Source organism: Lysobacter sp. HA18 (assembly GCF_054057595.1).
This window is the reverse complement of record NZ_JBSRZL010000001.1, coordinates 2674591-2732016: the sequence shown is the minus strand read 5'-3', so window position 1 is coordinate 2732016 and position 57426 is coordinate 2674591. Positions and strand designations below refer to the sequence as shown.

Genomic DNA, 57426 nt, shown 5'->3' with positions numbered 1-57426 from the left:
GCGAGCGGTGATCGCACCTACCTCGTGTGGACTGAAGTGGTCGACGGACATCCGCATCTTCACGGCACGACCCTCGCCGCGCGTTGAGCCGTTTGCGTGACGGCGTCCGCAGTGCACGCCGCCAGTCCGGCGGTCGCGGCCACCCGTCCCCCTTGTTCGAACCGTTCATGTGCGTGGGGGCTCGTCCCGATAGGCTGCGAACCCGGGATGCGGTTACGGTCCCCACGCCGCCGTAAGGGGACGGACGTGAAGCTCGACCTGTACCGACGCGACGATGGTGCGCTGGTCGTGGTGCCTACCCGGTTCGCTCCCGAGCTTCCGGTACTGGCGCCCGGCGGGCTGCGCTATGTGCGCACGGTCGAGCGGGAACTCACGATGCTCGGCGACGTATTGGTGCTCGAGATCGGTCTCAACGGATTTGCCGTCGCGCAGGGCACGGACGAGGCGCTGCTGCGCAGCTGCCCGAGCGCGGATTCGACCGTCGCGTAATCCGGTCCGTGTGACGCGCCGCTAGGCCGCGTCGAACAACTGCTGCAAGACAGCCTCGCCGTAACGATCCAGCTTGCTGGTGCCGATGCCCGGCACGCGCGCGAGTTCGTCGAGATCCGCTGGGTCCGCTTCGGCGATCGCACGCAATGTGGCGTCGTGGAAGATCACGTACGCCGGCACGTTCTGCTCGCGTGCCATCTGCGAACGCCATTCGCGCAGCGACTGGAAGCGCGCGAGCGATGCGGGATCGAGATCGAACGCCTCGGCTTCCGACGGTCGACGCGGGCCGCGCGCGCGCGTGGTCGCCTTCGGCTCGGTGCGGAAGCGCAACGACTCTTCGCCGCGGAGTACCGGCCGGCTCGCTTCGGTCAGCCGCAATGCGCCGAAATGCTCGACGTCGACATCCACAAAACCACCGGCGACGAGCTGGCGGAACACGCTGCGCCACTGGCGATCGTCGAGGTCCGCACCGACGCCGAACACGCTCAGCGTTTCGTGGCGGAACTGGCGCACCTTGTCGGTCTGCGTGCCGCGCAGCACGTCGACCAGATGACCGACGCCAAAGCGCTGCCCGGTGCGGTAGATGCACGACAGCGCCTTGCGTGCGGCTTCGGTGCCATCCCAGCTCTGCGGCGGCGACAGGCAGTTGTCGCAATTGCCGCATTCGCCAGCACGTTCTTCACCGAACCAGCGCAGCAGCGCCTGGCGACGGCAGGCGGTGGATTCGCAGTAACCCAGTAGCGCGTCGAGCTTGCGCAGCTCGAGCTGCTTGCGCTCGCCGCTGGCCTCGCCCTGTTCGATCATCTGACGAAGGCTGACGACGTCGCCAAGGCCATAACTCAGCCACGCTTCCGAGGCATCGCCATCGCGGCCGGCGCGACCCGTCTCCTGGTAATAGCCTTCGACGGATTTGGGCAGGTCGACATGCGCGACGAAGCGCACGTCGGGTTTATCGATGCCCATGCCGAACGCGATGGTCGCGACCATCACGACGCCGTCTTCCTGCAGGAAGCGGCGCTGGTTCGCGGCGCGGATCGAGGCGTCCATGCCGGCGTGGTAGGGAAGGGCCTTCATGCCCGCCTTGCACAGCTGCTCGGCGACGCTTTCCACGCGCTTGCGGCTCATTGCATAGACGATGCCGCTCTGGCCGGGATGCCGCGTCAGAAAATCGAGCAGCTGGCGCGTGCCGCCGCCGTCCTTGGGAACGACGGTGTAGCGGATGTTCGGGCGATCGAACGAGCTGACGAACTGCTTGGCGTCATCCAGCGCGAGACGCTCGACGATCTCGCGGCGGGTCGGTGCGTCGGCGGTCGCGGTGAGCGCGATCCGTGGCACGTCAGGCCAGCGCTCGTGCAGCACGGTGAGCTGGCGGTATTCGGGACGGAAATCGTGGCCCCACTGCGAGACGCAGTGCGCCTCGTCGATCGCGAACAGTGACAGCTTGGCGCGGTCGAGCAGCGACAGGAAGCGGCCGGTAAGCAGGCGCTCGGGCGCGACGTAGAGCAGGTCCAGCTCGCCGGACAGCAGCTCGCGCTCCACGCGCGCCGCCGCTTCGGCATCCAGCGTCGAATTGAGGAAAGCCGCCCGCACGCCGACCTGGCGCAGCGCTTCCACCTGGTCCTGCATCAGCGCGATCAGCGGCGACACCACGATCGCGCAGCCGTCGCGCAGCAGCGCAGGGATCTGGTAGCACAGCGACTTGCCGCCGCCGGTGGGCATCAGCACCAGCGCGTCGCCGCCACCGGTCACGTGGTCGACGATGTGCGCCTGCTCGCCGCGAAAGGCCGTGTGGCCGAAGATGCGGTGGAGAAGGTCGAGTGCGGTGTCGCTCATGCGGTCGGAAGGCTCGGTCGTGTCGCAACGATGAAAGACGCGACATCAAGCCGCCTACCGGGCCGCGACGCGATCCGGTGTGGGAATTATCCCGCTTCCCGGCCCCATGCAGGCTGAAACGACGAAGGCCGGCACAGGGCCGGCCTCCGGGGTCCGCGACGCGGCGATTACTGCAGCAGCGAGCGCAGCATCCAGGCGTACTTTTCGTGCGTCTGCAGGCGCTGGGTCATGAGGTCGACGGTCGGGTCGTCGCTGGCCTCGTCGGCGCGGGCCAGCACGGTACGCGCCGTGCGGCAGACCGCCTCGTTGCCGGTGACCAGCTGGCGCACCATCTCGCGCCAGTCGACCGTCTCGGTCAGGCCCGCCTCCTCGGGCAGGGAGCTCAGACGGATGAACTCCGCGTACGAGCCCGGCGCATTGAAGCCCAGCGCGCGGATGCGCTCGGCGATGTCGTCCAGCGCGCCCCACTGCTCGGTGTACTGCGTCTCGAACATCACGTGCAGGGCGTTGAACATCTGCCCGGTGACGTTCCAATGGAAGTTGTGGGTCTTGAGATAAAGCGTGAACGCATCGGACAGGAAGCGCGACAGGCCTTCCGCGACCGCCTTGCGATCCTCCTCGGTGATCCCGATATTCACCGCCGGCATGCTGCCCGCGATCTGAGCGTTGCCGTTGGACTGGCCCTGGTCGGTTCCCTTCTGCATCTGCATTCTCCCGAAGTCTTGCCGTGACACCGGCGACAATAGGCTCGCCGCCAGCGGTTGTGAAATCGAACTTTCGACTTGAACCGATCCATGCCCTCTATCGATCCGACACGCGACCTTCAGGCCGCGCGACGCCGCGTGGACGACGCGATGTCGCGCGATCGCGGCCGCCTGCTCGGGCTGTGGACGCGTTGGAATCAGGGCCCGGACGATGCGGCCCGACGCGAGGCGTTCGAACGGGCGCTTGCCGCTTCCGTCGCCCAGCGCGAGGCCCGCGCTCGAAACCTGCCGACGGCGACGGTCGACGAGACGCTGCCGATCGCCACGGAAGCCGAGCGCATTGTCGACCTGATCCGTGAACACCCGGTCGTGGTGATCGCGGGTGAGACCGGTTCCGGCAAGACCACGCAGATCCCGAAGCTCTGCATTGCGGCCGGTCGTGGCGCGGCCGGCATCATCGGTTGCACGCAGCCGCGCCGGATCGCTGCGCGTGCGGTCGCGCGGCGCGTTGCCGAAGAGCTCAAGGTGCCGATGGGTGGCGCCGTCGGTTACCAGGTGCGCTTCACCGACAACGTCGGCGAGGACACCGTGGTCAAGTTCATGACCGACGGCATCCTGCTGGCTGAGATCCAGTCCGACCGCTGGCTGTCGAAGTACGACACGCTACTGATCGACGAAGCGCACGAGCGCTCGCTCAACATCGATTTCCTGCTCGGCTACCTCAAGCAGCTGCTGCAGCGACGCAAGGACCTCAAGGTCATCATCACCTCGGCAACGATCGATACGGCGCGTTTCGCCGCGCACTTCGAGAATGCGCCGGTCGTCAGCGTGGAAGGGCGTGGCTATCCGGTGTCGGTGCGCTACCGGCCGCTGGACGGCGAGTCGGATGCGACGTCCATATCGACGGCGCGTCGCGCGCCCTTGGCCGATGAAGCGCAACGCGACGGCGCACGCACGGTGAACGAAGCGATCGTCGCCGCCTGCGACGAAATCAGTCGCGAGGATCCACGCGGAGACGTACTGATCTTCCTGCCCGGCGAACGGGAAATCCGCGACGCGCACCAGGCATTGGAGCGTCGCAAATACCGGCACACCGAAGTGCTGCCGCTGTATGCGCGGCTTTCGACGCGCGACCAGGACCGCGTGTTCAATCCCGGCCCGCAGCGGCGCATCGTGCTGGCGACCAACGTCGCCGAGACATCGCTGACGGTGCCGCGCATCCGCTACGTCGTCGACCCGGGCCTGGCGCGCGTGAAGCGCTACAGCCCACGCGCGAAGCTCGATCGCCTGCACATCGAACCGGTCAGTCAGGCGAGCGCGAACCAGCGCATGGGCCGCTGCGGGCGCGTGTCGGAAGGCACGTGTTATCGGCTGTATTCGGAGCCCGATTTCCAGTCGCGCGCCGAATTCACCGACCCGGAGATCCGTCGCGCCGCGCTGGCCGGCGTGATCCTGCGCATGCTCGCGCTGGGGCTCGGGCGTATCGAGGATTTCCCGTTCCTGGAACCGCCCGATCCGCGTGCGATTGCCGATGGCTGGCAGCAACTCGCCGAGCTCGGCGCGGTCGATACCGATCGCAAGCTCACCGCGATCGGTCGTCTGATGGCGCGCTTGCCGGTCGACGTGAAGCTCTCGCGCATGCTCGTCGCTGCGAATACGCACGGCGTGCTGCGCGAGATGCTGGTCATCACGGCATTCCTCGGCATCCAGGATCCGCGCGAGCGTCCATCCGACCAGCGCGCTGCTGCCGACAATGCGCATGCGCAGTTCGCCGATGCGCGATCGGAGTTCGTCGGGATCCTCAAGCTTTGGGAAGCCTACGAACAGCAGCACGCCGACCTCACCCAGTCGAAGTTGCGCGCGTGGTGCGAGAAGAACTTTCTCGGCTTCCTGCGCATGCGCGAGTGGCGTGAGCTGCATCGCCAGCTGAAGTTGATGGCGGAAGAGCTGGGTTGGTCGAGCGGGCTGGCGGATGCGCCGATTGCATCGGTTCGCGTGATGTCGCGCGATGCGAAGAAGCCGGCGAACGATCCGAAGTCGAAGACACGCAGTCATGCCGGGCTGCCGGTAGCTGCGAGAAGCGCTCCGGTTACTGCACTAACGGTCGAGGCGGATGCGACAGCAACGGCTGCCGATGACGCATCGCCGAACGACACCGCCAAAGCCGCGACGCAACACTTCGCGAAGCTCCACCGCGCGATCCTCGCCGGCCTGCCGACACAGATCGGCCAGCGAACCGATCGCGGTTACGACGGCCCGCGCGGTCGCAAGTTCCAGCTGTTTCCCGGCTCCACGCTCGCCCGCAAGCCGCCGCCGTGGGTGCTGTCGGCGACGCTGCTCGACACCGAGCGCGTCTGGGGCCTGACGAACGCCGGCGTCGAACCGCAGTGGGCGATCGACGAACTGCCGCACTTGCTGTCGCGCCGACAGTCCGATCCGCGCTGGTCGCGCGCGCAGGGCCGCGTCATCGGCAGCGAGCAGATCTCGCTGTTCGGCCTCGTGCTCGCGCCGAAGCGACCGATCCACTACGGCGCGATGTTTCCTGAGGAAAGCCGCGTCATCTTCGCGCGCGACGCGCTGGTGACCGGCGAGATCAACACGCGCTCGATCTTCCTCAAGAAGAACCTCGCGACGTACGAGAAGGCGAAGGACGAGGAAGCCAAGCAGCGCCGCGCCGGGCTCGTCGTCGACGAAGACTGGATGGCGCAGTGGTACCTGCACCGCATGCCGCCGCACGTGCATAACGCGCAGGCGCTGGATGCGTGGTACGCGAAGCTGCCGCCGAACGAGAAGGCCGCGCTCGAATGGTCGCTCGATGACCTGATGATCGGCGAGGCGAGCACCGCGTCGCGCTTCCCGCCGTTCCTGCGCATGGGCGACGTGCAGCTCGCGGTGAAATACCGCTTCGAGCCCGGCGCGCCCGACGACGGCATGACCATCGCCGTGCCGCTGCACCTGCTCAATGCACTGGACGCGCCGCAGTTGTCGTGGCTCGCGCCGGGCTTCGTGGGTGACAAGGCGGCCGCGCTCATTCGATCGCTGCCGAAGGCGCTGCGTCGCAACTACGTACCGGCGCCGGATTTCGCACGCGCATTCGCGGACGGCCATGGCGCGTGGAATGCAGGTCGTCCATCCGAACCGGATGCGTTCACCGGCACGCTAGCGCGCTTCCTGTCCAAGCTCACCGGCGCACAGGTCGCGGCGATGGACTTCGACGAGTCGACGATCGAGCCGCACCTGCGCGTCAACCTGCGTCTGCTCGATGGCGATGGCCGCCACGTGCTCGCCGAGTCACGCGATCTCGACGACCTGCGAAATCGTTTTGGCGCGATGGCTGCCGACGCGTTCGCAGAGAAGGCGTCCAGCGGCCTCGCGCAGGAAGGCCTGACGACGTTCCCCTCGACGCACATTCCCGAGAGCGTTCGCGGTGCGGGCGGCGTGCCGGCGTTTCCCGCGCTGCAGGACGACGGCGATAGCGCGTCGCTGCAGGTGTTCGCGCAGCGCGGCGAAGCCGAGCGCTCGCATCCCGCGGGTGTGCGGCGATTGCTGCGTCTCGCGATGACCGACCGCATGCGCCAGGCGCGCAAGCAGCTACCCGTATCGCCGAAGACCGCGCTGCTTTACGCGGCGATCGAGTCGGCCGCGCCGCGTTCGGGCGAGGCGGCATCGCTCAAGGAAGGCGACCGCCTGCGGCTCGATCTCGTCGACGGGGCATTCGATGCGCTGACGTCGGATGGCGTCGGCGCGATCCGCGATGTCGACGCGTTCGACGCACGCCGTGAGCAGGTCGCAAAAGGACTGTTTCCGGAGGCGACCGAACGCCTGCGCCAAGCCGAAGCGATCCTCGCCGCCGTCGCCGACGCGCGCGCAAAGTTCGAATCACCGCTGATGGGCTGGGCAAGCGGCAACCTCGACGACATGCGTGCGCACCTCGCGTCGCTCACGCCGCCCGGCTTCCTGCGCGACACGCCCGCCGCGCTACTGCGCGACTACCCGCGCTACCTCAAGGCGCTCGCGCTGCGCGCCGAACGCGCGTTGCGTGACCCGGCGCGCGACCAAGCCCGCATGCTCGAGCTGCGCCCGTTCGTGCAGGCGCTGGACACGGCGGACCTCGACGAACCCGCATGGCAGGGCTTCCGTCAGGACCTGGAGGAATTGCGCGTCTCATTGTTCGCGCAGGAGCTGGGCGCACGCGGTGGCGTGTCGCCTAAGAAACTCGCCCAGCGGCTTGCGCAGCTGGGCGGTTAGCGAACGCGCTTAACGCTCGCGACGACAGGTTGGCCTTCAACGTACATGTACCAGCCGCTGAGGATTCCGGGCTTGATCGTCACGCGCGGCGAATCGACTGCACGGCTATCGAAGCTGCCTTGCGTGACCTGCCAGCGCGAACCGTCGTCCAGCGTGAACACTGTGCCGGTGGTCCAGCCCGTGAAGCGCCCCGCGAGTTTCGCCTCGATCGTCGGACGGCTGTCGCCGAACCCACCGAACCCGCTCGACTGATCGCGCGGACGCGCGGGTGCAGTGTCCGACGCGAGGATGGCATTGAGCGCAGCAAGCTGCGTCGCGGAGAGCTGATCCAAGCCGGTCGCATGGAACTGCTCGGATGTCAGTCGCCGTTCGATAGGCACGTAAGCGGGGCCGGACGCAGCGGCGGGCAGCGCGATTGCAGCTGCCGTCGCCACGGCGAAGCCAAATAGGAAGCGCCGGATCGAAGTGCTCATTTGACGCGAACGACTTTCGCGTGGGTCGCGTAACCCTGCACCGTCATGTACCACGCGTTGCCGACGACGCTGGGCGTAATCGTGACGTTGGGATGCGCGAGGCGCACGCCGGCCAGGCTCGCTTCGTCCGTCTGACGCCACTCCTGCCCGTTGTCGAGTGTGTACGTGCGGCCGATCGCGAAGCCGCGGAAGTCGCCAGTCACCGCGGACTTGATCGGATCGGTCGAACCGAAGTTGAAGAAGCCGCGGTTGTCGTCCTCGACCTTCTTCTTCGCGGCGACGGCGGCCTTCTGCGTTTCGCTCTCGATGGTGCGACCGAGCCAAGTGTTGAGGTGCGCGAGTTCGTCGGCGCTGAGCTTGTCGAGGCCCGTGGCCTTGAACTCTTCGGGCGACATCTGCTGCTGGATCGGCGGCGCCGCGTGGGCGGCGCCGAGCCCGCAGGCGAGGGCGACGGCGAAGACGAGGGCACGCGTGCGGGACTGCGACATGAACTGTTCCTCCGGGCGGATGCGGGCTAGTGTAGACCGCTCCGATTCGCAGCCCTGAATGAACGCGCCGACGCCTCCGCCGACGCATCCACTCGCCGACGCGCTCGCGCATCCGGCCGCGTCCGCGTTGGGCACGCCCCTGCGCGAAGCGCTAGCGGCTACGTCCGTCCCGGCTGTCGACGCGACGACGTGGACGCTCATCGATTCGACGCTCGCATCGCTAGCCACGCTGGGGGCGGACGGCGAGATGGTGGCTGCCGCGCTGGTGCATGACTGGCCCGGCCTCGGCGGTGCGCTGGGTGCGGGCTTCGCCACGCGCTTTCCCGCCGTCATTGCCCTGGTTGACAGTCAGCGCGCCGCCGAGCCTGTGTCCGAGCTGCACGCCAAGCATCCCGGCGGTCGCGGCAGCGAGGGCCTGCGTCGACTACTGCTCGCAATGGTGCGCGACCTCCGCGTCGTGCCGATCCTGCTCGCACGGCAACTCGCGCGGCTGCGGCAGGCGCCTTCGTTGCCGGACGAGGAGCGACGCGCGCTCGCGGCACTCACCCGCGACATCCACGCACCGCTCGCGAACCGACTCGGCATCTGGCAGCTGAAGTGGGAACTCGAGGACCTCGCGTTCCGTTTCCTCGAACCCGCCACGTACCAGCAGATCGCGCGCCTGCTTGACGAAAAACGCGTGGCCCGAGAGCGCTATATCGAGGACGTCAAGGACACGCTGCGCAAGGGACTGATCGCGCAGGGCATCGAGGCCGACGTTGCCGGCCGGCCGAAGCACATCTTCAGCATCTGGAAGAAGATGCAGCGCAAGAACGTGCCGATCAGCGAGTTGTACGACCTGCGCGCCGTGCGTGTGCTCGTGGACGACGTCGCTGCGTGCTACGCGACGCTGGGCATCGTGCACGCAACATGGGTGCCGATCCCGAGCGAGTTCGACGATTACATCGCCCGGCCCAAGCGCAACGACTACCGGTCGCTGCACACCGCGGTGGTCGGTCCTGAGGGCAAGACGCTCGAAGTGCAGATCCGCACGCACGACATGCATCGGCAGGCGGAACTCGGCGTCGCCGCGCACTGGAAGTACAAGGAAGGCGGCGGCGGACCCGGCGGTTCTAGCGGGCAGGCCACCGCCGCGTTCGAACGCAAGATCGCGTGGATGCGCCGACTGCTCGATGCTGCGGGCGAGGAGGGCGTGCTTGCCGGTGAACTCGACAGCGAACTCGTCGAGGACCGCGTCTACGTGCTCACGCCGAAGGGCGAAGTGGTCGACCTGCCGACCGGTGCGACGCCACTCGACTTCGCGTATCACGTGCACACCGATGTCGGCCATCGCTGCCGTGGCGCGAAGATCGACGGCCGCATCGTGCCGCTCGACCACAAGCTGCGCAGCGGCGATCACGTCGAGATCCTGACCGGCAAGGTGTCGGAGCCGCGACGCGACTGGCTGGTCGCATCGAATGGCTTTCTCGCGAGCGCGCGTTCGCGCGAGAAGGTGCGTACCTGGTTCAACCGGCTCGATCGCGCGCGCAACGAGCAGGCGGGTCGCGAGATGCTCGAGAAGGAACTGCGCCGGCTGTCTTTGCTTAATGCGGATCTGGCGCCCGCACGCGACCGCTTCCATGCGGCGACGGACGACGACCTCCACGTGCTGGTGGCGCTGGGCGACGTCGGGCCGCATCAGGTCGGGCGCGCGCTGCTCGAACACGAACGCGCGTCACGCGATGTCGCGCCGGCTCCCGTGGCGCCGTCTGCGAGTGAGCGTCCGAAAGCGCGCAGCCGCGGTGGCGAATTCACCGTCGAGGGCGTCGGCAACCTGCTCGTGCAGATCGCACGCTGCTGCCAGCCGCTGCCCGGCGAACCGATCGCGGGCTACCTGACCAAGGCGCGTGGCGTGAGTGTGCATCGGCCGGACTGCGCCGCGTTCCAGCGTCTCGCTGCATCGCAACCGCAGCGCGTTTTGCCGGTCGAATGGCGACGCGCGGGCAATGCGTATGACGTCGACGTGGAGCTCGTCGCCATCGACCGCAAGTGGCTGCTGAAGGAAGTCACCAACATCGTTGCGCAGAACGGCGTCGGGGTTGGCAGCCTCAACACCGAACATGCCCGCGGCGGCTCGCAGGTGACGTTGCGGCTGCGGCTTCGCGTTGCGGACTACGGCCAGCTGTCGACAGTTCTCGGCAAACTCGCCGCGATACCCGGCGTGGAACAGGCTCGCCGGGCCTGATCAGTTGAGTCCGAGCGCACGTCGCAGTGCGTCGCGTGCCGCATCCGCCGAGAAGTGGCGACGCACGTTCTCCAGACCGTTGATTGACAGGCGCTGCCATAGCGCTTCGTCGTCATAGGCGCGCAGCACCGCTTCGGCGAATGTGTCCGGAGTATCGGCGACGAGCACATCGTCGCCATCGCGCAGGTGCATGCCTTCCACCGCGCATGAGGTCGCGACCACGGGCTGTCCATGCGCCATGCTCAGGTTGACCTTGCCCTTGACGCCTGCGCCGAAGCGCAGCGGCGCAATGGCGACGCGCGCGCCATCCATGAAAGGCGCGAGGTCGGGGACGTGACCGTGCAGGCGTACGCCTTCGACGCCGGCCAACGCCTGTACGTCGGAAGGCGCGCCCGCACCGATGCAATGGAACACGAGGTCGCTGCGTCTGGCACGCAAAAGTGGCCAGACCTCGCGAACGAACCACAAAACCGCATCGACGTTCGGCGGATGACGGAAGCCGCCGACGAAGACGAGATCGCGGCGCTCCCGGAGTGGAAGGCCTGCGCCGGCGACATCGTGCACATTCGACACCACGTCGACCGCGGCATCCGGCGCGTCGCCTTTGAGCAGGTCGCGCTCGACTTCGCTCACGACCAGCGTGACGTCACTCTCACGAATAACGCCAAGTTCCGCTGCACGAGTGCGCTCCGCGGCGCGCAGCGCGGCGGCATCGTTCGCCAGCTCCGCTGCTCGGCGTTCGCGCAGGAAGTGCAGGTCGACCGTATCGAACACGACGCGCGAGTCAGGCATCGTCTTTCGCACAATGGGCCCGACCGACCTTGCGACCGGATAGCGGCACAGCCAAGCCGTGGCGAAGCGCTTGCCGTGCCGCCGCAGCCACGTCGCGATCCCGCCGGTCGACGATGAATCCCATGCCTCGATACCGAGCGCGCGCAGCTGCGCGAGTGCCTCGTCGTCACGCCCCGGCCCGATCTGCACGAACGCGACGTGCACGCCAAGCGACGTCATCAAGCGCATGAGATTGATCAGGCGAAGCGAGCCCGAATCGCGCTGCGCGTCGGGCAAGTATTCGTCGACTACCAGCACGCCGCGAGGGAACGCGACGGAGTCGGGCTCAGCGCCGGGTACAGGTTGCGCAGCCAGCGCATCGCGCCATTTGTCGACGAACTTCGCACGGTTCGCGACCTGATACGCCTTCATGCCGTGGCGGACATCGGTGCCCGCACTGACGCCTTCGCAGTGCACGACAACCGACGCCGGCTGGTAGCGCACCGCATGACCGAGCGCACGCACGGCAAACGCGAGGTCCGTGTCCTCGTAGTACGCAGGCCGATAGCGCGTATCGAACCCGCCGATGCGTTCGAACAGCTCACGCGGGATCGCGATGGCCGCGCCCGAGCAGTAGTGCGCGTCGCGAACGACCTCGAAGCGCGGGTCGCGCGGATCTTCGAACCGTCCGTAATTCGATGCGCTGCCGTCGGCGAACACCAGCCCGCCGGCTTCCTGCAGGCGTCCATCGGGATAGACGAGTTTGGCGCCCGCAATACCCGTGTCGGGAAACGTCTCGAAGGTCGACAGCAGCGCTTCGAGCCAGCCGGGCTGCGGCACGGTGTCGTTGTTGAGGAAGGCGATGACGTCGCCGCGGGCCTGCGCAGCGCCGTCGTTGCAGGCGTCGATGAAGCCACCATTCGCGGCGCGACGGATGTAACGCAGGCCTGTGATCTGCGGAAGTCGCGTCGACGTCGCGTCGGTTGATGCATCGTCGACGACGATCACCTCGTGCGGCGTCGATGGCGGATGCTCGGCGAGCGCACGCAGGCAGGTCAGCGTGTACTCGACCTGGTTGAACACGGGGATGACGATGGTCGCGCGCGGCGCCTCGCTAGTTGCGAGCGCAAATGGCGCGAACGGACGCGGCGCAGGGTGGTAGAGCGCGGCAGACCGCGCACGCGGCGTCGGGCGAACGTGATCACCGATGCGCCCGAGCGTGGGGCCGAGCCCGCGCTGGCGCAGGCTGGTGCCGGCGCGGCGAGCGAGCCCGATTACGCGGACAAATGAGAAACGCAGTCCGTCCCAGCTCATTGGCCTGCGCGTATTCCCATCCGGAGCGGGCTCCAACTGTGCGTGAACCGCGCGGGCGGCGCGGAGGGTGGGTCCGGGCGCCTGCGCTAGACTCGCGACAGCCGGGCGTCCGGCCCTTCATTCTCGCATTCCGTGGCCCGAATCGATTACGACGAAGACGATGACACCGCCGATGCCGGCGGGCGGCCTTCCTGGCGCCGCCGCCTGCTCACCGCCGCACTGGTGTTGGTCGGGCTCGCGCTGGGCTTCCTGATTCCGTACGTCACCTATCTGAACCACGAGGTGGGGCAGCGCTTCGGGCAGTTGCAGTGGCAGCTGCCGACGCGCGTGTACGCACGTCCGCTCGAAGTGACGCCCGGCCAGGTCATGGACGCGGCGACGCTGAAGACCGAGCTCGACGCCGCGGCCTACCACGCCGGCGACGGCGCGCGCGAAGGCACGTACGCGCAGGAAGGCGGTCGCTGGACGATCGCGTCGCGCGGTTTTGCCGACATCGACGGCGCGGTGCCAGCTCGGCGCGTCGAAGTGACGCTGTCGGGTGGAAAGGTGATGGGCGTTCGTGACGCCGTAACGCATCGCGTCCTGCGCGCGCATCGCCTCGATCCCGCACGCATCGCCACGCTGTACGGCCAGAAGCAGGAAGAGCGCCGACTGGTCCGCATCAACGAAGTGCCGGACCTGCTCGTCACCGGTCTGCAGGCGGTCGAGGATCGCGACTTCAACCACCACTTCGGCATCGACATCTCGGGCATGGCGCGCGCGGTGCTGGTCAACCTGCGCACCGGCGACAAACGCCAGGGCGCGAGCACGTTGACGCAGCAGCTCGCGCGTTCGGGCCTGCTCGGCATCGGCCAGGAGCAGACGTTCAATCGCAAGTTCAAGGAAATCATCTACGCGCTGCTGATCGAAGCGCGCTACAGCAAGAGCACCATCCTCGAGGCGTACTTCAACCAGGTCTACCTCGGCCAGCATGGTTCGCAGGCGATCCGTGGCGTCGCGGCGGGTGCGGAGTTCTGGTTCGGTCGCGATCTTCGCGACCTCAACACCGAGCAGATCGCACTGCTGATCGGCATCGTGCGCGGCCCGTCGTACTACGACCCGCGCGCGCATGCCGATCGCGCGCTCGAGCGCCGAAATTTCGTGCTCAACAAGATGCTCGAGACCGGCCTGATCGACCAGGCCGAACACGATCGCGCACAGAAGGCGCCGCTGGGCGTGACGCCGAACCCGACCAGCCTCGCGCCGAATCGTTTCCCGGCCTACGTCGATCTGGTGCGACGCCAGCTCGCGCGCGACTTCCCGTCCGAAGGCCTCGTCGGTGCCGGCCTGAGCGTGATGACCGCGATGTCGCCGTCCGCGCAGGCCTACGCCGAAGGCGCGGTGACCAAGACGCTGCGACAGCTGGAATCGCCGAAGCGTCCGCCGCTCGAAGCCGGCGTCGTCGTCACCGACGTACACACGGGCGAGATCGTCGCGGCGGTCGGCGCGCGCGAATTCACCGAACACGGCTTCAATCGCGCGGTAGAAGCGCAGCGTCCGGTCGGCTCGCTGCTCAAGCCGTTCGTGTATCTGCTCGCGCTGGCCGATCCGTCGAAGTGGTCGCTCGCGAGTTACGTCGAGGACGCGCCGATCACGGTGAAGATCCAGGGCAGCAAGTCGTGGTCGCCGGGCAATTCCGATGGACGCAGCCACGGCACGGTGCGCGTGATCGATGCGCTCGCGCAGTCGATGAACCAGGCGACCGTGCGTGTCGGCATGCAGGTCACGCCGCAGCGCTTGGCCGACCTGATCCGCACGCTCGCGGGTATCGAGATCGAAGGCAACGTCAATCCGTCGCTGATTCTCGGCGCGGTCGACGAAAGCCCGTATGCGATGACGCAGCTCTATCAATTCCTTGCATCCGGCGGGCAGATCCAGCCGTTGCGCGCGGTGCGCGGCGTGCTGGATTCGAGCGGTCGCGCGCTCAATCGCTACGACAAGGCCGCCGCGCCTGCGCAGCCGGGTGATGCGGTCGCGGCGCGACTGGTGACGTACGCGATGCAGCAGGTCGTCAATCACGGCACCGCGCATCAGCTGATCACCGACGGCCGCGGCAACCTGTCGCCGGCGGGCAAGACCGGCACGTCGAACGATGGCCGCGACAGCTGGTTCGCCGGCTTCACGGGCGACCATCTCGCGGTGATCTGGGTCGGCAACGATCAGAACAAGATGACCGGCCTGTACGGGGCGACGGGCGCGATGCGTGTGTGGTCCGCGCTGTTTGCACATTTGCCGACCGCGCCGCTCGCGGTGCCGGACGACGGCATCGACTGGGAATGGGTCGCCGGCAACAACACGACCGATCCGGGTTGCCCGGGTTCCGAGCGCTTCCCGTTCGTGCCCGGCTACGCGCCTGGCCGCACGAACTGCGTCTACGGCTCGCCGCAGCCGGTGTCGGACGGCAGCGATCAGGCCGGTGACCAGCAGCAGGACAGCGGCGGCGGTTTCTGGAATTCGATGTTCGGCGGCGGTCGCTCCAACGAGCCCGACCCCGCCAAGCGCGTGCCGCCACCCACTGATGCCGCGCCGCCGCCACCGGGAGACGGTCGATGAAGCGTCTTTCGATCGCGCTGCTGGTTGTGCTCGCGGGTTGCGCGTCAGAACCGGCGACGCCACCTGCGCCGCCTGCACCGACGTTCGACGTCGGGGCAGTGGTCGCCGCCGTGCGCGCGGCGGGCGCGGCCGTCGCGACCGAAGTCGAAGTGCAGCCGTTGCAGGATCCGCTGGTCGCCGACCTGCGCGAGCAGGCGCGTCGCGACGAACAGGCAGGGCACTTTGCCGACGCCGCGACCGCGCTCGATCGCGCGCTCGCCGAGCGTCCGCAGGATCCGGCGTTGCTACAGGAACGCGCGGAAGTGGCGTTGTTCGAACGTCGCATCGACGCCGCGTTCGATTTCGCGCAGCGCTCGCATGCCGTCGGCCCCGCGGTCGGTCCGCTGTGTCGTCGATCGCTGGAAACACTGGTGCAGGTCGAGCGCATCCGTGCATCTGCCGGCGATGCCGCTGCGAATGCGCGCGCCGCCGCGTTCGTGCAGCAGCGCGACGCCTGCACGGTCAAGCCGCCGCCGCGCTACTGACATGACGTCGTCCCGCCTGGCCGATGCGAGCCGCGCGGCGCTCGCCGACGGCGGGCCGCTCGCGTCCGAGATCTCGAGCTTCCGCGCACGTCCTGCGCAGCAGGACCTGTCCGCGGCGATCGCCGACGCCTTCGATTCGCGCGGCACGTTGCTGGCCGAAGCCGGCACGGGCACCGGCAAAACGTTCGCGTACCTCGTGCCGGCGCTGCTGTCGGGCAAGAAGACGATCATCTCGACCGGCACGCGCGCGCTGCAGGACCAGCTCTACCACCGCGACCTGCCGCGCGTTCGCACCGCACTCGGCGTCGGCCACACCAGCGCGTTGCTCAAGGGCCGCGCGAACTATCTCTGTCACTACCGCATGCGTCAGGCGCAGGGCGAGCCGCGTTTCAGCAGCCGCGAGCAGGTCGCGCAGTTCCAGCGCATCGTCTCGTGGTCGGGCCGCACGCGCATGGGCGACCTCGCCGAACTTGAGGACCTGCCCGAAGATTCGCCGCTGCATGCACTGGTGACGAGCACGGCCGAGAACTGCCTCGGCACCGAATGCCCGTTCTATTCGGAATGTTTTGTCGTGTCGGCACGGCAGCGCGCGCAGGCCGCGGACGTTGTCGTCGTCAATCACCATTTGCTGCTTGCCGACCTCGCGCTGAAGCAGGAGGGCTTCGGCGAAATCCTGCCGGGCGCGGAAGCCTTCGTCATCGACGAAGCACATCAGCTGCCCGAACTCGCCGCGCAGTTTTTCGGCGAATCGCTGAGTGCGCGTCCGCTGGTCGAACTCTCGCGCGATGCATTGCTCGAATGCCGCCAGGTCACCGGCGCGCTGGCGACGGTGCAGGGCCCTGCGAACGATCTCGAATTCCGCGTGCGCCAGCTGCGCAGCGCGATGGACGAATTGCCGGTGCGAGGCACGCGTCGTCGCGCGCAGGAAGCACCGGCGGTCGAAGCGGCATTCGATGCGCTGGACGATTCGATCGCGGCGATGCAGGAGGCGTTGCGTCCGCTTGCGTCGACGTCGCCGGGTTTTGACAGCTGCCTTGCGCGTGCGAACGAGTTCCGCGAACGCCTGTCGCGCTGGCGTAACGAGGCCGACCACGACACCGTCCAGATCGATGAGCCCGAAGTCGAAGTAGAAAGCGGCGACGACGGCGAAAAGCCGAAGAAGTCGCGCAACGACGGCAGCGTGCTCTGGTACGAACTCACCGCGCGCGGTTTCCGACTGAGCCGCACGCCGCTCGACGTCGCTGGCCCGCTCGCGCAGCATCGTGCACGCACGCAGGCCGCATGGATTTTCACGTCGGCGACGCTCGCCGTTGGCGGCCGCTTCGAACATTTCTCGATCAAGCTCGGCCTATGGCAGCCGCAGACGATGCTCGCGCCGAGTCCGTTCGACTGGAACGAGCAGGCGCTGTGCTACGTGCCAAAGAACCTGCCCGAACCGTCCGCGCGGGATTACACGCCGGCGGTGATCGACGCGGTGCGTCCTGTGTTGGAAGCATCGGGCGGTCGCGCGTTCGTGCTGTTTGCCTCTCATCGCGCGTTGCGTGAAGCGGCCGAGTTGCTGCGAAACGGCCCGTGGCCGTTGTTCGTGCAGGGGGAGGCGCCGCGCTCCGTGCTGCTCGAGCGATTCCGCGCATCGGGCAACGGCGTGCTGCTCGGTGCCGCGAGTTTCCGCGAAGGCGTCGACGTCGCCGGCGATGCGCTCAGTGTCGTCGTCATCGACAAACTCCCGTTCGCCGCGCCGGATGATCCGGTATTCGAAGCGCGTCTGGATGCCGTTCGTCGCAATGGCGGCGTGCCGTTCCGCGACGAGCAGTTGCCGCAGGCGGTGATCGCGCTGAAGCAGGGCGTCGGCCGCCTGATCCGCACCGAGACCGATCGCGGCGTGCTCGTGCTGTGCGACCCGCGCCTCGTGAATCGCCAGTACGGCACGACGTTCTTCAACTCGATGCCGCCGTTCCCGAAGACGCGCAACATCGAGCACGTGCGTGCCTTCTTCGGCGCGACAGCCGATCTCGCATCGCCGCAGCAGCCGCTGCTCGGCACCGCCTGAAGTGCGACCATCCGCGCCATGAAACTGCTCGCCTTCGAGACCGCCACCGAAGCCTGCTCCGTCGCGCTCGCGATCGACGGCGATATCGTCGAGCGCTACGAGATCGCGCCGCGTCGCCATGCGGAGCTTGCGTTGCCTTGGGCGGATGCGTTGCTCGCGGACGCGGCGATTACGCGTTCGCAGATCGATGCGGTCGCCGTGGGGCGCGGGCCGGGTGCGTTTACTGGTGTGCGCCTCGCGATCGCAATTGCGCAGGGCGTCGCGCTCGGTCTCGATCGTCCGCTGGTGCCGGTGTCGACGCTGGCCGCGCTCGCGCTTCCGGCCGCATGTGAGCACGCAGGCGAGCCAGTGCTTGCGGCCATCGACGCGCGCATGAGCGAGCTGTACGTCGCGCGTTTTCGATGGACGGATGACGGACTCGTGTCGCTTGGCGACGAAGCCTTGATGACGTCGGACGACGTCGCCATCGAAGGCACGGGTTGGCACGGCGTCGGCACGGGCTTTGCAGCGCAGGACCGTGCGCTTGCGACGCGTCTCGCACCGCAGCTCGCGGGCATCGACGCAGCCGCATTACCGCACGCGGCTGACGTCGCGCGGCTTGCGCTGAAGATCGCCGCGCACGGCGGTGCGATCGCACCCGAGCGCGTCGAGCCGGCGTACTTACGCAACAATGTTGCACTCACGCTGATCGAGCAGCAGGCGTTGCGCGACTCGAAAAAGTAACGGCGCGCGTCGCGGCATATTCGACGCGTTGCACGTATTGATGCTCGTGGCATCAAAGGCGAAAACGTCGCGTTCGCTGCACTAGGAACGCGGAAAAAACACGTCCGCAACTGCTTCGCCAACAACGACAAACCGATCAGTCGTCGACCATCCGCCCTTCAGGACGGAACCACCACGTGCGGGTGACGTGGAGGATGTCGGGATCCTCCTTCGTGTGCGGCAGCGGCGGGTAGGGCTCGGCGAGTCGTGCAATGCGCATCGCCGCATCATCGAGCGCGGGAATACCGCTCGACTGCACAATGTCCGCGCGTTCCACGCTGCCATTGCGACGGATCGCAATGGTGATGACGACCTGCCCCGACAGATGGTGGCGACGGATCGCATCCGGATAATTCAGATTGCCCACGCGCTCGACGCGATCGACCCATTCGCGCAGATACCCGGCCCACACGTATTCCTGCGTGCTCGCCGACACGAACTTGCGCTTCGGGCGCTTGGCGTAACGCTCGGAGCGCAGCTGGATCTCCGCGGCAAGACGCGCCTGGCGCTCGTCGCGTTCGATGCGCGCGGTGCCGACCGGCGCAGGGATGTCGGTCGGCGTCGGCGCGACCTGCGCCTGCGGTGCGACCGCGGGCCCACGCGTGCTGCTGACGATGCGCGCCTGCGGCGGTGGCGAGGGCGCAGGCGATTGCGCGCGCAATTCGCGCGGTGCGACGCCCGGTTCCGGCTGCGGCGATGCGCCGCTCTGCGCCTCATGCGGACGCGACGTTTTCTCGTGCTCGCCGCCGCCCTGATTGTTCGCCTGCGCGAGGAAGTCGGCCTGTTTCGGCGTCAGCGCGCTCTGCGTCTCGGTAAAGATCACATCGAGCGTCGGCACGACAGGCGCGGCTTTTTCCGGCGCGAAACCAATCGCGAGAATCACGAACAGATGCACGGCGAGCGAGATCGCCATGGTCCAGCCGAGCCGATGCGATTCGGTCAGCGGCGCATCGTGCGCGGGCCCGACGGCGGTCATGCGCTCAGCGCGCCTTCGCCTCGATCGCGTCGAACAGCAGCCCGGCGATGTTGAGCCCGAACTGGGTGTCGAGTTCGCGGATGCAGGTCGGGCTGGTGACGTTGACCTCGGTGAGGTAATCGCCGATCACGTCGAGCCCGACGAACAGCATGCCGCGCGCGCTTTCATCTCGGGCCCGACCTGCGCCGCGATCCAGCGGTCGCGTTCGCTGAGCGGACGGCCTTCGCCACGCCCACCGGCCGCGAGGTTCCCGCGGAACTCGTCCCCCTGCGGAATGCGCGCGAGGCAGTAGTCCACCGGCACGCCGTCGACCAGCAGGATGCGCTTGTCGCCTTCGGTGATCTCGGGGATGTAGCGCTGCGCCATTGCCAGATGCCGGCCGCTTTCGGTCAGCGTCTCGAGGATGACGTTGGTGTTCGGGTCGCCGTGGCGGGCGCGGAAGATCGAGCGGCCGCCCATGCCGTCCAGCGGCTTGAGCACCGCGTCGCCGTGGTCGGCAATGAAGGCCTTGATGGCCGCGGCGTCGCGGCTGACCAGCGTCGGCGGGCAGCACTGGGGGAATTCCAGCGCCGCCAGTTTCTCGTTCATGTCGCGCAATCCGCGCGGGTCATTGACGATCAAAGCGCCTGCGTTCTGCGCAAGGCCGAGGATCTGGGTGTCGTGCAGGTAGTCCGCGTCGACCGGCGGGTCCTTTCGCATGAGCACGACGTGACCCGTAACCAGCTCGACCTGTGACGCCTCTCCCAGTTCGAACCATCCGCTCGGATCATCGACGACTTGGAGTGACGCGATGCGCGCCATCGCGCGACCATCGCGAACCGAAAGGCCTCCCGGCATCACGTACGACAGCCGGTGGCCACGCCGCTGGGCCTCCAGCAGCATCGCGAACGTGGAGTCCTTGGCGATCTTGATGGAGCCGATCGGATCCATCACGACGACGATGTCGAGGGGCATGGCTCAAGCCGCGGTCGGGGCTGCCGATGGTAACAGTGGGTCAGGCGACACCTGACCAAAAGTGCCACTTCTTCAGTTTTGTCGTGACGAAAATTGCCTGCTTGACATGCCCCACAGGGCTTGAAATAAAGGCTTCGCGCGCTGCCAGACGCAGCGCTGGGGGATTTACGAATGCAGGATGACGCCCGCACCGGCAGCCTGGGCGGCCTCAAGGTCATGGTCATCGATGATTCGAAGACCATTCGACGCACGGCCGAAACGCTGCTCAAGCGCGAAGGCTGCGACGTGGTGACCGCCTCGGACGGCTTCGAAGCACTGGCGAAGATCGCGGACCAGCAACCGCAGATCATTTTCGTCGACGTGATGATGCCGCGGCTCGACGGGTACCAGACCTGCGCGCTGATCAAGAACAACCAGAGCTTCAAGTCGACGCCGGTCATCATGCTGTCGTCGAAAGACGGCCTGTTCGACAAGGCGCGCGGCCGTATCGTCGGCTCCGAGCAGTACCTCACGAAGCCGTTCACCCGCGAAGAACTGCTCGACGCGATCCGCAAGCACGTCACCGCCTGACCGGGGGGAAGGGCACCAATGGCACGCATTCTGTTGATCGAAGACTCGCCGACCGAGTCGGCGGTCATGACCCAGCTCCTGGAACGTAATGGCCACCAGGTCATGACGTCCGGCAGCGCCGAGGACGGCATCGAAACCTGCCGCCGCGAGCGCCCGGACCTCGTCCTGATGGACGTCGTCCTGCCGGGCATGAACGGCTTCCAGGCCACCCGCGCGCTGTCGCGCGACGCCGAGACCAAGGCCATCCCGGTGCTGATCGTGAGCACCAAGGGCATGGACACCGATCGCGCCTGGGGCCTTCGCCAGGGCGCGAAGGACTACATCGTCAAACCGCCGCGCGAGGACGAACTCATCGCGCGCATCAACGAACTGCTGGGCGCCTGACATGAACCTCGCGATGAGCCCGTTCGACGTGCTCGTCGACTACGAGCGCCGCTCGCTCGCGCACGTCGCGGGCCTGCCGGAGCAGCTCGACGCGCCCGGTCTGTGGCGCGGCGTCGGCTACCGCATCGGCTCGCGCCGCCTCGCCTCCGAATTCGGCGAAGTGCGCGAGATCCTGACCGTTCCCCAGATCACGCCGGTGCCCGGCACGCAGCCGTGGATGCTTGGCGTCGCCAACGTCCGCGGCCAGCTGCTGCCGATCGTCGACATGAAGCAGTTCCTGGAAGGCGAGCGCACCGTGCTGCACGAGAGCCTTCGCGTGCTGCTCGTGCGCCAGGCCGGCGGCGACGTCGCCGTGCTGGTCGACGAGCTGTTCGGCCAGCGTTCGTTCGTCGATGAGCAGAAGCTCGACGACGAGTCGTTCGAGCCGCTGGCGCAGGGCCGTTACGCGAACTTCCTCGACCGCGCCTATCACCTGGGCGAGCACGACTGGGGCGTTTTCAGCCTCGACCGTCTTGCCCGTACTCCCGAATTCCGACAAGCCGCCGCCTGACGGCCCCGCTGCACGAAGACCTGAGGTTCAACCATGAGCACCACGATGGATAACGTCGCCGGCAAAGGCCGTGACATCAAAGTCAACACCTGGGTGGCGTTGCTGATCACGTCGCTGGTCGTGCTAGGCGCCAACGTCGGTTACGCGTCGTACAAGGCCGGCCGCCTCAGTGGCGCCAGCTCGTCGGCGTCGGAACTGCAGGTGCTCTCGCAGCAGCTCGCGGTGCGCGGCACCGAGGCCGTCGGCGGTAACGCCGAGGCGTTCAAGACCTTCCGCGACACGAAGGCGCGCATCGAAGACGACGTCAAGAACCTGCAGAGCAGCTACGGCGACGACAGCCGTGCCGGCAGCGCGATCAGCGACGTCGCCACCGCATGGGGCCCGATCGGCAAGAACGCCGACCAGGTGCTCGCGTCGGAGCAGGCGATCGTCGAACTGGCCGGCCACGCCGACAAGTTCAACCAGAACCTCCCGAACTTCCAGGCCACGCTCGACGAGCTGGTCCGCGCGATGTCGGCATCCGGTTCGCCGTCCTCGCAGGTCTACATCGCACTGCGCCAAGTCGTCGTCTCGGGAACCATGGCTCGCCGCATCGCGGAAATCCGTAGTGGTGGCCCGGGTGCGCAGGTCGCCGGTGACGCCCTCGGTCGCGACGCCAACCTCTTCTCGACGGTGCTTGCCGGCCTTCGCAAGGGCGACGACGCCAACAAGATCCTTCCGCTGACCGCCGGTCCGGCCGTCGCGCAGCTCGGTCAGGTCGAGCAGCAGTGGGCGGGCATGAAGAAGGACCTCGACGCGATCACCGCGTCGTCCCGCAACCTCATCGGCGCGCAGAACGCGGCCGCCGGCATCACCTCGAAGTCGAGCGACCTGCTCGACCAGTCGCAGAAGCTGTTCGGCGCGTTCACCTCGATCGGCTCGATCAAGGACACCAGCCTGCTCGGCAACATCTGGATCTCGATCGTCGCCGGCCTGCTGACCGTCTTCTCGCTGCTCGGCCTGCTCTACGCGCTCAACAAGCAGCAGCAGCGTCGTTACCAGACCACGAAGGAACTCAACGACCGTAACCAGGAGGCCATCATGCGCCTGCTGGACGAGATGGGTTCGCTCGCAGAAGGCGACCTGACGGTCAAGGCGACGGTCACCGAAGACATGACCGGCGCGATCGCGGACTCCATTAACTTCGCAGTCGAACAGCTGCGCAGCCTCGTGCAGACGATCACCGATACGTCGGTGCAGGTCGCGGCCAGCGCGCAGGAAACGCAGGCGACGGCGACGCAGCTCGCAGAAGCCGCGGAGCACCAGGCGCAGGAAATCGGCTCGGCTTCCGAGGCGATCAGCGAAATCGCACGATCGATTGACCAGGTTTCGAAGAACTCCGCCGAGTCCGCAGAGGTTGCGCAGCGCTCGGTGCAGATCGCAACGAAGGGCGCGGGCGTGGTGCGCCAGACGATTCAGGGCATGGACTCGATCCGTGACCAGATCCAGGAAACCTCGAAGCGAATCAAGCGCCTCGGCGAGTCGTCGCAGGAAATCGGCTCGATCGTTGAACTGATTAACGACATCTCGGAACAGACGAACATCCTGGCGCTGAACGCGGCAATTCAGGCGGCCTCGGCCGGTGAAGCGGGTCGCGGCTTCGCGGTCGTCGCCGACGAAGTGCAGCGCCTTGCAGAACGCGCGTCGAACGCGACGAAGCGAATCGAAACGCTGGTCCAGACGATTCAGAGCGATACGAACGAAGCCGTCAGCTCGATGGAGCAGACGACGTCGGAAGTCGTCGCCGGTGCACGACTGGCCGAGGACGCGGGTACCGCGCTGGGCGAGATCGAAAAGGTCTCGACCGACCTCTCGACGCTCATTCAGGGCATCTCGCAGGCCGCCCAGCAGCAGTCCTTCGCTGCAACGAACATCACGCAGACGATGACCACGATTCAGTCGATTACCGCGCAGACCTCGCAGGGTGCGAGCCAGACCGCGGCGTCGATTGGAAACCTCGCGCAGCTGGCGGCCGACCTGCGTCGCTCGGTCGCCGACTTCAAGCTCCCGGCCTGATCGAACGGACGACCTGAAGAATGAATTGGCACGCACCTGACCGCCGCTGCGGCGTGACCGCGCTCCCACGAGGGAGTGCGTTGCGCACGGCCGCGCAGGCGCGAGGTGCACGATGATCGCGATGCGTGAAGTGATCGATACGACGACCCTCGGCTGGATCAAGCCGGAACTCGACGAAACCCTCCGCCTGGCGCGGCAGGAAATCGAAGCGTTCCTGGAAGATCCGACCGACTCCGCGCGCATGCGCGCCTGTTCCACGCACCTGCACCAGGTGCGCGGCACGTTGCAGATGATCGAACTCGACGCGCCCGCGATGGTCGCGACGGAAATGGAACGTCTCGCGTCCGCCGTGCAAGTGGGTGAAGTCGCCGACCGCGACGAAGCCTGCGCCGCGCTGCTGCGTGGCGTCGTGCAGCTGCCCGACTATCTCGAGCGCCTGCAGGGCGGCCATCGCGATATTCCGATCGTTCTGCTGCCGCTGCTCAACGAGCTGCGCGCCGCGCGTGGCGAAGCGGGCCTGAGCGAAAGCATGCTGTTCGCGCCGGACATCGACGTCCCGGTGCCGGCCGCCGAAACGCATGACGCGAGCGCCGACGCACACGCTGCAGCCGAACGCCTGACCACGGCACTGGCCGCATGGCCGGAAGCGGGCGATCCGGCCGACGCACGCGCCGTCGTCGATGCGATCGGCGAGCTCATGCGCGCCGGTGGCAATGAAGCGCGCCTCCGCATGCTGTGGGTCGCCGAAGGCGTCGCCATGGCGATCGCCGATGGTGCGATGCCGACCAGTCGCGGCCTGCGCCAAGCATTCGCCGGCGTCGAACGCGCCGTGCACGACACCGCACGCGATGCGATGGAATTGTCCGCTGGCGATCTCGCCGCGGAGCCCACGCGCCAGCTGCTCTATCACGTCGCCCACAGCGGTGCTTCGCACCCGCGCCTGGACGACATCCGCGAAACCTTCGATCTCGACGCGCAGCGTCCCAGCGAAAGCGAAATCGCGCATGCGCGCGGCTCGCTGAGCGGTCGCAACCGCGCGCTTCTGGACACGGTGTCGGCGGCGATCAAGGAAGACCTGATGCGCGTCAAGGACGCGCTCGACATCCACCTGCGTACCGGCCGCATCGAAGTGGCCGAGCTGCGTCCGCAGGTCGACGCGCTGACGCAGGTCGGCGACACGCTCGGCATGATGGGCCTCGCCACTGCGCGCGGCGTCGTCATGCAGCAGCGCGATGCGATGTCCGACGTCGTCAATGGCAAGCGTGCGGCGGACGAGCATGCGTTGCTCGACATCGCCGGCGCGCTGCTTTACGTCGACGCGTCGCTGGACGACCAGGTCGCGCGTCTCGGCCTCGAAGACCAGGACGAGAGCGACACCGCACTTGCCCGCGAATCGCGCAAGGTGCTCGACATCGTCGTGCGCGAAGCGATCGCCAACTTCGGCGACGCGCGCCAGTCGTTCGTCGCCTTCGTCGAAACCGGTTGGGACCACGCCGAGCTCGCGGAAGTACCGCGCCTGCTCGACGAAGTCGCCGGCGCGATGCGCATGGTGCAGCTGCCGGCGCCCGCGGATTATCTCGACGCGATCGCGCGCTATTCGCAGCGCGAGCTGATCGATCGCGGCCACGTGCCGACCAGCGCCGAGCTCGACGCGCTCGCCGATGCGCTCGCCAGCCTCGAGTACTTCCTCGAAGCGCTGCGCGACCATCGCCCGAACCGCGACGGCATGCTCGACATCGCGAAGTCGAGCCTGGAATCGCTGCATTACTGGCCGATCCCGGCCGCGCCGGTGCATGTCGAAGCCGTTGCGCCTGTCGCTGCCGAGCCGGCAGTGGACGAAGCGATCGCCGAAGCCCTGCACCCGGAATCCGTCGACGCATCGGCCGCGCCGATCGTCGAAGCGGGCGAAGACGAAACCGTGCTCGCGCACATCGCCGAGTCGCTGGCGGTGATCGACCTGCAGGCGCGCGAGGAAGAAACGCCGGTCGTGCATGAGCCGGTGGCGGTCGACGCCAGCGCGCTCGACGCGATCGAGCCCGTCGCGGCCGCGCCGGTCGCGCCGGTGGGCGTGGTGTACGGCGGTTTCGAATCGAATGCCGACATCGACGACGACATCCGCGAGGTCTTCCTCGAAGAATTGTCGGAAGAGATGGACAACGTCGCGGGTTACATCGCGCACTGGAAGTCCAAGCCTGAAGACCTCGAGCGCCTCCGCTCGGTGCGTCGCGTCTTCCACACGCTCAAAGGCAGCGGCCGCCTCGTCGGCGCCAAGGTCCTCGGCGAGTTCAGCTGGAAGATCGAGAACATGCTCAACCGCGTGCTCGATGGCACGCGTCCGCCGAGTGCGGCGGTCGCGTCGATCATCGACCACGCCGTCGGCACGCTGCCGCAGTTCCATGCCGCCCTCGCGGGCACGGCGTCGGTGACCGCGGATCTTGCCGGCATGGAACAGGTCGCCGATCGCCTCGAGAAGGGCGAGGAAGTGTTCTACAGCCCGACTGCAGCCGCTGCGCCTGTCGCCGCGCCGGTCGAACCGGTCGTGGAAGCCGCACCGGTCGTCGTCGCGCTGCCGGTCGAAGACCTGGGCGAACCCGCCTACGTCGACCCGGTGCTGCTCGAGATCCTCGCGACGGAAGTCGACGGCCATCTCGCGACCATCGACGACTGGCTCGAGAGCGCGCGTCGGGAGCCGATGCGTGCCGAAGACCGCCTGCAGCGTGCGATCCACACGCTCAATGGCGCGTTCGCGATGACCGAAGTGCCGGTGATCCCGGCCATCACGGGTCCGACCGAGGTCTACATCAAGCGCCTGCTTGCCGCCGCGGTGCCGGCGACGCACGAAGGCGTGGAAGCCATCGCCGAGGTCGCCGACGCGATCCGCGCGACGCTCGCGCGACTGCAGGCCGACCGTCCGCACGTGCCGCGTTTCGAAGGCCTTGCAGAGCGCGTGATCGCGCTGCGCGACAGCCTGCCGGATGCACGCCAGTCGTCGATGGTCGACCCGGTCGACGCATCGGCCGCGGAAGATTTCGAACAGCTGGAAGCGGCGCAGGCCGAAGCCGAGCGCATCGCGGCCGAGCAGGCCGAGCACCAGCGCATCGCCGAGGAAATTGCCCGCGTCGACGCCGAGCGTCTCGCCGCGGAGCAGGCCGAAGTCGAACGCATCGTCGCCGAGCGTGCCGAGCACGAACGCATCGCGGCCGAACAGGCCGAGGCGGCGCGCCTCGCCGCCGAGGAAGCCGAAGCGCAGCGCGTCGCGGAAGCCGAACGTGTCGCGGCCGAACAGGCCGAAGCCGAACGCGTCGAACAGGAACGTCTCGCGGCGGAACAGGCCGAAACCGAGCGTCTGGAGCAGGAACGCATCGCCGCCGAGCAGGCGGAAGCCGAGCTTCTCGCGGCGGAAGAAGCGCAGCGCACCGCGGAAGAAGCTGCACGTGTCGACGTCGGTGATGTCGCCGTCGAGTCGCAGGCGGACGAAGTCGTCGCCGAGCAGTTCGACGCCGAGCCGTCGCACGACGCCGAAGCCGAGCGCATCGCCGCCGAACAGGCCGCAGCGGAACGCATCGAGCAGGAGCGCGTTGCCGCGGAGCAGGCGGAAGCCGAGCGTCTCGAACAGGAGCGCATTGCCGCGGAACAGGCCGAAGCCGAACGCCTTGCGGCGGAAGAAGCCGAAGCGCAGCACGCCGCCGAAGAGGTTGCGCGCGCCGAAGCCGAACGTCTTGCTGCAGAGCAGGCCGAAGCTGAGCGCATCGAACAGGAACGTCTCGCCGCGGAGCAGGCCGAGGCCGAACGTCTCGCAGCCGAAGAAGCCGAGCGCGCCGAAGCCGAACGTCTTGCCGCCGAAGAAGCGGCTCGCGTCGAAGCCGAGCGCATCGCGGCCGAGCAGGCCGAAGCGCGTCGCATCGAAGAAGAACGCTTTGCCGCCGAACGCGCCGAGCGTGAGCGCGTCGAAGCCGAGCGTGCGGAAGCCGAGCGCGTCGAACGCGAACGTCTCGAAGCCGCCGAACGCGAACAGGCCCGCCTGGACGCGCAGCGTGCGGACGCTGAGCGCCTCGAGCGTGCGGCTGCCGAACAGAAGATGGCCGAACAGGTGCGTGCGGCGATCGCCGCCGCGGCCGCGGCTGTCGAAAGCGGTGGCGCGATGCCCGCAAGCGTCGTCGACGAGGCCGACCCGGAAACGGGGCTGGACCTCACCGGCCTCGATCCCGAACTCGTCGACATCTTCGTCGAAGAGGGCGCGGACCTTCTCGATCATTCCGACGATCTGCTCGCGCAGTTGCGCCAGAACCCGGGCGAGCGCGAAACACTCGTCGGCCTGCAGCGCGACCTGCACACGCTCAAGGGCGGTGCGCGCATGGCCGGCGTCATGGCGGTGGGCGAACTCGGCCACGTCATGGAGTCGCTGCTCGAAGCGGTCGTCGACCACCGCAGCGACCTCGGTCGCGATGGCGTGTCGTTGCTCGAGCAGGGCTTCGATCGACTGCATGCGATGGTCACCCGCGTGGGCGACCGTCGCGCGATCGGCATGCCGCTCGCGCTCATTGCGCAGTTCGAAGCACGCGCACGCGGCGAACGCCTGCCGATGCGCGCGCCCGTCGCCGAATCGCAGCGTCCTGCCGCGCCGGTCGCGCCCGCACCGGTTGCCGACCTCAAGCCGCTGTCCGCACCGATCGGCGAACAGCCGCAGATGCTGGACGAGGACGACATCGCCGTTCGCGCGCCGCAGGAGCAGGTGCGCATCCGCGCCGACCTGCTCGACCGGCTCGTCAACTACGCCGGTGAGGTCGCGATCTATCGCGCCCGCCTCGAACAGCAGCTTGGTGCATTCCGTTCCGCCATCGGCGAAATGGAAGCGACCAACACGCGTATGCGCGACCAGCTGCGCCGCCTCGAAATCGAGACGGAAGCGCAGATCGTCGCGCGCTACCAGCGCGAGGACGTGGAAGCCTCGTTCGACCCGCTGGAACTCGACCGCTTCTCGACGCTGCAGCAGCTGACGCGTGCACTGTCCGAGTCCGCGGCCGATCAGACCTCGTTGCAGACCACGTTCGACGACCTGACGCGCCAGTACGAAACGCTGCTGCTCCAGCAGTCGCGCGTTTCGTCCGACCTGCAGGAAGGCCTCATGCGCACGCGCATGGTGCCGTTCGACGGCCTGCTGCCGCGCCTGCGTCGCGTCGTTCGCCAGGCCTCCGGCGAAACCGGCAAGCACGTGCTGCTCAAGCTCGAAGGCACGCAGGGCGAGCTCGATCGCAACGTGCTGGAGCGCATGACCGCGCCGCTGGAGCACATGCTCCGCAACGCCGTGGCGCATGGCCTCGAATCGCCCGAGAAGCGCGCCGCCGCCGGCAAGTCGGAAGAAGGCACGATCCGCATCGCGGTGCGCCGCGAAGGTTCGGAAGTCGTGCTGGAAGTCGGCGACGACGGCCGCGGCCTGGATCGCGACGCGATCCGTCGTCGCGGTGTCGAACGCGGCCTGATCCGCAGCGACGCGGCGATCGCCGATTCCGATCTCGACATGCTGATCTTCGAGCCGGGCTTCTCGACGGCCGACGAAGTCAGCCGCCTCGCCGGTCGCGGCGTCGGCATGGACGTGGTCGCGTCGGAAGTGCGCCAGCTCGGCGGCACGATCGACATCCGCACTACCAAGGGTTCGGGAACGACGTTCACCCTGCGCCTGCCGCAGACGCTCGCAGTCACGCAGGCCGTATTCGTGCGCATCGGCGAAACCGCCTTCGCGGTGCCGATCGCATCGGTGCGCGGCGTCGGCCGCATCTCGCGCGACGAACTCGCCAAGTCGATCGAAAGCGAAGACGGTGGCATCTACCGCTACGGCGGCGAGGACTACGCGGTCCACGACCTCGGCCGCCTGCTCGGCGGCACGGCGGCGAAGGCCGAAGGCCTGCTGCAGGTTCCGCTTCTGCTGATCCGCGCCGGTGAACTGCGCGCGGCGGTCACCGTCGACCAGGTCATCGGCAACCGCGAAATCGTGGTCAAGCCGGTCGGCCCGCAGGTCGCTTCGGTGCCGGGCATCTTCGGCGCCACGATCATGGGCGACGGCCGCGTCGTCGTGATCCTCGACGTCGCACCGCTGGTGCGTCGCCAGGCCACGCTGCCGCGCGACTTCCAGCCAGTGGTGCTGCAGGTCGAGAAGCGCGTCGTTCCGCTGGTCATGGTGGTCGACGACTCGGTCACGATGCGCAAGGTCACCGGACGCGTGCTCGAACGCCACGGCTACGAAGTCGCCACGGCGAAGGACGGTATCGACGCCCTGGAGCGCATGGCAGAGCGCGTGCCCGACCTGATGCTGCTCGACATCGAAATGCCGCGCATGGACGGTTACGAACTCGCTGCCGCGATGCGCAGCGACTCGCGACTGCGCGACGTGCCGATCATCATGATCACGTCGCGTACCGGCGAGAAGCATCGCCAACGTGCGTTCGAGCTCGGCGTGCAGCGTTATCTCGGCAAGCCGTACCAGGAGCCGGAGCTGATGCGCAACGTCAACGAGTTGCTCGAGCAGGTGCATGCGCATGAGTGACACCAGCCGTCGCGTCGCACTGCTCGCGCGTCCCGGTGCCGCACGTGACAGCGTGCGCGGTGCGCTGCTGGACATCGGCGCGGACATCGTCGCGGAAGAAGATCCCGGCGCATCGTCGCCGGATGCGATCCGCAGCGTGTCGCCCGATGTGCTGATGATCGTGCTCGACGCGGTAAGCGAGAGCACGCTGGACCGTTTCGACAGCATGCTCGGCGACCCGGCGATCGAAGTGATGTTCGAGGAAGCCGACGTCGCCGCAGCGCGCGATGGTTGGGAGGCCGCGCGCTGGCGCCGTCACCTGGCTGCCAAATTGAACCATCGCGAAGACGTGCTGCCGCCTGTTGCCGGCGCCGACGTGGTACCGGCGATCGATCCGCTTGCGGTGCAGCTCGAGCAAATGATCTCGACCGACGACGCGGAGTTTCCGCCCGCGGCGCAAGTCTCACTGCCGGAAGACGCGACCGGTGGCGACGATTTCTCGGTGTTCGATCCCGCGCAGGCGGAGTCGGCCGATGCGGGCATCGAGGACTACGTTCTGTCCGTGCATGGCCTCGAACTCGAGCCGGGCGCGATCGATCTGCCGGCGTCGGAAGCCGCGGGTCTCGAACTCGATGGCGCGTTCGACACGTCCAGCTTCGACGGCCTGCCGCCGGTGACTGGCCCCGATTTCTCGGCCAGCGACTTCGATCCGCTGCTCGCCGAACTCGACGCCGAGCTGCCCGACACACCGCTGCCCGAACTGCCTTCGCTTTCGGAAACGGAATGGCAGGGCGGGTTGGTCGACGATTTCGTTTCTATCGAAGAAGTCTCGTTCGACGACGTCGCGCCGGCGCCTGCTGTTCCGCCGCCGCTGCCGTCGATGGGCTTTGGCGAGTTGAGCCTTGCGGATGATGTGACGCCGGTCGCCGCGCCTGCCGCGCCGACGCGCACGCACGACATCGGTGAACTCGAGCGCCGCATCGCATCGCTGGAACTCGTGGATGACACGAAGCCGCCGGCCGAGCCAGTTGCTCCGGTGGTTACTGAAGCCGTGAGCGGCGCCGTGCTCGTTCTTGCCGGCATCGGCGGCCCCGATGCGGTGCGCCAGCTGCTCGGTGCATTGCCGGCCCGTTTCCCGCGTCCCGTCCTACTGCGTCAGCGTCTCGACGGTGGTCGCTACGACAAGTTGGTTGCGCAGTTGCAGCGCGCATCGGCGCTGCCGGTTGCGCTTGCGCAGCCCGGAGATGCGATGAAGCCGGGGCACGTCTACGTGCTCGGCGACGATGTGGGTCTCGATGGCGCGACGTTCCGCGCCGATGGTGCCGATCGCCTGGTCGAGAGCCTGCCTGCAGCCGAAAGCGCCGTGGTCGTGCTGAGTGGCGCCGACGCCGCGCTTGCCGACGTCATCGCCTCGCGCATTGCCGACGGCGCCTACGTCGGCGCTCAATCCCCCGACGGTTGCTACGACGCTGCCGCTGCTTCTGCCGTTGCCTCGCGCGGCGCGATCAGTGCGCCGCCCTCCGAACTCGCTGCACAACTCGCCGGCCGTTGGAGCCGCTGAGAGGTCCCGTCGTGTCCAAGAAGAAGAACCGCAACCGTCAACCGAATCCGCCGCGCGGGCCGGTCGCCGTCGCCCCGCTCGGTCAGCAGACGGCCGCGGCGCACGATGACGAGATCGAAGACACGGATGACATCGACGCCTTGGCGGATGCCGACACGGCCGTCGACGTCGCGCTGTCGCAGGCGGTCGCGATGGGCAGCGTCGAGCCGGACACGGACGATGCCGTCCCCACCGTCTACACGCCAGTGGGTCCGGCGCAGCCGAGCTGGATGCAGGAATCGGCCGACATCCGCGGCGTGCTCATCCAGGTGGCGGGCGGTCGACTGCTGTTGCCGAACGCGACGATCGCGGAGGTGCTGTCCTACGCCGAGCCGGAAGAGGGCGCGGGCGCGGACTGGCTGCTCGGTCGCTTCCGCTGGCGCGGTTGGCAGATTCCGCTGGTCGCGTTCGCGCGCATGGCCGGTATCGGCGACGACAATCCGGGCCTCGGCACGAAGGTCATCGTGCTGAAGGCACTCGGCGGCGACACGCGCATTCCGTTCTTCGCGATCGTGACGCAGGGCTTCCCGCGCCTGGTCACCGTGTCGCGCAGCGCGCTCAGCGTCGAGTCGCAGGACGGCGACCTGCCGGCGGGCGTGCAGGCGCTGGTCCGCCTCAACGAAGAACCGGCGCTGCTGCCCGACCTGCTGCAGATCGAGCAGCGCCTGCGCGAGGTTCGCGAGGCGGCGTAACGCAGCCGCGTTGCTGCGATGAAAGGCCGCCTTCGGGCGGCCTTTCTCGTTCTGACGATCAGCTCAGACGAGGTCCCCGAAGCGCGCCTGCAACGCGGCGATCGCCGCGAGCCCGGCGGTTTCGGTGCGCAGGATGCGCGGCCCGAGGCGCAGACCGTCGAAACCCGCGGCACGCAGTTGCTCGCGATCCAGTGGCGACCAACCGCCTTCCGGCCCGACGGCGATGCAGATCGACGACGCATCATCGAGCGCCATCGTTCGCAGCGAACGCGTGCCTTCGGGATCCAGCAGCAAGCGCATCGTGTGCGGTTCGAGCGCTGCGAGCGCCGCGGCCAGCGTCACGGGCGCCGCGACATCCGGCACCATCGCGCGCCCGCACTGTTCGCAGGCCGACGCCACCACGCTGCGCCAGTGATCGAGGCGTTTAACTGCGCGATCGCCGTCCAGCTTCACGTCGCTGCGCTGCGACCACACCGGCAGGATCGTGTCGACGCCGAGCTCCGTCGCCTTCTGCAGGATCAGGTCCATCTTTTCGCCCTTCGCCACGCCCTGAAGCAGTGTGATGCGCAGCGGGGATTCACGATCGACTGGCGTCGCGTCGCCGATGAGCAGGCGTGCATCGCGCTTGCCGACCGCGAGCAGCGTCGCCGCGTAGTCATTGCCGTCGCCGTTGAACACGATGCAGGCATCGCCTGCGCCGAGCCGCAGCACGCGCGTGAGGTGCGCCGCCGGGCCTTCGGGCAAGGTGATCTCGGCGCCCGTCGACAACGGCTGCGCGACGTGGACGCGGGTCATGCGCATGTCGGGTCTCCGAACGCCGCATCGATCGCGTGTCGCGTGGTGTCGGCGAGCAGGTCGAGCGCGTCGTCGCCGACGCAGTAAGGCGGGAACCAGTAGAGGACGTCGCCGAGCGGGCGCAGCAGCACGCCGCGCGCGATCGCCTCGCGATACGCGCGAAGGCCGCGACGTCCGGCGATTTCCACTGCGGTGCCGTCGGCGGCTTCGCGGTCGGCCGAGAGTTCGATCGCGACGATCATGCCGGTCTGTCGCACATCGACGACGTTCGGATGCGTGCGGAACGACGCCGCGCGCTCGGCCATCTTGCGGGAGGTAGCGACATTCCGCGCGAGCACGTCATCGCTCTCGAAGATCGACAGCGACGCCAATGCAGCGGCGCAGCCCAGCGGGTTGCCCGTGTAGCTGTGCGAATGCAGGAAGGCTCGATCGCGCGAGTCGTCGAGGAATCCGTCGTAGATGCGCTGCGTCGCCAGAACCGCGGCGAGCGGCAACGACCCGCCGGTGAGCCCTTTCGACAGGCAGAGCAGGTCCGGCGCGATGCCCGCCTGTTCGCAGGCGAACATCGTGCCGGTACGACCGAAGCCGACCGCGATCTCGTCGGCGATCAGGAATACGCCGTGTGCGTCGCAAATCTCACGCGCGCGGCGCAGATACGCCGGGTGGTGCATGCGCATGCCGCCCGCGCATTGCACCAGCGGTTCGAGAATCAGCGCGCACGCGCTGTCGCCATGTTCGACGAGCAGCGCATCCAACGCATCGGCCGCACGATGCGCGCGCTGCTCCGCGGTTTCGCCGTCGGCCGTAAGAAACGCATCGGGCGACGGCGCGAACATGGCTTCGGCCAGCAGCGGCGCGTAGACACGGCGATACAGCGGAATATCGCCGACGGCCAGCGCGCCCAGCGTTTCGCCGTGATAGCTGTTTTCCAGCGCGACGAACTTGGTGCGTCGCGTCTCGCCCGCGTTGCGGAACCAGTGGAACGCCATTTTCAAGGCGACTTCCACGCCGGCCGAGCCGTTGTCGGCGAAGAACACCTTGGCCAGCGGCGCGCGGCCGGGCTGCTTCGGTGCGAGCGCGACAAGACGCTCGGCCAGTTCGACCGCTGGCGCATGCGTGCAACCGGCGAGGATCACGTGCTCCAGCGTGCGCGCCTGCGTTGCGATCCCCTCGGCGATGCGCGGCTCGGCGTGGCCGTGGATGCAGGTCCACCAGCTTGACACCGCGTCGAGGTAGCGGCGCCCGTCCATGCCGACCAGCCATTCGCGCTCGCCGCGCGCGATCGGCAGCAGCGGCAGCAGGTGCGGGTGCTCGCGCATCTGCGTGCACGGGTGCCAGACGACGTCGAGATCGCGGCGTCGCCAGGAATCGGCAGGGCTTTCGCCGGCCCCTGCTAGGATCGTGTCGTGATCGAGCCTGTTCATTCCGCCATTATCCCGCGTCGCGCCGGCCCTTCGTCGAGGCGCGCATGAAGACGCTGCCGACCATCCACGGCGTGACCCAGCACGACGCCGGGCCCTACCGCATGGAGCGGCTGGATCTCGAGTTCAGCAACGGCGAGCGTCGCCAGTTCGAGCGCCTGCACGGGCGCGGACACGGGGCAGTCGTTGTCGTGCCTATGCTCGACGACGAGACCGTTCTGCTCGTGCGCGAATATGCCGCCGGCTTCCATCGCTACGAACTCGGGCTGGTGAAAGGTCGTATCGACGCCGGCGAGACACCCGAGCAAGCCGCGGATCGCGAGCTGAAGGAAGAAGCCGGCTACGGCGCGCGTTCGCTGCTGCGCCTGCGTGAACTTTCGCTGGCCCCGACCTACATGAGTCATGCGACGCAGCTCGTCATCGCGCGGGACCTCTACGAGCAGCGCCTGCCCGGCGACGAACCCGAACCGCTCGACGTCGTGCCGTGGAAGCTGGATGCACTCGACGAGTTGATCCTGCGCGACGATTTCTCCGAAGGCCGCTCCATCGCGGCGTTGTTCATTACCCGCGAATGGTTGAGGAAGTCCCGTGATTGATGCCGCCCTGCGCGCGTCGCTGCTCGCGCTCGCCGTCGACGCCGCGCGCGCGATTCTCGATGTGTACGACACGTCGTTCGATGTCGAGCGCAAGACCGATGCCTCGCCGCTCACCGAAGCCGACCTCGCGTCGCATCGCTGCATCGCCGAAGGGCTTGCAAGTCTGACGCCCGACATCCCGGTGCTGTCGGAGGAAGCCGAGCACAAGGTCGCGCCGGAAGTACGTCGCGAGTGGAAACGCCTCTGGATCGTCGACCCGCTCGACGGCACGCGCGAGTTCGTGAAGCGAAATGGCGAGTTCAGCGTGAACATCGCGCTGGTCGAGGATGGCGTCGTGACATGGGGTGTCATCCAGGCGCCGGTGACGGGTGTGATATGGCACGGCGGCGCGGAGTACGGCGCGTTGCGTCGTGCGCGTCTCGATGCTGACGATGAATCCGTGCGTATCCGCACGCCTGCCGCATCGCCGATGCATGTCGCGGCGAGCCGCTCGCACAAGGACGGCCGCAGCGAAGCCTTCATCGACGCGATGCGCACACGCGGCGACGTCGAACAGCTCAACCTCGGCTCGTCGCTGAAGTTCTGTCGCATCGCCGAAGGCGCATTGGATCTGTATCCGCGTTTCGGCCCCACCTGCGAATGGGACACCGCTGCGGGGCAGGCGATTCTCGAAGGCGCGGGCGGGCAGGTGGTCGATCCGCGCGGCCGGCCGCTGCGCTACAACGTGCGCGACACGCTGCTCAACGGCGACTTCATCGCGATCGGCGACCCGCAACTGCCGTGGCGCGACTGGACCGCGGCCGCGCAGAGGGTCATGCAGCGATGACGATGCCCGGCGACGCGCGCGATGTTTCCACACTGATCGCGATCATGGCCAAGCTGCGCAGTCCCGATGGCGGTTGCCCGTGGGACGTGCAGCAGACCTTCGCGACCATCGCGCCGTACACGATCGAGGAAGCCTACGAAGTCGCCGATGCGATCGAGCGCGGCGACCTGCATGACCTGCAGGGCGAACTCGGCGACCTGCTGCTGCAGGTGGTCTTCCATGCGCGCATGGCGGAAGAGCAGGGCACGTTCGCGTTCGCCGACGTCGTCGAATCGATCAACGACAAGATGGTGCGTCGTCATCCGCATGTCTTTGGCGACGCGTCGTCGTTCGCGGATGCCGATGCGCAGCTCGTCAACTGGGAAGCGATCAAGCGCGACGAACGCGCGGCACAGGGCGACGCCGATACGTCGGCACTCGCCGGCATCGCGCGCGGCCTGCCGGAATGGCAGCGGGCGGTGAAATTGCAGAAGCGCGCGGCGTCGATCGGTTTCGACTGGCCCGGCCCGGCGCCGGTCATCGACAAGTTGCACGAAGAGATCGACGAAGTGCGCGTGGAATTCGCATCGCTCGCAAGCGGCGACGACGGCGCGCGCGATCGGCTCGAAGACGAGATCGGCGACCTGCTATTCGTCGCAGCGAACCTCGCACGGCACGCGAAGGTCGACCCCGGCGTTGCGTTGCGCCGCGCGAACGCGAAGTTCGAACGACGCTTCCGCGCGATGGAACGCATGGCCGCGGCCGACGGCGTCGATCTCGCGTCGCTCGATCTCGACGCGCAGGACGCCTACTGGAACCGCGCGAAAGCCGAGGAACGCGGCGGCTGATTCGCTACGGGCTGTGCTTCCAGCCCGAGCGTGACATGCAGGCCTGGAACGCGGTCGCGCGTGCATTGGCATCGGCGACACCCGATGTCTCGCCGCGACATTGCGCTTCCATCGATGCATCGGGCGAGTTGGAGTTCGAACTCCATGCCCCGCCACTGGCACAGGCGGCGAGGAACGGAAGCAGGACGACGAGCGCGAGACGCTTCATGGCGCGACTCCTTGAGGGATGCCTGCAGCGTAGCCCTGCAAAACCTCGCGTCATCGCCGTTCGGCGGCCGCTCAGAGCTTCACGCGGCCCGTGAGGATGTCCTTGAACATCACCCAGTCGCCCATCAGCGAATACAGCGGATGACGGAACGTGGCGGGCCGGTTCTTCTCGAAGACGAAATGACCGACCCATGCGAAGCCGTAGCCGCAGAGCGGCGCGCCGATGAACCAGCGCGCATCGTGCGTCAGCAGGGCCGTGACGATGAAGCCGAGCACGCCGCAGCTGCCGATGAAGTGCAGGCGCCGACTGACCGGGTTCGCGTGCTCGCTGAGATAGAACGGATAGAACTCGTGGAAGCTGGAAAAGCGCTGCATGTCGGCACTCCGGGCATGCGTCGATGATGCGCCGGCGGCTTCAGTCGAGAAAGATCAGCCAGCCCGCGACGACGATCAACGCGAAACCGGCCCAGTGGTTCCAGCGAAGCGGCTGGCCCAGGTAATAGATCGAGAAGATCGCGAAGACCACCAGCGTGATGATCTCCTGCATGCCCTTGAGCTGTGGCGCCGAGTAGACGTTGCTGCCGATGCGGTTGGCCGGGACCTGCAGGCAGTACTCGAACAGGGCGATGCCCCAGCTGATCAGGATCACCCACTTGAGCGGCCGCGCTCTTGAACTTGAGGTGCCCGTACCAGGCGGCCGTCATGAAAATGTTCGAGCCAAGCAGCAGCAGGGGGCTGAGGATTCGTGCGTTCATCGAGGTCAGGGTCTTTTGAGTGAAATCGGACTTCTTCACGGCGCATAGACTGACGGCCGGGCACCTTTCACAAAACTGAAGGAGGGCTCCTCACCATGCAGACCAATCGCGACGGCGGCCTCGTCCTCATCATCGAGGACAACCGCAATATCTCCGAGATGATGGGCGAATACCTCGAAAGCCGCGGCTTCGAGGTGGACTATGCGGCCGACGGCCTCGACGGCTACCGGCTCGCTGCGGAAAACAGCTACGACGTCCTGGTGCTCGACCTGATGCTGCCGCGCCTGGACGGCGTCGAAGTGTGCAAGCGGCTGCGTGAGGAAGCGCGCAAGTCGACCCCGGTGCTGATGCTGACCTCGCGCGACACCCTCGACGAGAAGCTCACCGGCCTGTCCGCCGGCGCCGACGACTACCTGACCAAGCCCTTCGCGATCCAGGAACTCGAGGCCCGCCTGCGCGCCCTGATCCGTCGCGAGCGCCGCCAGGTCGGCGGTGAAGTCCTGAAGGTGGCCGACCTCGTGCTCGACCCGGCCTCGCTCCGCGTGACCCGCGGCGGCGTCGAGCTGCAGCTCTCGCCGATCGGCCTGCGCCTGCTGACCATCCTGATGCGCGAGTCGCCCCGCGTGGTGAGCCGCCAGGAAATCGAGCGCGAGATCTGGGGCAACGGCCTGCCGGACTCCGACACCCTGCGCAGCCATCTGTACAACCTGCGCAAGACCATCGACAAGCCGTTCGACAAGCAGCTGCTGCACACCGTGCAGTCGGCCGGCTACCGCATCGCCGATATCTCGCAGCCGCCGGAGTAATCCGGCGACCGCATGGCGCACGGTCTTCCCCGAAAGATCAAAGTTGCGTTCATCGTCCAGGCTCTCCTCGCGAGCCTGGTGATGGCGGTTGGCATCGCGTGCGCGGAACTGGGTGTCCGCCACGTGCTGCTGACCGCGCGCCTGCGTGACGAAGCGGCATCGGCATGGACGACGATCGAAACGTCGCCGTCCGCGCCGCTGCCGCACAACTCGCGGATGACGACGTACTTCGTGCCGGTCGGCGGTTCGACTGCCGCGGTGCCGATGTCTCTGCGCGGCATGCGGCCCGGGTATCACGTGCCCATCTGGCGGTCGCCGGCGTACCTCATCGAGCGCCACAAGGCCGGCACGCTGTACCTGGTCTTTGATCCGACGCTCAGCGATTCCGCGATCTTCTGGACCGGCGGGCTCAGCCTGCTGCTGGCGCTGCTGGTCACTTACATCTCGGCGTGGCTGACGTACCGCACGTCCAAGCGCATGGTCGCGCCGGTGAGCTGGCTCGCCAGCGTGGTGTCGCGCTGGGATCCGATCGCGCCGAACGCGGGCCTGCTGTCACCGCAGCAGCTGCCACTCGATTCCGGCATGGAAGTGCGTCGCCTCGCGCACGCACTTCGCGGCATGGCCGGTCGCGTCGGCGAGTTCGTCGATCGCGAGCGCCGCTTCACGCGCGACGCAAGCCACGAGCTGCGCACGCCGCTGACGGTGATCCGCGTCGCCTCCGACATCATGGCCGCCGACAACGAGCTGCCGGATCGTTCGCGACGCGCGGTCGGCCGCATCCAGCGCGCCGGCCACGACATGCAGTCGGTGATCGACGCGTTCTTCATCCTCGCGCGCGACGCCGAGATCGAAGCCGAAAGCGAGCGCTTCGACATCCACGAAGTGGTCGATGACCAGGTCGAGATCGCGCGCGGGCACCTCGGGAACAAACCGGTCGAGATCGTGGTCCGTGATGAAGGCGGGGGCGTCATCGACGCGCCGCGACGCGTGCTGTCGCTGATGGTCGGCAACCTGTTGAGCAATGCGGTCCGCTTCACCGAGGCGGGCCGCATCGATGTGGTGCTGGGGCCGGACCACATCGAAGTGCGCGATACGGGCGTCGGCATGACCCGGGAAACGCTGGCGCAGGCGTTCGACGCCTTCTACCGGCACGACCGGGACGCGGCTGACGGCATGGGCATCGGCCTGTCGATCGTGCGTCGCCTCGGCGAACGTTTCGGCTGGACGGTGGAACTGGAGAGTGCACCGGGCGAAGGGACAGTCGCGACCATCCGGCTCCGTCACTGATCTTCTCTGTCAACGCGGCACGCTTTCGTGCGTTGCCAGTCGTTGACGCCCCTTTGCATCCGCCTTCGAAACCTTCCGCATGAGTCGACCCGGTTCCGCCGTACCCCGTCCCGCGCGCCGTCGCGGCCTGATGATCCTCATCGCGCTGGTGGTGCTAGCCGCGGCCGGTGGCTGGGCCTGGAAGCACCACAAGGCCGCGGCGGGTGACGCCAACGGCGGCTACCGCACGGCGAAGGTCGATCGCGGCGACATCCGCGTCGTGATCTCGTCGACGGGCCAGCTGAGCGCGATCTCCACGGTCGTCGTCGGCAGCGAGGTGTCCGGCAAGGTCACCGACGTGCTGGTCGACTACAACGATCACGTGCACAAGGGCCAGGTGCTCGCGCGCATCGACCCGAGCACGTACGAGGCGCAGATCGCGCAGGGCAGCGCGCAGATCAATGCCGCGCAGGCGACGGCCGCCGAAGCCGAGGCCGCGCTTCGCAATGCGCAGGTCGACTACACGCGCAAGGCGGAACTCGGCAAGCAGAAGCTCGTCGCGCAGGCCGATGTCGACCTCGCGCTGTCCACGCTGCAGCGCGCACGCGCCACGCTCACCGCGAACCGTGCGCAGATCGCGCAGCAGCAGGCGGGTGCACGCACCGCACGACTCAACTTGGGTCGCACCGAAATCCATTCGCCGGTCGACGGCGTCGTGCTGACACGCAGCATCGAACCGGGCCAGACGGTCGCGGCCAGCCTGCAGGCGCCGGAGCTGTTCAAGCTCGCGGAAGACCTGTCGAAGATGAAGATCGAACTCGCCGTCGACGAAGCCGACATCGGCCAGGTCGCGCCGGGCATGCGTGCGACGTTCACCGTTGATGCGTATCCGGATCGCCGCTTCGTCGGCGAGGTGTCGCAGGTGCGTCTGTCGGCGACCACGACGAACAACGTCGTGACGTATCCGGTGGTCATCCAGGTCGACAATCGCGACGGCAAGTTGCTGCCGGGCATGACCGCGAATGCGGAGATCGAAGTCAGCAGCCGCGACAACGTGCTGCGCGTGCCGAACGCCGCGCTGCGCTACAAGCCGACCGACGAGGAAGCCGCTGCGATGCAGGGCGGTACTCAGGGCGGCGCAGCGCAGGGTGCGGGTGCCGGCGGTGGCCGCATGGGCATGACCGACGACATCCAGAAGCTCGCGACGTCGCTCAACCTCAATGCGCAGCAGAAGGCGGCGTTCGATGCGGCCGTCGAGCAGATGCGCCAGCGTCAGCAGGCGCGGATGGCTCAGGCGCAAGCCCAAGGCGGCGCGGCCGGCGGCAGTCGTTTGTTCGGCGGCGGGCCGGGCGGTGGCGGCGGCCGCACCGGCGGTGGTGCGCCGGGCGGCGCGTCGGGCGGTGGCGATCCGGCGATGCGCCAGCGCATGGCCGAACGCATGACGCAGCAGTTCTCGTCGTTCCGCGTCACGCTCGATGCGAACCAGCAGCAGGCATGGGATCGCGGCATCGACCAGTTGCTCGCGGCGCGTCGCGCACCGCTCTATCTGCTTGTCAACGGCGCTCCGAAGATGACGATGGCGCGACTCGGCGCTAGCGATGGCTCGTACACCGAAGTGTCCGGCGGCGGCATCAAGGAAGGCGATGCGGTGATCACCGGCGCGGAGCGCAAGACGAAATGACCGACGCCGTCATCGAGACGCGCGGACTCGGCAAGGTCTATTCACCGGGAAGTGAGGCCGAAGTCGTCGCGCTGCGCGGCGTCGAGCTGCACATCGGTCGCGGCGAATTCGTCGCGATCATGGGGCCCTCGGGCTCGGGCAAGTCGACGCTGATGAACCTGCTCGGCTGCCTCGACACGCCGAGCGAAGGCGTCTACCTCTGTGACGGCGTCGACGTCGCCACGCTCGACGCCGAACAGCGCGCGCAACTGCGCCTGCGCACGATCGGCTTCGTATTCCAGGGTTTCAACCTTCTGACACGGCTCGATGCGCTCGAGAACGTCGCGATGCCGCTGACCTATGCCGACCTCCCGCGTGTCGAGCGTTTGCAGCGCGCGCAGGCCGCGCTTGAAGCCGTCGGCCTCGGTGCGCGCGTGCATCACCGTCCGAGCGAACTGTCCGGTGGTCAGCAGCAGCGCGTCGCCATCGCACGCGCGCTGATCAATCGTCCGCCGGTGCTGCTGGCCGACGAACCGACCGGTGCGCTTGACACGAAGACCGGTGAGGAAATCCTTGCGCTGTTCAAGCAGCTTCGCGACGACGGCCATACCGTCGTGCTGATCACGCACGATCCGGAAGTCGCGGCGCACGCCGACCGAGTCTTCGTGATGCGCGACGGCGAACTGCATCCGCAGACCGATGAAACACGTGTGCCCGATATCGCACCGCCCGCGCATGCCGGTCCGTGGACGGAGGGGGCGACATGAAGCTCAGCGAGACCATTCGCACTGCGACCTTCTCGCTACGCGGCAACTGGTTGCGCAGCGCGCTGACGTCGCTCGGCGTGATCATCGGCATCGCCGCGGTCATCGTGATGGTGTCCGTCGGGCAGGGCACGCAGGCGGAGATCGACAAGCTCGTGTCGGGCCTCGGGTCCAATCGTCTCGACGTCGCACCCGGCCAGGGTCGCGGCCAGGGCGGCGTCCGCATGTCGGGCAGCTCGTTCTTTACGCTCACCGACGGCGATGTCGAAGCGATCCGTCACGAGATTCCGGAAGTGCAGTACGTCGCCGGCACACTGCGCGGCAATACGCAGGTGGTGTTCGCCGAGAACAACGCATCGACGTCGTGGCAGGGCGTGCAGCCCGACTGGTTCTCGATCAACGAATGGGTGATCGCGAGCGGCCCCGGCTTCCAGCAACCCGACTACGCGGGCGGCAAGGCGGTGATCATCGGCGAGACCGTGCGACGCGAACTGTTCGGGGACGAGGATGCGGTCGGGCAGACGATCCGTCTGGGCCGCGTGCCGTTCACCGTCGCCGGCGTGCTGAAGTCGAAAGGCCAGGGCGGTTTCGGGCAGGACCAGGACGATCTCGTTGTGGTGCCACTCGAGACGGCGCGCCGCCGACTGATGGGTTCGATGGGGCTCCCGGCCGGCGCGGTGATGCAGATCGCGGTCGGCGTCGGCGATGCGAAAGACCTCGACTACGCGCAGGGCGAGATCGAAGCGCTGCTGCGCCAGCGCCACAAGATCCAGCCGGGTGACGAGGACGACTTCAACGTGCGCAACATCGCGGAAGTCGTGGCGACGCGTACGCAGACGACGAAGCTGATGTCGCTGCTGCTCGGTGCGGTCGCGAGCATCTCGCTGATCGTCGGCGGCATCGGCATCATGAACATCATGCTGGTGTCGGTGACCGAGCGAATCCGCGAAATCGGCCTGCGCATGGCGGTCGGTGCGGGCCCGCGCGACATCCAGCGCCAGTTCCTCGCCGAAGCGATGTTGATCTCGCTGATCGGCGGCGCGCTCGGCATCGGCATCGGCGTGCTCGGTGCGATGGCGGTCGGCAAGTTCGGCTCGCTGCCGGTGAAACTCGACAGCAGCATCATCCTGCTCGCTGCCGGCTTCTCGATCGCGACCGGCCTGTTCTTCGGCTTCTATCCGGCACGCAAGGCGTCGCGACTCGACCCGATCGAAGCATTGCGGTCGCAGTGACGCAATAAGAGAAGGCGGCCCGAAGGCCGCCTTCCATGCGCATCGATATCAGCGCGAGTACAGCAGGATGTTCGGCGAACCGCTGCCCGGGTTGCTGACCTTACCGGTCGTTCCGTTCGTGGTGAGCCAGCTGCGCACCTGCGACGGCGTCGCCGACGGAACACGCTGCAGGTAGAGCGCCGCAGCGCCCGCCACGTGCGGCGATGCCATCGACGTGCCGCTGATCGTGTTGGTCGCAGTGTTGCTCGTGTACCACGACGACGTGATCGAGCTGCCCGGTCCGAACAGGTCCACGCAGCCGCCGTAGTTCGAGTACGACGCACGTGCATCGGACGAGGTCGTCGCACCGATCGTGATCGCACCCGCGGCACGCGCCGGCGAGTAGTTGCACGCATTCGAGGCGTCGTTGCCGGCAGCCACGACCACCGCGACACCGGCGTTCGACAGGTTGTTGACCGCGGTATCCACCGCCGACGACGCACCACCGCCGAGGCTCATGTTCGCCACCGCAGGCTTGACCGCATGCGTGCGCACCCAGTCGATGCCCGCGATCACGCCCGAGTTGCTGCCCGAGCCGCTGCAGTCGAGCACGCGCACCGGAACCAGCGTCACCGACTTCGCGACGCCGTAGGTCGAGCCGCCGATCGTGCCGGACACGTGCGTGCCATGCCCGTTGCAGTCGGTGGTGCCGCGGCCGTCGCTGATCGCGGTGTAGCCCGAGGCGACGCGTCCACCGAACTGCGAATGCGACGACAGGATGCCGGTGTCGATCACATAGGCGTGCACGCCGGAGCCGGTGTAGTCGTAGGTGTAGGTGCCGTTGAGCGGCAGCGAGCGCTGGTCGATGCGATCGATGCCCCACGTCGCGCCGCTCTGCGTGGCGGTCGCGGTGACGGTCGCGTCTTCTTCGATGAACGCGACGCGCGGATCCTTCAGCATGCGGCTGATGACCGCTTCCGGCGCATGCACGACGAAGCCCTGCACGGCGGTGCGATAGACCATGCGCACGTCGCCGCCGAAGCGCGCGGCGAGATCGACAGCCGAATTCTCGGACGCGGTCGCGAGGCCTTTGTCACGCGCGAGGCCAGCGGGCACCGACAGGCGCGACGGGTTGAACACGACGATGTACTGATTGTCGATGCGATTCTTCTGCGCACGGACGAGGGTGCCGGCGTGCGCGGCGGAGGAAGCCAGGGCCACGGAAATGGCGAACGCGAGGACGCACTTGCTGTTCATTGCTGCTCCATCAGAAGTTTCGGGGGAGGGTGGTCGCGTCGTCCGACGTCGACCATCGCGCCGAGCAAGCAGGAATGCGGGCAGGCGGCGCGGCAGTGACAATCCAAACGCGGGTTGAATGCTGTCAACCACCGATGGCCGAAGAAGCTGAAGAACTGCGTTAGGAAAGATCAGCAGCAGTCGAGGAGCGCGAAGAAAACTCTGGAAAACAAGACGTTTCCGGCGCGCGCTGTAATTCCTATAGATGCGCTATGAGCTTCAGCGTCGTGATGGATCGGTCAAGATTCGTGTTGCGTTGCAGCGTCGAATGGACGCTCGCAACGACGTGCTAGCGGCCGTTATGCTCGACCGATCCGACCGGAGCCTCACCCATGCGTCGCTACGCACCTTTGCTGCTGCTCGCCCTCGCCATGACCGCCAACGCCCAGACCGCTTCAACGCCACCGCGCACCGCACTCGTCATCCACGGTGGCGCGGGTTTCGTGCCGAAGGAAACGTTGAGCGAAGCCGACCAGAAGGAATTGCGCGACACGCTCAATCGCGCGTTGGACGCCGGCAATGCGGTGCTGCAGAAGGGCGGCCCGGCGGTCGATGCAGTGGAAGCCGTGATCCTCGTGCTCGAGGAGTCGCCGCGGTTCAACGCAGGCAAGGGCGCGGTGTTCAACGCGAAGGGCGGGCATGAACTCGACGCCGCGATCATGGAAGGCCACACGCGACGCGCAGGCGCGGTCGCTGGCGTCAGCACCGTGCGCAACCCGATCAAGCTCGCACGCGCGGTGATGGAGCACAGCCCGCACGTCATGCTCGCGGGCGCAGGCGCCGAGGCATTCGCCGATACGCAGAAGGACATCCAGCGCGTGCCCAACACGTGGTTCGACACGCCCATGCGTCGACAGCAGCTCGAGGAAGCGCAGCGCAAGGAAAAGGCGGACGCGAAGGCGGTGATCATTCCCGCCGACGACGGCAACGTGCGTCGCTATCTCGGCACGGTCGGCGCGGTGGCGCTCGACAAGGCGGGCCACATCGCCGCGGGCACCAGCACCGGCGGCATGACCAACAAGCGGTTCGGACGCGTCGGCGATTCGCCGATCATCGGCGCGGGCACCTGGGCCGACGAGCGCTGCGGCGTATCGGGCACCGGCTGGGGCGAGTTCTACATTCGCGCCAATGCCGCGCATGACATCTGCGCGCGCGTCGAGTACAGCAACGTGCCGCTCCAGCAGGCGGCGGACGAGGTCATCAACAAGATCATCCCGGCGATGGGCGGCGACGGTGGCGCAATCGCGCTCGATCGCGACGGCAACATCGCGATGCCGTTCAACAGCGGCAGCATGTTCCGGGGCTGGATCCGCCCGGACGGCAGCCGCGGCGTCGCTATCCACGAAGACTGACGCCCCGCGTAACCGCGCGCGGCCCGGGCGATCGCGCCGCCGGCCGCGTGCCACAATCGCCGCGGGCGCAGACCGGGGATCCGCGCCGTCTCGACTGCCGAATGGACGGGCGGTGCCCCGGCCCGGCCGTCGAAGAGAGCATCGCCATGGCCGACACCGTCGGACACCTGCCGCGCCATCCGCTGCGCGTCCTCCAGGCCACCCGCTGGTCCCTCCAGGGGCTGTGGGCTGCGTGGAAATACGAATCCTCGTTCCGCTTGGAAGTCTGGGTGTTCGTCGTGCTCGCGCCCGTGGCGGTCTGGCTGGGCCACACCGGCGTCGAACGCGCGCTGCTGATCGGCTCGATGCTCGCGGTGATGGCGATGGAGCTGCTCAACTCGGCGATCGAAGCGGTGATCGAGCGCTACGGCGCCGAATTCCACGAGCTCGCCGGCCGCGCGAAAGACATGGGCTCGGCCGCCGTGTTCGTGATGATGGTCAATGCGTTGGTGACCTGGGGCGCGATCCTCCTGCCGCGCCTGTCAGCGCACGCCGCGTAAACTGCGCGACCCACGACGACGGAACCACGCGATGGAGATGCTGCTCGACCCGCAGACCTGGATCACGCTGATCACGCTCAGCACGATCGAGATCGTTCTCGGCATCGACAACCTCGTCTTCATTTCAATCGCGGTGAGCCGTTTGCCGCCGGTCGCGCGTGACCGCGCACGCCGCATCGGCATCGCGGTCGCCTGCATCACGCGCATCGCGCTGCTTCTGACGCTCGCATGGCTGGCCGGCCTCACCGATCCGCTGTTCGAAGTTCTCGGCCGCGGCATTTCCGTCCGCGACCTCGTGCTGATCGTCGGCGGCCTGTTCCTACTGGTGAAGGGTTCGGGCGAAATCCGCGACCTCATCGTCGGCGAAGGCGACGAGGCCGACGTGCACAGCAAGCCGGCTGCATCGTTCGGCCTGGTGATCGCGCAGATCGCGGTCATCGACATCGTGTTCTCGCTCGACTCGGTGATCGCCGCGGTCGGCATGGCCAACCAGCGCATCGTGATGGTCGCGGCGATCCTGCTCGCGGTCGCGGTGATGCTGCTGGCGTCGAAGCCGTTCGGCCGTTTCATCGACGCCAACCCGTCGATCAAGATGCTCGCGCTCGCCTTCATCGTGCTGGTCGGCGCGTACCTGATCCTCGAAGGCATCGGCCTGCACATCCCGAAGGGCTACATCTACGGCTCGATGGCGTTCTCGGGCCTGGTCGAAGGGCTGAATCTGACCATGCGTCGCCGCGCGCAGGCACGGCAGCTGGAGCACTAGCGCAGGCGGCCGTCACGTCGTATTTATTGCCGCTGCCGGAGGGTGTTCCGCCGGCGACGCCGACCGACGACCGAGGCCCGAAATGCGCAAGCTGCTCAACATCCTTCTGCTGCTCACGCTCACCACGCTGCTGAGCGGTTGCGGCTACAACACCATCCAGCAGAAGGACGAGGCGGTGAACGCCGCCTGGTCGCAGGTGCTCAACGTCTACAAGCGCCGCGCGGACCTGGTGCCCAACCTCGTCAACACGGTGAAGGGCTATGCGAGCCACGAAGAGCGCGTGCTGACGGAAGTCACCGAAGCGCGTGCGAAGGTCGGCAGCATCAACGTCAACGCGAACGACCCGAATTCGCTCGCGCAGTTCCAGGCCGCGCAGGGTCAGCTGCAGAGCGCGATCGGCCGCCTGCTGGTGGTGAGCGAGCAGTATCCGCAACTCAAGGCCGACCAGAGCTTCCTGCAGCTGCAGGCGCAGCTGGAAGGCACCGAGAACCGCATCACCGTCGAGCGCCAGCGCTACATCCAGACGGTGCAGGACTACAACACCTACATCCGCCAGTTCCCGACGAACCTGACGGCGATGATGTTCCACTACAAGCCCAAGCCGAACTTCACCGTCGAGAACGAAGCGCAGATTTCGAACGCGCCGACCGTCGACTTCGGTACGTCGCCGCCGGTGAACATGACGCCCGCCGCGCCTGCAGCGGCGCCGGCACCGCAGGCCGCGCCGACGACGACCGCTCCGGCTACGCAGCCGCAGGGCTGATCGAACGCCGATGCGCGCGCGTCTTCTCCGCTTCGTCGTCGCGATCGCCCTGTTCGCGACGACGCTCACCGCGCTCGCGCAGAACCTCGCGGCGATCCCGCCGATGACATCGCCGGTGGTCGACACCACCGGCACGATCGACGTCGCGACCAAGCAGCAACTCGAGCAACAGGCGCTCGACCTGCAGAAGCGCAAGGGCGCGCAGCTGCAGATCCTGATGATTCCGACGACGCAGCCGGAAGACATCGCGCAATACGCCACGCGCGCGTACGACCAGTACAAGCTCGGGCGCCAGAAGACTGACGACGGCGTGCTGATCATCGTCGCCAAGGACGATCACCGCGCGCGCATCGAAGTCGGTTACGGGCTGGAAGGCGCGATTCCCGACGCGACCGCAAGCCGCGTCATCAACGAATACATGGCGCCGCATTTCAAGCAGAACGACTACGCAGGCGGCCTAGTCGAAGCGACTAAAACGCTGACGCAGATCATCGACGGCGAAGCCCTGCCGCCGCCCATGGCCGCGCAGGACACGACCGGCGCACGAGTGTCGAAGCACGGCAACCCGATGTTCGCGCTGATCGCCGCGTTCTTCGTCGCGCAGATGGTGCGCGGCATCTTCGGCGGCACGCCGGCGTTCTTCCGCGGCATCGCGGGTGGCATCGCCGCGGGCGCGATCGCATGGTTGCTCGCATCCGTTTTCATCGGCGGCATCGGCGCGCTGATCGGCCTCTTCATGGGCCTGTCCGGTGGACGCCGCGTCCGCTACGCGCGTGACGCCGGTTTCGGCGGTTGGTGGGGCGGCGGCGGTTTCGGAGGCGGCGGTTTCGGTGGAGGCGGCTTCGGCGGCGGTGGTGGCTGGGGCGGTGGCGGCGGCATGAGCGGAGGCGGTGGCGCCTCGGGGAGCTGGTGATGCGTGCATTGCGTCATCTGTTCGCACCCTCGTCCGCACGCGTGTTTCCGCCGGACGCACTGGAGCGCATCGCGACCGCGATCGCCGCGAGCGAGGCACGCCACACCGGCGAGATCTGTTTCGCGGTCGAAGCCGCGCTGCCGATGCGACTCGCGCTGGTCGACCACGGCCCGCGAGACCGCGCCGTCGAAGTGTTCACCCGCCTGCGCGTATGGGACACCGAAGCGAACAACGGCGTGCTGGTCTACATCCTGCTCGCCGACCGCGCGATCGAGATCGTCGCCGACCGCGGCTTCAACGGCCGCGTGTCCGACGCCGAATGGGCCGCGATCTGCAACGGCCTGGAAACGGCGATGGGTGCGGGCGATACCGAAGGCGGCGTCATGCGATCGATCGAGGCGATCTCCGCGCTGCTCGAACAGCATTTCGCGCGCCCGCCGGGTTACGTCGACACCAACGAGCTGCCCGACCGCCCGCACCTGCTCTGATTCGCGACGAGCCGCTCGCGGACTGTGACGCGGGCCCGCCGAACGGCGACAATGGCGGCCTCTCCGACGTCGGCCCGACCTGATGACGTATCTGCACGACATCAACCCGATCGCCCTCCACCTCGGTCCGGTGCAGGTGCACTGGTACGGGGTGATGTACATGCTCGGGTTCATCGCCGCCTGGATGCTCGGCCGTCGCCGCATCCGTGAGGGCCGGCTGCCCGGTGTCGACGAACAGGCGTTCGGCGACCTGCTGTTCTACGGGATGCTCGGCGTCGTGCTCGGCGGACGCATCGGCTACATCCTGTTCTACTCGTTCGGCGAATTCCTCAAGAACCCGCTGCTGATCTTCCGCATCTGGGAAGGCGGCATGAGCTTCCACGGCGGCCTGCTCGGCGTCATGGCCGGCGTGTGGTTCTGGTGTCGTCGTCGCCGCATGCATTTCATGGACGCGATGGATTTCGTCGCGCCGCTGGTACCGCTGGGCCTCGGCTTCGGGCGCATCGGCAACTGGATCGGCGGCGAGCTGTGGGGCAAGCCCACCGGCGGCGGCTGGGGCGTGATCTTCCCGCGCAGCCTCGATCAGCCCTATGCGTCGATGCCGATGGCGCAGTTGCGCGAACTGCACGCGAAGGGCGCGCTCGACGCATTCGCGCGTCATCCGTCCCAGCTCTACCAGGCGGTGCTCGAGGGCATCGTCATGGCGTCGATCCTGTGGTGGTATTCGAGCCGCCCGCGTCCGCGCTACGCCGTCGGCGGCATGTTCGCGCTGCTGTACGGTCTGTTCCGCTTCCTCGTCGAGTTCGTGCGCATGCCCGACGAGCAGATCGGCTATCTCGCATGGGGCTGGCTAACGATGGGTCAGGTGCTGAGCCTGCCGCTGATCGCACTCGGCCTGTTCTGGCTGTGGTGGTCGCGCCGGCAGCCGACGCTGGAACCCGCACCGCAGGCGAGCTGACATGCAGGCCTATCTCGACCTGCTGCGACACGTTCTCGACCACGGCACGGTCAAGAGCGATCGCACCGGCACTGGCACGCGTAGCGTGTTCGGTTGGCAGATGCGCTTCGATCTCGCGCGGGGTTTCCCGCTCGTCACCACCAAGAAGCTGCACCTGCGCTCGATCATCCACGAGCTGCTGTGGTTCCTGAAAGGCGAGACCAACGTCGCCTATCTGCGCGACAACAAGGTCAGCATCTGGGACGAATGGGCCGATGCCGATGGCGAACTCGGCCCCGTCTACGGCAAACAGTGGCGACGCTGGACCGGTAGCGACGGCAGTGAGATCGACCAGATCAAATGGGTCGTCGACGAGATCCGCCGCAACCCGGATTCGCGCCGCCTGATCGTTAGCGCATGGAACGTCGCTGACCTGCCGCACATGGCGCTGATGCCGTGCCACACCATGTTCCAGTTCTACGTGGCCGACGGAAAACTCAGCTGCCAGCTCTACCAGCGCAGCGGCGACATCTTCCTCGGCGTGCCGTTCAACATCGCGAGCTATGCATTGCTCACGCACATGGTCGCGCAGGTCTGCGGCCTGGGCGTCGGTGATTTCGTGCACACGCTGGGCGATGCGCACCTGTATTCCAACCACGTCGACCAGGCGCGCGAGCAACTCACGCGCACGCCGCGTGCGTTGCCGAAGCTCGTGATGAATCCCGACGTCACGGATCTTTTCGACTTCCGCTTCGACGACATCGCGATCGAAGGCTACGACCCGCATCCGGCGATCAAGGCGCCGGTCGCCGTCTGATGCGCATCTCGCTCGTCGTCGCCTACGACCGTAATCGCGCGATCGGCGTCGACAACCAGCTGCCGTGGCATCTGCCGGATGATCTCAAGCGATTCAAGGCACTGACGATCGGCAAGCCCATCCTGATGGGGCGGTTGACGGCCGAATCGCTCGGCCGCGCGTTGCCGGGTCGCCGCAACATCGTGCTGACGCGCAGCGGTCGTGCGCCGTTCGATGGCATGCACGCGGTCACCAGCATTGATGCTGCGCTCGAACTCGCACGCGGTGATGGCGCAACGGAGCTCGCGGTCATCGGCGGGCGGGGCGTGTTCGAGGCGACGCTGCCGATAGCGACGACGCTGCACCTCACGCTGGTCGACACCGCAGTACCCCGCGCGGATGCGTACTTCCCGGAGTTCGATGCGGGGCAATGGCGCGAGGTCGCTCGCGAACATCATCCAGCCGACGCGAAGCACGCGTTCGCATTCGACTTCGTGGATCTCGAACGCGCCTGATCGTTCGCGTCGCGACGGTGTTCGTCGCAACGCTTACCAACGCCGACGCACTCAGCCGTTCTGCGGCTTCTGATCGTTGCGCGGCGGACGCTGTTGCTGCTGTTGCTGCTGTTGCTGCTGCCCGCGATCCCGCTGACCACCATTGCGATCGCGTCGACCATCGCGCCCCTGCGGGCGCGGCTTCGGCGGTTGCGCGGGAACGTCGCGTCCCGCCACCTGCGTGAGCTGCAGCTCATCGGTATCGAGACGCAACGCCGTGAGCTTGCCGCCCCAGACCGCGCCAGTGTCGATCATGTGCACGCCGTGACCGATGAAAAGGTTGAGTGCCGACCAGTGACCGCAGACGATCTTCATGTCGCGCGGCGCATGGCCCGGCACCGAGTACCACGGGTACAGGCCGACCGGCTGCGTGCCCGGTGCGCCCTTGTCGTCGAAGCTGATGCGCCCGCGCGGGCTGCAGAAGCGCATGCGGGTGAAGATGTTGATGATCGCGCGCCAGCGGTCGATGCCCGCGAGCCGCGGGTTCCACGCCGGCGCATCGCCGTAGATGTGCTTGAGCAGGCGCCCGTACTGGTCGCCGTGCAACACCTTCTCGACTTCGCGCGCATGGCGCTCGGCCATCGAGATCGTCCACTTCGGCGCGATGCCGGCATGCAGCATCGACCAGCCGAGTTCGCGGTCGACGTGCATCAGCTTCTGCTTGCGCAGCCACGCGAGCAGTTCATCGCGATCGGGCGCGGTAACGATGCGCAGCAGGTCCGGATTGACCTTGCGCTGTTCTTCCTCGCGACGCTCGCCGATGGCGAGCAGCGAAAGATCGTGATTGCCGAGCACCACGACGCTCTGCTCGCGCAGCGAATGCACGAGGCGCAACGTCTCCAGCGATTGCCCGCCGCGATTGACGAGATCGCCGCAGAACCACAGGCGATCCTTCGCGGGATCGAAGGCGATGCGTTCGAGCAGGCGCTGCGTCGCGTCGTAGCAGCCCTGCAGATCGCCGATGGCCCAGACCGTCATGCGTGGCTCAGTGCAGCGTGCGCGGCACGGTCAGGGTGAAGGCGGGAATCGGCGCTTCGAAGCGCGTCCCGTCTTCGGCCTGCATGCGGTAGCTGCCGCGCATCGTGCCCAGATCCGTTTCCAGCACGGCGCCCGACGTGTATTCGAACGCTTGGCCCGGCTCGAGATGCGGCTGATGGCCGACCACGCCGTCGCCTTCGACCTCGCGCACCTGGCCGTGCGCATCGGTGATCACCCAGTGCCGGCCGAGCAGTTGCGCGGCCACGGTGCCCTGGTTCTGCACGCGCACGGTGTAGGCGAACACGTAGCGATCGTGATCGGGCGAGGATTCGCTTTCGACGTAATGCGCCTGCACTTCGACGCCGATCGCGTGAGAATTACCGTCGTTCATCCGCCCGAGTTTACGTGTACGCGCAGGGCGACGGAACCGCGCGGGCTTCACGCACCCGCGCGTGCGAGTGAATTGGCCAGTGCGATGAAGCCATCGACCGGCACCTGTTCGGCGCGATGCGTTGGATCCAGGCCTGCGGCGACGATCGCATCGGCATCGCAGATCTTCGACAACGCATTGCGCAGCGTCTTGCGTCGCTGGTTGAACGCATCACGCACCACTCGCGAATAGAGCTCGCGATCGACGACGGCGACTTCGTCGGCGGACTTGGGCACGAGTCGCACCACGGCCGAGTCGACCTTCGGCGGCGGACGGAACGCACCCGGCGGCACGTCGAACAGCGGCGTGACGCGGCAATAGGCCTGCAGCATGACGCCCAGACGTCCGTACACCTTGCTGCCCGGGCCCGCGGCCATGCGGTCCACGACTTCCTTCTGCAGCATGAAATGCATGTCGCGCACGACCGGCGCGTGGTCCAGCGCATGGAACAGGATCGGCGACGACAGGTTGTACGGCAGGTTGCCGACCAGCCGGATCGTGCCGCCGTCGGCGAGCGCGGTGAAGTCGACCTTCAGCACGTCGGAATGGATGATGTGCAGCGTGCCCAGGCTCTGCGCGGCTTCGGTGAGCGGCGCGATGAGGTCGCGATCGAACTCGATGACGGTGAGTTCGTGATGGCGCTCGAGCAGCGGAAAGGTGATCGCGCCCTGGCCGGGGCCGATCTCGACGAGGCGGTCGCCGGACTGCGGATCCACCGCTTGCACGATCTTGGAAATGATCCCGCGCTCGTGCAGGAAGTGCTGGCCGAGGTGCTTCTTCGGCGGCTCGGTGAAGTGGCTCGTCGTCATCCGGGGGATTATCCCGTAGCGGGCGTCGACAGGGCGCGCCGGGTTCTGAGTGCGACGATCAGGCGCGGATCGAACGCCGCTGCTTCGCCAGTCGCGCGCACAGATCCGCCGCCGCGAACAGGCTCGATGGATCGGCGCGGCCGCGACCCGCCAGGTCGAGTGCCGTGCCGTGGTCGACCGCGACGCGCGGATACGGCAGCCCGAGCGTGATGTTCACCGCGCGCTCGAAGCCGCTGAACTTGAGCACCGGCAGGCCTTGGTCGTGATACATGGCCAGCACCGCGTCGAAGCCGGCGAGTTTCTGCGGCAGGAAAGCGGTGTCGGCGGGCAGGGGGCCGGCGAGCCACAGCCCGTCACTGCGCAGGCGTTCGATCACCGGCTCGATGACGTCGATCTCCTCGCGCCCGAGGTGCCCGTCCTCGCCCGCATGCGGGTTGAGCCCGAGCACCGCGATGCACGGAGATGCAATACCGAAGTCGCGACGCAGCGCGGCGTCGATGATGCGCAGCGTGCGTTCCAACCGATCACGCGTGATCGCGTCGGGCACGTCGCGCAGCGGGAGATGCGTGGTCGCCAGCGCCACGCGCAACGTGTCGTGGCCGAGCATCATCACCACCTCGCAACCGGCCTGCATGGCGAGCAGTTCGGTGGTGCCGGAGTAGGGGATGCCGGCGTCGTTGACGACTGCCTTGTGCACCGGACCGGTGACCAGGCCATCGAGCCTGCCGTCGAGACAGGCTTGCGCGGCCGCGGTCATCGCGTCAATCACCGAACGCGCGTTGGCGACTTCCAGATGGCCGGGTTCGACCGTTTGCGCGACCGGAAACGGAACGATCCCGAGCGCGCCGGCGCGCGCGGCCTCGGCATCGTCGGGATCGACCAGTCGGAGCGATTGGCCGGCGCGTCGCGCGGCGGCCTCGAGGACGCCGGGGTCGGCGTACGCGATCAGTGCATGGTCGCGCGGCCGCCCGGCGAGGGCGACGCATAACTCGGGCCCGACGCCGGCCGGCTCACCCGGGACCAGCGCGAGGCGCGGCGAGGTCACTCAGCCGCCGGAAGCCGGAGCAGGCGTGACCGGTGCCGCTGCGGGCGCGGGCGTCGCGGCCGGAGCCGCTGCGGCCTGAGCGCCGCGGACGTCGACAAACGCCTCGCCACGCAGCTCGCGCAGGTACTGGTTCCACTGCTCTTCGAGCTTGCGGCGGCCAAGCGTCTCGGCGACCTGCGCTCGGCGGTTCTGATCGCCGACGTTCGCTTCGCGCGAGCCGAGGCGCTGCAGAACGTGCCAGCCGGCCTGCGTGCGGAACGGCTTGGAGACCTGATTGTCGCTCAGCAGGTTCACCTGGCTGCGGAACTCCGGGCCGAACTCGTCGGCCGTGAACCAGCCGAGGTCGCCACCGCGGCCGGCCGAGTTCTGGTCCTGCGAGTTCGCCTTCGCCAGCTCGGCGAAGTCGGCGCCCCCTGCGAGGCGGGCGGCCAGCGTTTCGGCTTCGGCGCGCGCCTGGTCGTCGGTCTTGCCGTCACCCACGCGGATCAGGATGTGGCGGCCGTGGTACTGGGTGACCATCTGCGCCGGCGCCTGCGAAGCGTCGCGCACTTCAACGAGGCGCAGCAGCTGGAAGCCGCTGGGGCCCCGGATCGGATCGGTAATGCCACCCGGCTGCAGGTTGTTGACCATCTGCGCGAACGCGGTCGGGATCTCGTCCGCCGAGCGCCAGCCGAGGTCGCCGCCTTCCAGCGCGTTCGGGCTGTCGGAATAACGCACCGCCGCGGCCGGGAAATCGATCTCGTGGCGATCGAGCAGGCCCTTGATGCCTTCGACCTTCTTCTGCGCGGTCTGGATCTGCTCCGGGGTCGCGCCTTCCGGCAGCGACACGAGGATGTGCGCGAGGTGGTACTGCTTGCCGGTCTGCGCGCTCGCCGCCATGGCCGACTGGATCTCCGCCTCGCTGACGTTGACGCGGCTCTGCGCGAAACGCTGGCGCAGGCGCTGCATCATCAGTTCTTCGCGGATCGATGCGCGGAAGTCGGCGACCGACGAGCCGTCCGCCGTGACGCGCTGGCGGAGCTGGTCGACGCTGACGTTGTTCTGCTGCGCGACCGCGGCGATGGCCTGGTCGACTTCCTCGTCGTTGACGCGGATGCCGGTTTCCTCGGCGCGCGCGACCTGCAGCTTGCTCAGGATCAGGCGCTCGAGCACCTGGCGCTCCAGCACGTCCTGCGGCGGCAGCTGGCTTTCCTTGCCGGCGTACTGCGAACGGATGTTGGCGATGGCGCGATCGAGCTCGCTACGCAGGACGACGTCCTCGTTCACGACGGCGGCGATGCGATCGAGCGTCTGCGCCTGCTGCTGCGCGGCGGCGGTCAGCGGGGCGAACGCGGGTGCGAGCAGCGTGGCCGACAGCAGGCACGCGAGCAGCGTCTTCACCGGGCGGGAGGATGTCTTCATGGGGTCGGGTCGGAAGTCGAGGAGGTGCCGTTGTTGACGGGCGGACTCACCGTCTGCGGCGGGACGAGGTACAGGTCGTCGCGGTCGTAACCGAGAATAGCACGGCGCAATACGCGCTCCGTCTTCTGCCCGGCCGAGCCCAGACCCTTCAGTTCAACTTCCAGTTGGATTGAGTTGTTCAGGTCGCCGGTGCGGTCGCGCAGGTACCGGCGTGCCACCGCGCGGACGGCGAGGCAGCAGCTTTCCCACTGGACGCCGGCGATTTCCTCGAGCGGCTTCTTGTCCAGCAACGAGTAGTAGTAGCGGCCGACCACGCTCCAGTTGTCCGTGATCGGATACAGGAACGACACGTCCGCCTGGCGGACGAGGTCGGGCTGGCTGCCCGCGACCGCCGGGTTGTACGTGGTGTTGCGGCGATAGCGGTAGCCGAAATTGATGATGCCGCGGTCGCCGAC

The 57426-nt window shown here is 67.5% G+C and carries 49 protein-coding genes and 2 pseudogenes (2 of these 51 cut by a window edge); 32 read left to right on the top strand and 19 right to left on the bottom strand.

Features of this window, described 5'->3' with window-relative positions; genetic code table 11:
• Window positions 1–87, top strand: the 3' portion of a protein-coding gene (locus tag ACVWWW_RS13370) for a sialidase family protein (RefSeq protein ID WP_155914120.1). Its footprint begins 1221 nt before the window's first position; the window shows 87 of its 1308 coding nt (coding positions 1222–1308); the start codon falls outside the window, past its left edge; the stop codon is at window positions 85–87.
• A 159-nt stretch (window positions 88–246) separates the two neighbouring features.
• Entirely contained in the window at window positions 247–489 is a 243-nt protein-coding gene (locus tag ACVWWW_RS13365; protein WP_027081967.1) for a hypothetical protein, read from the top strand.
• Window positions 490–510: 21 nt separating this feature from the next.
• Here ACVWWW_RS13365 and recQ read toward each other — a convergent pair whose 3' ends face one another.
• Together recQ and ACVWWW_RS13355 are read right to left on the bottom strand one after the other, a co-directional pair.
• On the bottom strand, window positions 511–2322 hold the full coding sequence (gene recQ / locus ACVWWW_RS13360; protein WP_027081968.1) for a DNA helicase RecQ: 1812 nt from the start codon (window positions 2320–2322) through the stop codon (window positions 511–513).
• A gap of 167 nt (window positions 2323–2489) precedes the next feature.
• Complete coding sequence (locus ACVWWW_RS13355) at window positions 2490–3026, bottom strand: Dps family protein (RefSeq protein ID WP_456998713.1); 537 nt, start codon at window positions 3024–3026, stop codon at window positions 2490–2492.
• A gap of 90 nt (window positions 3027–3116) precedes the next feature.
• Between ACVWWW_RS13355 and hrpA the strand changes: the two genes are divergently transcribed.
• Window positions 3117–7274 carry an ATP-dependent RNA helicase HrpA gene (gene hrpA / locus ACVWWW_RS13350; protein WP_027081970.1) on the top strand — a complete coding sequence of 1386 codons (4158 nt, stop codon included), beginning with the start codon at window positions 3117–3119 and terminating at the stop codon, window positions 7272–7274.
• Here hrpA and ACVWWW_RS13345 read toward each other — a convergent pair.
• Both ACVWWW_RS13345 and ACVWWW_RS13340 read right to left on the bottom strand, forming a co-directional pair.
• Window positions 7271–7747, bottom strand: coding sequence for a hypothetical protein (locus ACVWWW_RS13345; protein ID WP_027081971.1), 477 nt, complete (start codon window positions 7745–7747; stop codon window positions 7271–7273). The two genes, hrpA and ACVWWW_RS13345, sit on opposite strands and share 4 nt — an antisense overlap.
• Entirely contained in the window at window positions 7744–8235 is a 492-nt protein-coding gene (locus tag ACVWWW_RS13340; protein ID WP_027081972.1) for a hypothetical protein, read from the bottom strand. The genes ACVWWW_RS13345 and ACVWWW_RS13340 overlap by 4 nt, the downstream gene beginning before the upstream one ends.
• A gap of 58 nt (window positions 8236–8293) precedes the next feature.
• Between ACVWWW_RS13340 and ACVWWW_RS13335 the strand changes: the two genes are divergently transcribed.
• A complete protein-coding gene (locus ACVWWW_RS13335) occupies window positions 8294–10459 on the top strand; it encodes a RelA/SpoT family protein (protein ID WP_027081973.1) in 2166 nt (721 codons plus the stop codon).
• On the opposite strand, the gene ACVWWW_RS13330 is transcribed toward ACVWWW_RS13335, so the two are convergent.
• Complete coding sequence (locus ACVWWW_RS13330) at window positions 10460–12544, bottom strand: glycosyltransferase (RefSeq protein ID WP_027081974.1); 2085 nt, start codon at window positions 12542–12544, stop codon at window positions 10460–10462.
• A gap of 132 nt (window positions 12545–12676) precedes the next feature.
• On the opposite strand from ACVWWW_RS13330, the gene mrcB reads away from it, so the two are divergent.
• The 4 genes from mrcB to tsaB are packed head-to-tail and all read left to right on the top strand — an operon-like array spanning window position 12677 to window position 18433.
• Window positions 12677–15136: a penicillin-binding protein 1B gene (gene mrcB / locus ACVWWW_RS13325; RefSeq protein ID WP_027081975.1), complete on the top strand. Its 2460-nt coding sequence runs from the start codon at window positions 12677–12679 to the stop codon at window positions 15134–15136.
• The gene (locus ACVWWW_RS13320; RefSeq protein WP_036141018.1) at window positions 15133–15660 is read left to right on the top strand and encodes a hypothetical protein; all 528 of its coding nucleotides are present in this window, start codon (window positions 15133–15135) and stop codon (window positions 15658–15660) included. The genes mrcB and ACVWWW_RS13320 overlap by 4 nt, the downstream gene beginning before the upstream one ends.
• A gap of 1 nt (window position 15661) precedes the next feature.
• Window positions 15662–17710, top strand: a complete 2049-nt coding sequence (locus ACVWWW_RS13315; RefSeq protein WP_027081976.1) for an ATP-dependent DNA helicase — start codon at window positions 15662–15664, stop codon at window positions 17708–17710.
• An 18-nt stretch (window positions 17711–17728) separates the two neighbouring features.
• A complete protein-coding gene (gene tsaB / locus ACVWWW_RS13310) occupies window positions 17729–18433 on the top strand; it encodes a tRNA (adenosine(37)-N6)-threonylcarbamoyltransferase complex dimerization subunit type 1 TsaB (protein WP_027081977.1) in 705 nt (234 codons plus the stop codon).
• 136 nt (window positions 18434–18569) lie between these two features.
• Here tsaB and ACVWWW_RS13305 read toward each other — a convergent pair whose 3' ends face one another.
• Complete coding sequence (locus ACVWWW_RS13305) at window positions 18570–19448, bottom strand: energy transducer TonB (protein ID WP_027081978.1); 879 nt, start codon at window positions 19446–19448, stop codon at window positions 18570–18572.
• A 4-nt stretch (window positions 19449–19452) separates the two neighbouring features.
• Window positions 19453–20402, bottom strand: a pseudogene (gene gshB / locus ACVWWW_RS13300) (glutathione synthase).
• Between the two features lie 171 nt (window positions 20403–20573).
• Here gshB and pilG point away from each other — a divergent pair.
• From pilG to ACVWWW_RS13265, 7 genes are all read left to right on the top strand, one after another.
• On the top strand, window positions 20574–20972 hold the full coding sequence (gene pilG, locus ACVWWW_RS13295) for a twitching motility response regulator PilG (protein WP_027081980.1): 399 nt from the start codon (window positions 20574–20576) through the stop codon (window positions 20970–20972).
• Between the two features lie 18 nt (window positions 20973–20990).
• Window positions 20991–21356, top strand: coding sequence for a response regulator (locus tag ACVWWW_RS13290; RefSeq protein ID WP_027081981.1), 366 nt, complete (start codon window positions 20991–20993; stop codon window positions 21354–21356).
• A gap of 1 nt (window position 21357) precedes the next feature.
• Complete coding sequence (locus ACVWWW_RS13285) at window positions 21358–21906, top strand: chemotaxis protein CheW (protein ID WP_027081982.1); 549 nt, start codon at window positions 21358–21360, stop codon at window positions 21904–21906.
• A gap of 33 nt (window positions 21907–21939) precedes the next feature.
• A complete protein-coding gene (locus tag ACVWWW_RS13280) occupies window positions 21940–23961 on the top strand; it encodes a methyl-accepting chemotaxis protein (protein ID WP_027081983.1) in 2022 nt (673 codons plus the stop codon).
• Window positions 23962–24073: 112 nt separating this feature from the next.
• Entirely contained in the window at window positions 24074–30502 is a 6429-nt protein-coding gene (locus tag ACVWWW_RS13275; protein ID WP_027081984.1) for an Hpt domain-containing protein, read from the top strand.
• Complete coding sequence (locus ACVWWW_RS13270) at window positions 30495–32042, top strand: chemotaxis protein CheB (RefSeq protein ID WP_196804314.1); 1548 nt, start codon at window positions 30495–30497, stop codon at window positions 32040–32042. Before ACVWWW_RS13275 ends, ACVWWW_RS13270 begins: the two co-directional genes overlap by 8 nt.
• An 11-nt stretch (window positions 32043–32053) precedes the next feature.
• On the top strand, window positions 32054–32773 hold the full coding sequence (locus ACVWWW_RS13265) for a chemotaxis protein CheW (RefSeq protein ID WP_456998712.1): 720 nt from the start codon (window positions 32054–32056) through the stop codon (window positions 32771–32773).
• 63 nt (window positions 32774–32836) lie between these two features.
• Here ACVWWW_RS13265 and ACVWWW_RS13260 read toward each other — a convergent pair whose 3' ends face one another.
• Both ACVWWW_RS13260 and bioA read right to left on the bottom strand, forming a co-directional pair.
• Complete coding sequence (locus ACVWWW_RS13260; RefSeq protein WP_027081987.1) at window positions 32837–33574, bottom strand: 16S rRNA (uracil(1498)-N(3))-methyltransferase; 738 nt, start codon at window positions 33572–33574, stop codon at window positions 32837–32839.
• Window positions 33565–34992: an adenosylmethionine--8-amino-7-oxononanoate transaminase gene (bioA, locus tag ACVWWW_RS13255; protein WP_027081988.1), complete on the bottom strand. Its 1428-nt coding sequence runs from the start codon at window positions 34990–34992 to the stop codon at window positions 33565–33567. The genes ACVWWW_RS13260 and bioA overlap by 10 nt, the downstream gene beginning before the upstream one ends.
• Before the next feature lie 44 nt (window positions 34993–35036).
• Here bioA and nudE point away from each other — a divergent pair, with 44 nt between their 5' ends.
• The 3 genes from nudE to mazG are packed head-to-tail and all read left to right on the top strand — an operon-like array spanning window position 35037 to window position 37238.
• Entirely contained in the window at window positions 35037–35585 is a 549-nt protein-coding gene (gene nudE, locus ACVWWW_RS13250) for an ADP compounds hydrolase NudE (protein ID WP_027081989.1), read from the top strand.
• Window positions 35578–36411 carry a 3'(2'),5'-bisphosphate nucleotidase CysQ gene (cysQ, locus tag ACVWWW_RS13245; RefSeq protein ID WP_027081990.1) on the top strand — a complete coding sequence of 278 codons (834 nt, stop codon included), beginning with the start codon at window positions 35578–35580 and terminating at the stop codon, window positions 36409–36411. Before nudE ends, cysQ begins: the two co-directional genes overlap by 8 nt.
• On the top strand, window positions 36408–37238 hold the full coding sequence (gene mazG, locus ACVWWW_RS13240; RefSeq protein WP_027081991.1) for a nucleoside triphosphate pyrophosphohydrolase: 831 nt from the start codon (window positions 36408–36410) through the stop codon (window positions 37236–37238). Before cysQ ends, mazG begins: the two co-directional genes overlap by 4 nt.
• Before the next feature lie 4 nt (window positions 37239–37242).
• Here mazG and ACVWWW_RS13235 read toward each other — a convergent pair whose 3' ends face one another.
• The 3 genes and pseudogenes from ACVWWW_RS13235 to ACVWWW_RS13225 all read right to left on the bottom strand — a co-directional run bounded on the left by ACVWWW_RS13235 (window position 37243) and on the right by ACVWWW_RS13225 (window position 38200).
• Complete coding sequence (locus tag ACVWWW_RS13235; RefSeq protein ID WP_027081992.1) at window positions 37243–37446, bottom strand: hypothetical protein; 204 nt, start codon at window positions 37444–37446, stop codon at window positions 37243–37245.
• Window positions 37447–37517: 71 nt separating this feature from the next.
• Window positions 37518–37820: a DUF962 domain-containing protein gene (locus ACVWWW_RS13230; protein WP_027081993.1), complete on the bottom strand. Its 303-nt coding sequence runs from the start codon at window positions 37818–37820 to the stop codon at window positions 37518–37520.
• A gap of 40 nt (window positions 37821–37860) precedes the next feature.
• A pseudogene (locus tag ACVWWW_RS13225) lies at window positions 37861–38200 on the bottom strand (DMT family protein).
• 95 nt (window positions 38201–38295) lie between these two features.
• On the opposite strand from ACVWWW_RS13225, the gene ACVWWW_RS13220 reads away from it, so the two are divergent.
• The 5 genes from ACVWWW_RS13220 to ACVWWW_RS13200 all read left to right on the top strand — a co-directional run bounded on the left by ACVWWW_RS13220 (window position 38296) and on the right by ACVWWW_RS13200 (window position 43928).
• Window positions 38296–39006 (top strand): response regulator transcription factor, encoded by a 711-nt coding sequence (locus ACVWWW_RS13220; protein ID WP_027081995.1) that lies wholly within the window; start codon window positions 38296–38298, stop codon window positions 39004–39006.
• Between the two features lie 12 nt (window positions 39007–39018).
• On the top strand, window positions 39019–40293 hold the full coding sequence (locus ACVWWW_RS13215) for a sensor histidine kinase (RefSeq protein WP_027081996.1): 1275 nt from the start codon (window positions 39019–39021) through the stop codon (window positions 40291–40293).
• A 79-nt stretch (window positions 40294–40372) separates the two neighbouring features.
• Window positions 40373–41953 (top strand): efflux RND transporter periplasmic adaptor subunit, encoded by a 1581-nt coding sequence (locus tag ACVWWW_RS13210; RefSeq protein WP_027081997.1) that lies wholly within the window; start codon window positions 40373–40375, stop codon window positions 41951–41953.
• Complete coding sequence (locus ACVWWW_RS13205) at window positions 41950–42699, top strand: ABC transporter ATP-binding protein (protein WP_027081998.1); 750 nt, start codon at window positions 41950–41952, stop codon at window positions 42697–42699. The genes ACVWWW_RS13210 and ACVWWW_RS13205 overlap by 4 nt, the downstream gene beginning before the upstream one ends.
• Window positions 42696–43928, top strand: a complete 1233-nt coding sequence (locus ACVWWW_RS13200) for an ABC transporter permease (RefSeq protein ID WP_027081999.1) — start codon at window positions 42696–42698, stop codon at window positions 43926–43928. Before ACVWWW_RS13205 ends, ACVWWW_RS13200 begins: the two co-directional genes overlap by 4 nt.
• A gap of 48 nt (window positions 43929–43976) precedes the next feature.
• Here ACVWWW_RS13200 and ACVWWW_RS13195 read toward each other — a convergent pair whose 3' ends face one another.
• On the bottom strand, window positions 43977–45164 hold the full coding sequence (locus tag ACVWWW_RS13195) for a S8 family peptidase (RefSeq protein ID WP_051234721.1): 1188 nt from the start codon (window positions 45162–45164) through the stop codon (window positions 43977–43979).
• Window positions 45165–45535: 371 nt separating this feature from the next.
• On the opposite strand from ACVWWW_RS13195, the gene ACVWWW_RS13190 reads away from it, so the two are divergent.
• From ACVWWW_RS13190 to ACVWWW_RS13150, 9 genes are all read left to right on the top strand, one after another.
• The gene (locus ACVWWW_RS13190; RefSeq protein WP_027082000.1) at window positions 45536–46555 is read left to right on the top strand and encodes an isoaspartyl peptidase/L-asparaginase; all 1020 of its coding nucleotides are present in this window, start codon (window positions 45536–45538) and stop codon (window positions 46553–46555) included.
• A 146-nt stretch (window positions 46556–46701) separates the two neighbouring features.
• Window positions 46702–47094 (top strand): diacylglycerol kinase, encoded by a 393-nt coding sequence (locus ACVWWW_RS13185; protein WP_027082001.1) that lies wholly within the window; start codon window positions 46702–46704, stop codon window positions 47092–47094.
• A gap of 31 nt (window positions 47095–47125) precedes the next feature.
• Window positions 47126–47857: a TerC family protein gene (locus tag ACVWWW_RS13180; RefSeq protein ID WP_036141024.1), complete on the top strand. Its 732-nt coding sequence runs from the start codon at window positions 47126–47128 to the stop codon at window positions 47855–47857.
• A gap of 82 nt (window positions 47858–47939) precedes the next feature.
• The gene (locus tag ACVWWW_RS13175; RefSeq protein WP_051234723.1) at window positions 47940–48620 is read left to right on the top strand and encodes a LemA family protein; all 681 of its coding nucleotides are present in this window, start codon (window positions 47940–47942) and stop codon (window positions 48618–48620) included.
• 10 nt (window positions 48621–48630) lie between these two features.
• Window positions 48631–49533, top strand: a complete 903-nt coding sequence (locus ACVWWW_RS13170) for a TPM domain-containing protein (protein WP_027082003.1) — start codon at window positions 48631–48633, stop codon at window positions 49531–49533.
• The gene (locus ACVWWW_RS13165) at window positions 49533–50021 is read left to right on the top strand and encodes a TPM domain-containing protein (RefSeq protein WP_027082004.1); all 489 of its coding nucleotides are present in this window, start codon (window positions 49533–49535) and stop codon (window positions 50019–50021) included. Before ACVWWW_RS13170 ends, ACVWWW_RS13165 begins: the two co-directional genes overlap by 1 nt.
• Window positions 50022–50103: 82 nt before the next feature.
• Complete coding sequence (gene lgt / locus ACVWWW_RS13160) at window positions 50104–50979, top strand: prolipoprotein diacylglyceryl transferase (protein ID WP_027082005.1); 876 nt, start codon at window positions 50104–50106, stop codon at window positions 50977–50979.
• A 1-nt stretch (window position 50980) separates the two neighbouring features.
• A complete protein-coding gene (locus tag ACVWWW_RS13155; protein ID WP_027082006.1) occupies window positions 50981–51775 on the top strand; it encodes a thymidylate synthase in 795 nt (264 codons plus the stop codon).
• Window positions 51775–52269, top strand: coding sequence for a dihydrofolate reductase (locus tag ACVWWW_RS13150; protein ID WP_027082007.1), 495 nt, complete (start codon window positions 51775–51777; stop codon window positions 52267–52269). The genes ACVWWW_RS13155 and ACVWWW_RS13150 overlap by 1 nt, the downstream gene beginning before the upstream one ends.
• Window positions 52270–52320: 51 nt before the next feature.
• Here the strand turns inward: ACVWWW_RS13150 and ACVWWW_RS13145 are convergent, their stop codons facing one another.
• The 6 genes in view from ACVWWW_RS13145 to lptD are tightly spaced (at most 58 nt apart) and all read right to left on the bottom strand, a layout consistent with a single transcriptional unit that may run on beyond the window.
• Window positions 52321–53286: a symmetrical bis(5'-nucleosyl)-tetraphosphatase gene (locus tag ACVWWW_RS13145; protein ID WP_027082008.1), complete on the bottom strand. Its 966-nt coding sequence runs from the start codon at window positions 53284–53286 to the stop codon at window positions 52321–52323.
• 7 nt (window positions 53287–53293) lie between these two features.
• Window positions 53294–53677: a Co2+/Mg2+ efflux protein ApaG gene (apaG, locus tag ACVWWW_RS13140; protein ID WP_027082009.1), complete on the bottom strand. Its 384-nt coding sequence runs from the start codon at window positions 53675–53677 to the stop codon at window positions 53294–53296.
• 47 nt (window positions 53678–53724) lie between these two features.
• A complete protein-coding gene (gene rsmA / locus ACVWWW_RS13135; protein WP_027082010.1) occupies window positions 53725–54525 on the bottom strand; it encodes a 16S rRNA (adenine(1518)-N(6)/adenine(1519)-N(6))-dimethyltransferase RsmA in 801 nt (266 codons plus the stop codon).
• 58 nt (window positions 54526–54583) lie between these two features.
• Window positions 54584–55570, bottom strand: coding sequence for a 4-hydroxythreonine-4-phosphate dehydrogenase PdxA (pdxA, locus tag ACVWWW_RS13130; protein ID WP_027082011.1), 987 nt, complete (start codon window positions 55568–55570; stop codon window positions 54584–54586).
• Window positions 55571–56971, bottom strand: coding sequence for a peptidylprolyl isomerase (locus ACVWWW_RS13125; protein ID WP_036141029.1), 1401 nt, complete (start codon window positions 56969–56971; stop codon window positions 55571–55573).
• On the bottom strand, window positions 56968–57426 hold the 3' end of the coding sequence (gene lptD, locus ACVWWW_RS13120) for an LPS assembly protein LptD (protein WP_155914123.1). Its footprint extends 1983 nt past the window's final position; only the last 459 of its 2442 coding nucleotides appear in the window; its start codon lies off the right edge, out of view; it ends in the stop codon at window positions 56968–56970. Before lptD ends, ACVWWW_RS13125 begins: the two co-directional genes overlap by 4 nt.

Bases quoted from the DNA above. Each gene is read 5' to 3' on its own strand.
- ACVWWW_RS13145 (WP_027082008.1), bottom strand. From the start codon at position 53,286: ATGACGGTCTGGGCCATCGGCGATCTGCAGGGCTGCTACGACGCGACG.
- hrpA (WP_027081970.1), top strand. From the start codon at position 3,117: ATGCCCTCTATCGATCCGACACGCGACCTTCAGGCCGCGCGACGCCGC.
- ACVWWW_RS13335 (WP_027081973.1), top strand. From the start codon at position 8,294: ATGAACGCGCCGACGCCTCCGCCGACGCATCCACTCGCCGACGCGCTC.
- mazG (WP_027081991.1), top strand. From the start codon at position 36,408: ATGACGATGCCCGGCGACGCGCGCGATGTTTCCACACTGATCGCGATC.
- ACVWWW_RS13200 (WP_027081999.1), top strand. From the start codon at position 42,696: ATGAAGCTCAGCGAGACCATTCGCACTGCGACCTTCTCGCTACGCGGC.
- ACVWWW_RS13210 (WP_027081997.1), top strand. From the start codon at position 40,373: ATGAGTCGACCCGGTTCCGCCGTACCCCGTCCCGCGCGCCGTCGCGGC.
- ACVWWW_RS13175 (WP_051234723.1), top strand. From the start codon at position 47,940: ATGCGCAAGCTGCTCAACATCCTTCTGCTGCTCACGCTCACCACGCTG.
- ACVWWW_RS13230 (WP_027081993.1), bottom strand. From the start codon at position 37,820: ATGCAGCGCTTTTCCAGCTTCCACGAGTTCTATCCGTTCTATCTCAGC.
- recQ (WP_027081968.1), bottom strand. From the start codon at position 2,322: ATGAGCGACACCGCACTCGACCTTCTCCACCGCATCTTCGGCCACACG.
- ACVWWW_RS13345 (WP_027081971.1), bottom strand. From the start codon at position 7,747: ATGAGCACTTCGATCCGGCGCTTCCTATTTGGCTTCGCCGTGGCGACG.
- ACVWWW_RS13205 (WP_027081998.1), top strand. From the start codon at position 41,950: ATGACCGACGCCGTCATCGAGACGCGCGGACTCGGCAAGGTCTATTCA.
- ACVWWW_RS13285 (WP_027081982.1), top strand. From the start codon at position 21,358: ATGAACCTCGCGATGAGCCCGTTCGACGTGCTCGTCGACTACGAGCGC.
- ACVWWW_RS13340 (WP_027081972.1), bottom strand. From the start codon at position 8,235: ATGTCGCAGTCCCGCACGCGTGCCCTCGTCTTCGCCGTCGCCCTCGCC.
- ACVWWW_RS13165 (WP_027082004.1), top strand. From the start codon at position 49,533: ATGCGTGCATTGCGTCATCTGTTCGCACCCTCGTCCGCACGCGTGTTT.
- nudE (WP_027081989.1), top strand. From the start codon at position 35,037: ATGAAGACGCTGCCGACCATCCACGGCGTGACCCAGCACGACGCCGGG.
- ACVWWW_RS13320 (WP_036141018.1), top strand. From the start codon at position 15,133: ATGAAGCGTCTTTCGATCGCGCTGCTGGTTGTGCTCGCGGGTTGCGCG.
- bioA (WP_027081988.1), bottom strand. From the start codon at position 34,992: ATGAACAGGCTCGATCACGACACGATCCTAGCAGGGGCCGGCGAAAGC.
- ACVWWW_RS13235 (WP_027081992.1), bottom strand. From the start codon at position 37,446: ATGAAGCGTCTCGCGCTCGTCGTCCTGCTTCCGTTCCTCGCCGCCTGT.
- tsaB (WP_027081977.1), top strand. From the start codon at position 17,729: ATGAAACTGCTCGCCTTCGAGACCGCCACCGAAGCCTGCTCCGTCGCG.
- ACVWWW_RS13220 (WP_027081995.1), top strand. From the start codon at position 38,296: ATGCAGACCAATCGCGACGGCGGCCTCGTCCTCATCATCGAGGACAAC.
- ACVWWW_RS13155 (WP_027082006.1), top strand. From the start codon at position 50,981: ATGCAGGCCTATCTCGACCTGCTGCGACACGTTCTCGACCACGGCACG.
- lgt (WP_027082005.1), top strand. From the start codon at position 50,104: ATGACGTATCTGCACGACATCAACCCGATCGCCCTCCACCTCGGTCCG.
- ACVWWW_RS13195 (WP_051234721.1), bottom strand. From the start codon at position 45,164: ATGAACAGCAAGTGCGTCCTCGCGTTCGCCATTTCCGTGGCCCTGGCT.
- ACVWWW_RS13125 (WP_036141029.1), bottom strand. From the start codon at position 56,971: ATGAAGACATCCTCCCGCCCGGTGAAGACGCTGCTCGCGTGCCTGCTG.
- ACVWWW_RS13180 (WP_036141024.1), top strand. From the start codon at position 47,126: ATGGAGATGCTGCTCGACCCGCAGACCTGGATCACGCTGATCACGCTC.
- ACVWWW_RS13355 (WP_456998713.1), bottom strand. From the start codon at position 3,026: ATGCAGAAGGGAACCGACCAGGGCCAGTCCAACGGCAACGCTCAGATC.
- ACVWWW_RS13215 (WP_027081996.1), top strand. From the start codon at position 39,019: ATGGCGCACGGTCTTCCCCGAAAGATCAAAGTTGCGTTCATCGTCCAG.
- ACVWWW_RS13315 (WP_027081976.1), top strand. From the start codon at position 15,662: ATGACGTCGTCCCGCCTGGCCGATGCGAGCCGCGCGGCGCTCGCCGAC.
- ACVWWW_RS13280 (WP_027081983.1), top strand. From the start codon at position 21,940: ATGAGCACCACGATGGATAACGTCGCCGGCAAAGGCCGTGACATCAAA.
- pilG (WP_027081980.1), top strand. From the start codon at position 20,574: ATGCAGGATGACGCCCGCACCGGCAGCCTGGGCGGCCTCAAGGTCATG.
- apaG (WP_027082009.1), bottom strand. From the start codon at position 53,677: ATGAACGACGGTAATTCTCACGCGATCGGCGTCGAAGTGCAGGCGCAT.
- ACVWWW_RS13260 (WP_027081987.1), bottom strand. From the start codon at position 33,574: ATGCGCATGACCCGCGTCCACGTCGCGCAGCCGTTGTCGACGGGCGCC.
- ACVWWW_RS13330 (WP_027081974.1), bottom strand. From the start codon at position 12,544: ATGAGCTGGGACGGACTGCGTTTCTCATTTGTCCGCGTAATCGGGCTC.
- rsmA (WP_027082010.1), bottom strand. From the start codon at position 54,525: ATGACGACGAGCCACTTCACCGAGCCGCCGAAGAAGCACCTCGGCCAG.
- ACVWWW_RS13190 (WP_027082000.1), top strand. From the start codon at position 45,536: ATGCGTCGCTACGCACCTTTGCTGCTGCTCGCCCTCGCCATGACCGCC.
- ACVWWW_RS13185 (WP_027082001.1), top strand. From the start codon at position 46,702: ATGGCCGACACCGTCGGACACCTGCCGCGCCATCCGCTGCGCGTCCTC.
- ACVWWW_RS13305 (WP_027081978.1), bottom strand. From the start codon at position 19,448: ATGACCGCCGTCGGGCCCGCGCACGATGCGCCGCTGACCGAATCGCAT.
- ACVWWW_RS13290 (WP_027081981.1), top strand. From the start codon at position 20,991: ATGGCACGCATTCTGTTGATCGAAGACTCGCCGACCGAGTCGGCGGTC.
- ACVWWW_RS13270 (WP_196804314.1), top strand. From the start codon at position 30,495: ATGAGTGACACCAGCCGTCGCGTCGCACTGCTCGCGCGTCCCGGTGCC.
- ACVWWW_RS13150 (WP_027082007.1), top strand. From the start codon at position 51,775: ATGCGCATCTCGCTCGTCGTCGCCTACGACCGTAATCGCGCGATCGGC.
- ACVWWW_RS13170 (WP_027082003.1), top strand. From the start codon at position 48,631: ATGCGCGCGCGTCTTCTCCGCTTCGTCGTCGCGATCGCCCTGTTCGCG.
- ACVWWW_RS13275 (WP_027081984.1), top strand. From the start codon at position 24,074: ATGATCGCGATGCGTGAAGTGATCGATACGACGACCCTCGGCTGGATC.